The sequence below is a fragment of the Aeromonas bivalvium genome, assembly GCF_046078285.1.
GTDB lineage: Bacteria > Pseudomonadota > Gammaproteobacteria > Enterobacterales > Aeromonadaceae > Aeromonas > Aeromonas bivalvium.
Window position 1 is genome coordinate 1 of sequence record NZ_JBGXBV010000010.1, and the last position, 57114, is coordinate 57114.

The 57114-nt window shown below is 63.7% G+C and carries 50 protein-coding genes, 2 tRNA genes and 3 rRNA genes (1 of these 55 only partly in view); 26 read left to right on the forward strand and 29 right to left on the reverse strand.

What is annotated here, in order from left to right; translation table 11 throughout:
- From ACEUCR_RS17555 to ACEUCR_RS17575, 5 genes are all read left to right on the forward strand, one after another.
- Positions 1-176, forward strand: a 23S ribosomal RNA gene (locus ACEUCR_RS17555); the annotation flags it as partial.
- Positions 177-297: 121 nt separating this feature from the next.
- A 5S ribosomal RNA gene (gene rrf / locus ACEUCR_RS17560) occupies positions 298-412 on the forward strand.
- A 106-nt stretch (positions 413-518) separates the two neighbouring features.
- Positions 519-594 (forward strand) — tRNA-Thr (locus tag ACEUCR_RS17565).
- 22 nt (positions 595-616) lie between these two features.
- Positions 617-731: ribosomal RNA gene (gene rrf, locus ACEUCR_RS17570) — 5S ribosomal RNA — on the forward strand.
- 195 nt (positions 732-926) lie between these two features.
- Positions 927-1904 carry a bile acid:sodium symporter family protein gene (locus tag ACEUCR_RS17575; RefSeq protein WP_408791659.1) on the forward strand — a complete coding sequence of 326 codons (978 nt, stop codon included), beginning with the start codon at positions 927-929 and terminating at the stop codon, positions 1902-1904.
- A gap of 57 nt (positions 1905-1961) precedes the next feature.
- On the opposite strand, the gene ovoA is transcribed toward ACEUCR_RS17575, so the two are convergent.
- Positions 1962-4109, reverse strand: coding sequence for a 5-histidylcysteine sulfoxide synthase (gene ovoA / locus ACEUCR_RS17580; RefSeq protein ID WP_408791660.1), 2148 nt, complete (start codon positions 4107-4109; stop codon positions 1962-1964).
- A 167-nt stretch (positions 4110-4276) separates the two neighbouring features.
- The gene (gene priA, locus ACEUCR_RS17585; protein WP_408791662.1) at positions 4277-6484 is read right to left on the reverse strand and encodes a primosomal protein N'; all 2208 of its coding nucleotides are present in this window, start codon (positions 6482-6484) and stop codon (positions 4277-4279) included.
- A 147-nt stretch (positions 6485-6631) separates the two neighbouring features.
- Here priA and rpmE point away from each other — a divergent pair, with 147 nt between their 5' ends.
- The 3 genes from rpmE to ACEUCR_RS17600 all read left to right on the forward strand — a co-directional run bounded on the left by rpmE (position 6632) and on the right by ACEUCR_RS17600 (position 9825).
- Positions 6632-6847 (forward strand): 50S ribosomal protein L31, encoded by a 216-nt coding sequence (gene rpmE / locus ACEUCR_RS17590; RefSeq protein ID WP_041998072.1) that lies wholly within the window; start codon positions 6632-6634, stop codon positions 6845-6847.
- Between the two features lie 117 nt (positions 6848-6964).
- Positions 6965-8398, forward strand: a complete 1434-nt coding sequence (locus ACEUCR_RS17595; protein ID WP_408791663.1) for a DUF2867 domain-containing protein — start codon at positions 6965-6967, stop codon at positions 8396-8398.
- A 182-nt stretch (positions 8399-8580) separates the two neighbouring features.
- Positions 8581-9825, forward strand: a complete 1245-nt coding sequence (locus tag ACEUCR_RS17600; RefSeq protein ID WP_408791665.1) for a malic enzyme-like NAD(P)-binding protein — start codon at positions 8581-8583, stop codon at positions 9823-9825.
- Positions 9826-9933: 108 nt separating this feature from the next.
- On the opposite strand, the gene trmA is transcribed toward ACEUCR_RS17600, so the two are convergent.
- Complete coding sequence (gene trmA / locus ACEUCR_RS17605) at positions 9934-11037, reverse strand: tRNA (uridine(54)-C5)-methyltransferase TrmA (RefSeq protein ID WP_408775662.1); 1104 nt, start codon at positions 11035-11037, stop codon at positions 9934-9936.
- A 172-nt stretch (positions 11038-11209) separates the two neighbouring features.
- On the opposite strand from trmA, the gene ACEUCR_RS17610 reads away from it, so the two are divergent.
- Together ACEUCR_RS17610 and ACEUCR_RS17615 are read left to right on the forward strand one after the other, a co-directional pair.
- Entirely contained in the window at positions 11210-12361 is a 1152-nt protein-coding gene (locus ACEUCR_RS17610; RefSeq protein ID WP_408791667.1) for a DUF5610 domain-containing protein, read from the forward strand.
- Between the two features lie 144 nt (positions 12362-12505).
- The gene (locus ACEUCR_RS17615; RefSeq protein ID WP_392445439.1) at positions 12506-13108 is read left to right on the forward strand and encodes an ATP--cob(I)alamin adenosyltransferase; all 603 of its coding nucleotides are present in this window, start codon (positions 12506-12508) and stop codon (positions 13106-13108) included.
- A 275-nt stretch (positions 13109-13383) separates the two neighbouring features.
- Here ACEUCR_RS17615 and malZ read toward each other — a convergent pair whose 3' ends face one another.
- From malZ to ACEUCR_RS17660, 9 genes are all read right to left on the reverse strand, one after another.
- On the reverse strand, positions 13384-15219 hold the full coding sequence (gene malZ / locus ACEUCR_RS17620) for a maltodextrin glucosidase (RefSeq protein ID WP_408791668.1): 1836 nt from the start codon (positions 15217-15219) through the stop codon (positions 13384-13386).
- Positions 15220-15224: 5 nt separating this feature from the next.
- Positions 15225-16055: an HDOD domain-containing protein gene (locus ACEUCR_RS17625; RefSeq protein WP_041998050.1), complete on the reverse strand. Its 831-nt coding sequence runs from the start codon at positions 16053-16055 to the stop codon at positions 15225-15227.
- Positions 16056-16149: 94 nt separating this feature from the next.
- Entirely contained in the window at positions 16150-16569 is a 420-nt protein-coding gene (locus ACEUCR_RS17630; RefSeq protein ID WP_041998047.1) for an META domain-containing protein, read from the reverse strand.
- A 264-nt stretch (positions 16570-16833) separates the two neighbouring features.
- Positions 16834-18204, reverse strand: coding sequence for a molecular chaperone (gene yegD, locus ACEUCR_RS17635; RefSeq protein WP_111874270.1), 1371 nt, complete (start codon positions 18202-18204; stop codon positions 16834-16836).
- A 119-nt stretch (positions 18205-18323) separates the two neighbouring features.
- The gene (locus ACEUCR_RS17640) at positions 18324-19316 is read right to left on the reverse strand and encodes a 2-hydroxyacid dehydrogenase (RefSeq protein WP_111874269.1); all 993 of its coding nucleotides are present in this window, start codon (positions 19314-19316) and stop codon (positions 18324-18326) included.
- A 159-nt stretch (positions 19317-19475) separates the two neighbouring features.
- A complete protein-coding gene (locus tag ACEUCR_RS17645) occupies positions 19476-20156 on the reverse strand; it encodes an SDR family oxidoreductase (RefSeq protein ID WP_111874268.1) in 681 nt (226 codons plus the stop codon).
- A gap of 39 nt (positions 20157-20195) precedes the next feature.
- On the reverse strand, positions 20196-20657 hold the full coding sequence (locus tag ACEUCR_RS17650) for a CreA family protein (protein WP_111874267.1): 462 nt from the start codon (positions 20655-20657) through the stop codon (positions 20196-20198).
- 118 nt (positions 20658-20775) lie between these two features.
- The gene (locus ACEUCR_RS17655) at positions 20776-21639 is read right to left on the reverse strand and encodes a hypothetical protein (RefSeq protein ID WP_111874266.1); all 864 of its coding nucleotides are present in this window, start codon (positions 21637-21639) and stop codon (positions 20776-20778) included.
- A 160-nt stretch (positions 21640-21799) separates the two neighbouring features.
- Positions 21800-22186, reverse strand: a complete 387-nt coding sequence (locus ACEUCR_RS17660) for a TraR/DksA family transcriptional regulator (protein WP_041998035.1) — start codon at positions 22184-22186, stop codon at positions 21800-21802.
- Positions 22187-22651: 465 nt separating this feature from the next.
- Between ACEUCR_RS17660 and ACEUCR_RS17665 the strand changes: the two genes are divergently transcribed.
- The 9 genes from ACEUCR_RS17665 to ACEUCR_RS17705 all read left to right on the forward strand — a co-directional run bounded on the left by ACEUCR_RS17665 (position 22652) and on the right by ACEUCR_RS17705 (position 31783).
- Positions 22652-23983, forward strand: coding sequence for a glutamine synthetase family protein (locus ACEUCR_RS17665; protein ID WP_041998033.1), 1332 nt, complete (start codon positions 22652-22654; stop codon positions 23981-23983).
- 61 nt (positions 23984-24044) lie between these two features.
- Positions 24045-25403 carry an aspartate aminotransferase family protein gene (locus tag ACEUCR_RS17670; protein WP_041998031.1) on the forward strand — a complete coding sequence of 453 codons (1359 nt, stop codon included), beginning with the start codon at positions 24045-24047 and terminating at the stop codon, positions 25401-25403.
- Between the two features lie 53 nt (positions 25404-25456).
- The gene (locus tag ACEUCR_RS17675) at positions 25457-26554 is read left to right on the forward strand and encodes a polyamine ABC transporter substrate-binding protein (RefSeq protein WP_111874284.1); all 1098 of its coding nucleotides are present in this window, start codon (positions 25457-25459) and stop codon (positions 26552-26554) included.
- Positions 26555-26685: 131 nt separating this feature from the next.
- The gene (locus tag ACEUCR_RS17680; protein ID WP_408760936.1) at positions 26686-27756 is read left to right on the forward strand and encodes a polyamine ABC transporter substrate-binding protein; all 1071 of its coding nucleotides are present in this window, start codon (positions 26686-26688) and stop codon (positions 27754-27756) included.
- Positions 27757-27833: 77 nt separating this feature from the next.
- Positions 27834-28988, forward strand: coding sequence for a polyamine ABC transporter ATP-binding protein (gene potA, locus ACEUCR_RS17685; protein WP_041998025.1), 1155 nt, complete (start codon positions 27834-27836; stop codon positions 28986-28988).
- Positions 28985-29890, forward strand: a complete 906-nt coding sequence (locus ACEUCR_RS17690) for an ABC transporter permease subunit (RefSeq protein WP_041998023.1) — start codon at positions 28985-28987, stop codon at positions 29888-29890. The genes potA and ACEUCR_RS17690 overlap by 4 nt, the downstream gene beginning before the upstream one ends.
- Before the next feature lie 73 nt (positions 29891-29963).
- Entirely contained in the window at positions 29964-30806 is an 843-nt protein-coding gene (locus tag ACEUCR_RS17695; protein WP_111874264.1) for an ABC transporter permease subunit, read from the forward strand.
- 43 nt (positions 30807-30849) lie between these two features.
- On the forward strand, positions 30850-31557 hold the full coding sequence (locus ACEUCR_RS17700) for an MOSC domain-containing protein (protein WP_111874263.1): 708 nt from the start codon (positions 30850-30852) through the stop codon (positions 31555-31557).
- A 149-nt stretch (positions 31558-31706) separates the two neighbouring features.
- Positions 31707-31783 (forward strand) — tRNA-Pro (locus tag ACEUCR_RS17705).
- Between the two features lie 258 nt (positions 31784-32041).
- Here ACEUCR_RS17705 and ACEUCR_RS17710 read toward each other — a convergent pair.
- Together ACEUCR_RS17710 and ACEUCR_RS17715 are read right to left on the reverse strand one after the other, a co-directional pair.
- A complete protein-coding gene (locus ACEUCR_RS17710; RefSeq protein ID WP_111874262.1) occupies positions 32042-32569 on the reverse strand; it encodes an AbiTii domain-containing protein in 528 nt (175 codons plus the stop codon).
- Positions 32570-32690: 121 nt separating this feature from the next.
- Complete coding sequence (locus ACEUCR_RS17715) at positions 32691-33155, reverse strand: thioesterase family protein (protein ID WP_041998015.1); 465 nt, start codon at positions 33153-33155, stop codon at positions 32691-32693.
- A gap of 124 nt (positions 33156-33279) precedes the next feature.
- Here ACEUCR_RS17715 and recQ point away from each other — a divergent pair, with 124 nt between their 5' ends.
- Positions 33280-35103: an ATP-dependent DNA helicase RecQ gene (gene recQ / locus ACEUCR_RS17720; RefSeq protein WP_408748114.1), complete on the forward strand. Its 1824-nt coding sequence runs from the start codon at positions 33280-33282 to the stop codon at positions 35101-35103.
- A gap of 123 nt (positions 35104-35226) precedes the next feature.
- Here the strand turns inward: recQ and ACEUCR_RS17725 are convergent, their stop codons facing one another.
- The gene (locus ACEUCR_RS17725) at positions 35227-35529 is read right to left on the reverse strand and encodes a c-type cytochrome (RefSeq protein WP_041998011.1); all 303 of its coding nucleotides are present in this window, start codon (positions 35527-35529) and stop codon (positions 35227-35229) included.
- 105 nt (positions 35530-35634) lie between these two features.
- On the opposite strand from ACEUCR_RS17725, the gene ACEUCR_RS17730 reads away from it, so the two are divergent.
- From ACEUCR_RS17730 to ACEUCR_RS17740, 3 genes are all read left to right on the forward strand, one after another.
- Positions 35635-37062, forward strand: coding sequence for a protein adenylyltransferase SelO (locus ACEUCR_RS17730; RefSeq protein ID WP_408791671.1), 1428 nt, complete (start codon positions 35635-35637; stop codon positions 37060-37062).
- A gap of 34 nt (positions 37063-37096) precedes the next feature.
- Complete coding sequence (locus ACEUCR_RS17735) at positions 37097-37384, forward strand: DUF3630 family protein (RefSeq protein WP_392445556.1); 288 nt, start codon at positions 37097-37099, stop codon at positions 37382-37384.
- 93 nt (positions 37385-37477) lie between these two features.
- On the forward strand, positions 37478-38149 hold the full coding sequence (locus tag ACEUCR_RS17740) for a 7-cyano-7-deazaguanine/7-aminomethyl-7-deazaguanine transporter (RefSeq protein ID WP_111874256.1): 672 nt from the start codon (positions 37478-37480) through the stop codon (positions 38147-38149).
- A gap of 313 nt (positions 38150-38462) precedes the next feature.
- Here the strand turns inward: ACEUCR_RS17740 and rraA are convergent, their stop codons facing one another.
- The 14 genes from rraA to argS form a co-directional block, all read right to left on the reverse strand.
- Positions 38463-38948 (reverse strand): ribonuclease E activity regulator RraA, encoded by a 486-nt coding sequence (gene rraA, locus ACEUCR_RS17745; protein WP_041998003.1) that lies wholly within the window; start codon positions 38946-38948, stop codon positions 38463-38465.
- Positions 38949-39090: 142 nt separating this feature from the next.
- A complete protein-coding gene (gene cysG / locus ACEUCR_RS17750) occupies positions 39091-40491 on the reverse strand; it encodes a siroheme synthase CysG (protein ID WP_408791673.1) in 1401 nt (466 codons plus the stop codon).
- 12 nt (positions 40492-40503) lie between these two features.
- Positions 40504-41316, reverse strand: coding sequence for a nitrite transporter NirC (gene nirC, locus ACEUCR_RS17755; RefSeq protein ID WP_408791675.1), 813 nt, complete (start codon positions 41314-41316; stop codon positions 40504-40506).
- A gap of 131 nt (positions 41317-41447) precedes the next feature.
- Entirely contained in the window at positions 41448-41765 is a 318-nt protein-coding gene (gene nirD, locus ACEUCR_RS17760; RefSeq protein WP_408791677.1) for a nitrite reductase small subunit NirD, read from the reverse strand.
- A gap of 97 nt (positions 41766-41862) precedes the next feature.
- Positions 41863-44409 carry a nitrite reductase large subunit NirB gene (gene nirB, locus ACEUCR_RS17765; protein WP_408791679.1) on the reverse strand — a complete coding sequence of 849 codons (2547 nt, stop codon included), beginning with the start codon at positions 44407-44409 and terminating at the stop codon, positions 41863-41865.
- A gap of 304 nt (positions 44410-44713) precedes the next feature.
- Positions 44714-45802 (reverse strand): ABC transporter permease, encoded by a 1089-nt coding sequence (locus ACEUCR_RS17770; RefSeq protein ID WP_408775633.1) that lies wholly within the window; start codon positions 45800-45802, stop codon positions 44714-44716.
- Positions 45803-45804: 2 nt separating this feature from the next.
- Complete coding sequence (locus tag ACEUCR_RS17775; RefSeq protein ID WP_408791681.1) at positions 45805-46920, reverse strand: ABC transporter permease; 1116 nt, start codon at positions 46918-46920, stop codon at positions 45805-45807.
- Positions 46917-48671, reverse strand: a complete 1755-nt coding sequence (locus ACEUCR_RS17780; protein WP_408791683.1) for an ATP-binding cassette domain-containing protein — start codon at positions 48669-48671, stop codon at positions 46917-46919. The genes ACEUCR_RS17775 and ACEUCR_RS17780 overlap by 4 nt, the downstream gene beginning before the upstream one ends.
- Positions 48668-49636: a secretion protein HlyD gene (gene hlyD, locus ACEUCR_RS17785; protein ID WP_111874248.1), complete on the reverse strand. Its 969-nt coding sequence runs from the start codon at positions 49634-49636 to the stop codon at positions 48668-48670. The genes ACEUCR_RS17780 and hlyD overlap by 4 nt, the downstream gene beginning before the upstream one ends.
- A gap of 85 nt (positions 49637-49721) precedes the next feature.
- Complete coding sequence (locus ACEUCR_RS17790) at positions 49722-50363, reverse strand: TetR/AcrR family transcriptional regulator (RefSeq protein ID WP_408775623.1); 642 nt, start codon at positions 50361-50363, stop codon at positions 49722-49724.
- A 418-nt stretch (positions 50364-50781) separates the two neighbouring features.
- The gene (gene hslU, locus ACEUCR_RS17795; protein ID WP_005328414.1) at positions 50782-52110 is read right to left on the reverse strand and encodes an HslU--HslV peptidase ATPase subunit; all 1329 of its coding nucleotides are present in this window, start codon (positions 52108-52110) and stop codon (positions 50782-50784) included.
- A 56-nt stretch (positions 52111-52166) separates the two neighbouring features.
- Positions 52167-52700: an ATP-dependent protease subunit HslV gene (hslV, locus tag ACEUCR_RS17800; protein WP_111874246.1), complete on the reverse strand. Its 534-nt coding sequence runs from the start codon at positions 52698-52700 to the stop codon at positions 52167-52169.
- A 187-nt stretch (positions 52701-52887) separates the two neighbouring features.
- On the reverse strand, positions 52888-53691 hold the full coding sequence (locus tag ACEUCR_RS17805; protein ID WP_392445476.1) for an SPOR domain-containing protein: 804 nt from the start codon (positions 53689-53691) through the stop codon (positions 52888-52890).
- A 3-nt stretch (positions 53692-53694) separates the two neighbouring features.
- Positions 53695-55440, reverse strand: a complete 1746-nt coding sequence (argS, locus tag ACEUCR_RS17810) for an arginine--tRNA ligase (RefSeq protein ID WP_111874244.1) — start codon at positions 55438-55440, stop codon at positions 53695-53697.
- 311 nt (positions 55441-55751) lie between these two features.
- On the opposite strand from argS, the gene ACEUCR_RS17815 reads away from it, so the two are divergent.
- The 3 genes from ACEUCR_RS17815 to ACEUCR_RS17825 form a co-directional block, all read left to right on the forward strand.
- Positions 55752-56318, forward strand: coding sequence for an LON peptidase substrate-binding domain-containing protein (locus tag ACEUCR_RS17815; protein WP_041997975.1), 567 nt, complete (start codon positions 55752-55754; stop codon positions 56316-56318).
- 126 nt (positions 56319-56444) lie between these two features.
- Positions 56445-57020 carry a sigma-70 family RNA polymerase sigma factor gene (locus tag ACEUCR_RS17820; RefSeq protein ID WP_041997974.1) on the forward strand — a complete coding sequence of 192 codons (576 nt, stop codon included), beginning with the start codon at positions 56445-56447 and terminating at the stop codon, positions 57018-57020.
- A protein-coding gene (locus tag ACEUCR_RS17825; RefSeq protein ID WP_041997972.1) for a ChrR family anti-sigma-E factor crosses the window boundary here: on the forward strand, positions 57013-57114 show its beginning. The gene runs 582 nt beyond the window's last position; the window shows 102 of its 684 coding nt (coding positions 1-102); the start codon lies at positions 57013-57015; its stop codon lies off the right edge, out of view. Before ACEUCR_RS17820 ends, ACEUCR_RS17825 begins: the two co-directional genes overlap by 8 nt.

A 57114-nucleotide genomic window follows, 5' to 3' on the forward strand; every position in this document is an offset into this window, starting at 1 on the left:
TCGGAATCGATAACCGCTGAAAGCATCTAAGCGGGAAGCGAGCCCTGAGATGAGTCATCCCTGACCCCTTGAGGGTCCTAAAGGGCCGTTGGAGACCACAACGTTGATAGGTGGGGTGTGTAAGCGCAGTGATGTGTTGAGCTAACCCATACTAATTACCCGTGAGGCTTAACCATACAACACCCAAGAAGTGTTTCTGGTGCTTGTAGCAAGTGCGAAACTACTTACAAATTCAGTGATAGTGATAAGCCCAGGGCAACATCATTACTCACGTCAGCTTTCTGGATTAAGAATTTGCCTGGCGGCCATAGCGCCGTGGAACCACCTGATCCCATGCCGAACTCAGAAGTGAAACGCGGTAGCGCCGATGGTAGTGTGGCATTCGCCATGCGAGAGTAGGACACTGCCAGGCTTCAATTAAGCAATCACAGCGATGTGGTTGGTCGCGATACGACGTCAGGTCGTGTTGGACACAGGATTTAGATAGCGCACACAGTGCGGTCTTTACCGGTTAGTGTGCTGATATGGCTCAGTTGGTAGAGCGCATCCTTGGTAAGGATGAGGTCCCCAGTTCGACTCTGGGTATCAGCACCATTATTAAGTAGTAAAGCTTTTGCCTGACGGCAATAGCGCCGTGGAACCACCTGATCCCATGCCGAACTCAGAAGTGAAACGCGGTAGCGCCGATGGTAGTGTGGCATTCGCCATGCGAGAGTAGGACACTGTCAGGCACCTATTTAGAAGAGGCCTCCCATTCGGGAGGCCTTTTTGCTTTCTGCCCCCTAGCTCCGTATCTCATTCTGGCTGCGTTATCCTCTTCTCTTTTCCACCCTGACCGGGTGGAGTAAGCTGAGCCCTTCTCACCTGGGCCATGCCCCTGCCTTCTCGCTTCATCCGGGATGAAGCGACTCTGATGGAGACTGTTTGTGCGCCTTGATCCCTTTACCTGCGTGCTGATCCTGGTGGTCACCCTGGCCTCTCTCTTTCCCTGTGAAGGTCAGATGGCCGTCTGGTTTGGGCTGCTGACCAAGCTGGCGGTGGCACTGCTCTTCTTCATGCACGGCGCCAAGCTGTCGCGCCAGAATCTGCTCTCTGGTCTGGGCCACTGGCGGCTGCATCTGGTGGTGATGGCCAGCACCTTTGTGCTGTTCCCCTTGTTGGGGCTTTTGCTCACGCCACTGGTTCCTCAATGGGTGAGTCCGGCCATTTATCTGGGTTTTCTCTATCTCTGCGCCTTGCCGGCAACGGTGCAGTCGGCGATTGCCTTTACCTCAATGGCCGGCGGCAATGTCTCGGCGGCGGTATGCAGTGCCTCGGCCTCCAGCATACTGGGTATCTTCTTTTCTCCCGTACTGGTGGGCCTGATGATCGATGTGCAAGGTGCCGAGGTGGACACCTGGCACTCCATCCAGGCCATCATGATGCAACTGATGCTGCCCTTCGTGGTGGGTCACCTTTCCCGCCCTCTGATCGGGCGTTGGGTCGACAGCCACAGGCCGCTCATCGGCAAGCTGGATCAGAGTTCCATCCTGTTGGTGGTCTATGTGGCCTTCAGCGAGGCCGTGGTGCAGGGGATCTGGCATCAGGTGGGTTGGTACGATCTCGCCAGCATAGTGCTGCTGAGTTGCGTATTACTGGCCCTGGTGCTGGGCTGGAACATCTGGATCAGTCGGCGTCTCGGCTTTTGCCGGGCAGACGAGATCACCATCGTCTTCTGCGGCTCCAAGAAGAGCCTGGCCAATGGGGTGCCCATGGCCAACGTCATGTTCCCTGCTGCCAGTGTCGGTGTCATGGTGTTGCCGCTGATGATCTTCCACCAGATCCAGCTGATGGTGTGTGCCGTGCTGGCCCGTCGCTACCGCGAGCAGGAGGCCGTGCTCCAGGTCTCGAGCCAGGAGGAGTAAGACGCCCGGATAAAAGAGAGGGAGGCCATGGGCCTCCCTCTTGCGTTTGCCGCCCGGTCAGCGTTTGCGCCAAACGGTGAGCTGGGCCACCGTGTGCTGGTGTTTGCGGGCCGTCTCGCGAATGACGAAGGGGATATCCCTGGGTGAGGCCAGCTCCTCGAACTCGGCCGCCAGCAGTCGCTGCAGTGCCTGGTAGGTGGTCAGGGCCTCGCCATTCTCCCGTACGCCCCCGAGCCAGTTGGCCTTGGGGGTGTAATCTTCCAGCCAGGTGTAGGGGCTGGTCAGCAGCAGCAGGCCGCCGCTGCGCAGGCGAGGGGCGATATCACGGAGGAAGCGGGCGGGCTCCCGCAACCGGTCGATCAGGTTGGAGGCGAGCACCAGATCGTAATGGTCGTATTTGGGTTTGAGGTTGCAGGCATCCCCCTGGCTGAAATGGATGCGTTCTGCCTGGGCTGGGCCCAGATCGTGCTGGGAGAGCCGCGCCTCGCAATATTCCATCAGGTCTCCCTCCAGCGTCATGGCGTAGCGGAAGCTGTCCTGTTTCGCGAGGCTGAGGGCGACATCGATGAAGCGGGCCGAGTAGTCCACCCCGTCCACATGCTGGAAGTGGCGAGCCAGTTCGAAGCTGGCGCGGCCGGTGGCACAGCCGATATCCAGCGCGCGCTGATGGTTCGGGCAAAGCTCGCAGGCGATCTCTGCCAGGGTCCTGGCGTAGTTGGGCACACCGAAGCGGGTCGGTCCGTACTGGAAATCGAGGTATTGCGCCACGAGCGCGTCGGTTTCGTAAGGGTTCACTGGCATGGTTTCCTGATGGCGGGAGACCAGGTAGCGGAAGCCCGCATGCTGGAAAAAGTGGCGACGAAAGGCATAGCGGGACGACTTGAGCGCCTCGTTGCCCGTGCTGATCCAGCTTCCCCCCTTGATCAGGGTGTGCTTGCCGTCGAAGGTGGGGGTGGAGAAGTCATCGTAGAGGGGGTGCACCCGGAAACCGTCGAAGCCATCAATGGCGCTGCTGGTCCACTGCCAGACGTTGCCGACCAGATCGCAGAACTCGCCCTGGGGGAAGAGATCCACCGGGCAGGGAGAGGCGAAGCCGGCCAGGTTGATGTTGCCGGGCGCCCTGTGCCAGTCGGGCTGATCCCCCGGTACTCCTTCTCTGAGCAGAGCCCACTGGGCCTCGCTCGGCAGCTGGATGGGCAGTCCGGTCTGGGCCGACTTCCAGCGACAGAAGGCGGCGGCCTCGAGCTGGTTTACCTCGACGGGCCAGTCCCAGGGCATGGCCACGACCTCCGTCATCAGTCGCAGCTGCAACCGGTCTGGGTCGGCAGGGTCGCCGAGCCAGAAGCTGGGCATCTGGGCCCTGGCAAACTGGTTCCAGCCCCACCCCTCCTGATCCCACCAGGTTGGTGTCTGATAACCGCCATCCCGCACGAAGGCGAGATATTCAGCGTTGCTGACCAGCAGTCGGCTGGCCTGAAACGCCTCCAGCTCGATCCGGCGATGACCATATTCGTTGTCCCAGCCATAGGTATCGTCACGCTTGCCCAGCTCGACTGTGCCTCCCGATACCGGCAGCAGTGTATTGGCTGGCACTTCGTCTCGTTGGTGGCGCGCCTGCCGGCAGGGGGGCCAGTGAGGCTGCTCGCGTACCCAGGCCAGGGGCAGCTGGCGGATCAGCACGCTCGAGGTCTCGAGATGGATCCGCTCGTGCTCCATCCCCATCAGGATGACCCAGGCCGGGCTCTGCCAGTCGATGGGCAGGGTGATGGGCATGCGGGTGATGACCTCGATGACGCGGCTGCGCACCTTGGCGCGGTAGGCCCGCAAGCGCTCGACCGAGGGCCAGTCATAGTGCGCCTCGTCCAGGTCGTCCCAGCTCATCTCATCGACGCCGATGGCGACCATGGCCTCGATCTGGGGGTCGATGCGCTGGTCGATGAGGCGGGCGGCCAGCAGCTTGTTGATGAAGAAGGCCGCTGTGTGGCCGTAGTAGAAGATGAGGGGGTGGCGCAGGGAGATGGCCTTGTTGAACCAGGCTCTGGGGTCGGCCAGGCAATCGAACAGGCTGTCGTAGAGATCGAAGGTCTGGCAGAAATAGCCGAGAAGTTCGCGGCGCTTGGCTTCCGGGTCCGTCCCGCTCAACAGCGGGGTGCGGGTCGGTTCGGGCAGCTCGCCGGCGGCGATGCTGAGGCTGGCTGGGATCACGCTCTGACTCCTTGTCTGGATTGGCTACTCGAAAGAGAGCTATATACGTATCAGATGTCAGTAATGGGTCAATCGATTGAGCAAGCTCACCACAGAGGTGGTGTCGGCCCTTGAGCATAGTCAATGGGTGACGGGGCCGGCGTCCACCCGGTCCCACCGAGCCGGACTCAGCTCAGCTCGGTGGGGTCGATATCCAGGCTCCAGCGCACCTTCCTGGTCTCGGGCCAGCCCTCCAGCTCCTGCACCGCCCAGTCAAGCAACTGGGCCAATGGCGCCCGGCTGGGCCCCTGCACCAGCAACTGCATGCGAAACTTCCCGGCCTTGCGCTCCATGAAGCCGCTGATGGGCCCGAGCACCTGCACCTGGGGGTAGCGGGCGCTGCGCAGGGTATCGGCGAGACGGGAGAGGAACAGCTGCACCTCGTCCCGGCCGTTGGCCTCGGCCCGGAACAGTCCCTGATAGCTGAACGGTGGCAGTCCCAGCAGGCGGCGCTCCTTGAGCGCGGTGTCTGCGAAGTGGCCGTAACCGTTCTGGGTCAGATCCTGCAGCAGGGCATGCTCGGGGTGATGGCTCTGCAGCACCACCAGCCCGGGTTTGCTGGCGCGCCCGGCCCGGCCCGCCACCTGGGTGTAGAGCTGGGCCAGTTTCTCGGCGGCGCGGAAATCGGCGGAAAACAGGGCACCATCCACATCCAGCAGGCCGACCAGCGTCACATTCGGGAAGTGGTGGCCCTTGGCCAGCATCTGGGTGCCGATCAGGATCTTGTATTTGCCTGCCTTGATGTCGCCGAGATGGGTCTCCAGCTCCCCCTTGCGGCGGGTGTTGTCCCGATCGATGCGCACTACCGGGTATTGGGGGAAAATGGTCGTGAGCAGTTGTTCCAGCTGCTCGGTGCCGACCCCGGAGCCGATGAGCTCGCTGCTGCCGCACTCCGGGCAGTGGTGGGGCAGGGGACGCACGCTGTCACAGTGGTGGCAGTGCAGCCGCCGTCCGGCTTGATGCCAGGTGTACCAGGCGTCACAACGCTCGCAGGCAGCGCTCCAGCCGCACTGGTGACAGATGAGGGCCGGCGCATAGCCACGGCGGTTGAGAAACAGCATCACCTGATTGCCGGCCGCCAGATGCTCCGCCATCAGCTGCTCCAGCTGGGGGGAGAGGCCGGCCTGCAGCCGCACGTTCTTGATGTCCAGGATCACCTGACGGGCGGTCTGGGCGTTGCCGGCGCGTCGGGTCAGGCTGAGGTGGTGATACTTGCCGCTGCGGGCGTTGTGCAATGTCTCCAGGGACGGGGTGGCCGAGCCCAGCAGGATCGGAATCCCGGCGCGATGGGCCCGCATCACGGCGAGATCCCGCGCGTGGTAGCGAAAGCCGTCCTGCTGCTTGAAGGAGCCGTCGTGCTCCTCGTCGATGATGATGATGCCGAGGTTGTGAAACGGGGTGAACACCGCGGAGCGGGTGCCGATGAGGATGGCGGCGCCGCCGTCGCGGCAGGCCAGCCAGGCATCGAGCCGCTCCCTGTCGTTCATGGCGGAGTTCATGGCCACCACGGGCACGTTGAAGCGGCGCCGGAAGCGATTGATGGTCTGGGGGGTGAGGCCGATTTCCGGCACCATCACCAGGGCCTGCCTGCCCGCCTTGAGCAGGGGCTCGAGGATGCTCAGGTAGACCTCTGTCTTGCCGGAGCCGGTGATGCCGTCCAGCAGGAAGGCGCCGAATCTGTCGCTCTGGCTGGTGACGGCGGCCACCGCCAGCGCCTGCTCGCCGTTGAGACGCAGTCCCTCTCCCGGCTCAAAATGAGTGGCCCAGTCGCCGTCATGGCTCGGCTCCAGACTGCGCTTCTCCAGCAAGCCTTTCTTCTCCAGCGCGGTGAGAGTGGCGCTCGAAATTTCCTCCTGCTTGAGGGCAGATGGCGTCTGCGGCCCCTTGCGCAGCAGGGCGAGGGCCTGCTGCTGCTTGGCCGCCCGCTTGAGCTCGTTGAGATCGAGCGCCATGCCCGCCTCGGTGGCAAACCAGAACTCCAGTTCCCGGTAGGCGGCGGGCTCCCCCTTGCGCACCAGCACCGGCAAGGCGTGGGGCAGCACTTCCCCCAGCGGATGCTGGTAGTAACCGGCACTCCAGGCCATCAGCGCCAGTATGTCGGGCCCGAGCACAGGAGCCGTGTCGAGTACCCGCTTCAAGGGCTTCAATTTGGCGCGGGGCACCTGACTATCGGTCGGGTGATCCACCACCAGACCGACCAGGGTCTGCGGGCCGAACGGGATCTCGACCCGGCAGCCGGGAGCGGGCAGGGGGAGGGGGGAGAGATAATCGAAATGGCGGCGGAGGGGAACCGGCACTGCGACACGAACCAGATCAAGCGTTTGCGATGAATCCACCAAAGATTGCCTATTTTTTCTGCGAAGCCACTTGCCTGCCATCAGGCATTTCCTATATTATTCGCAGCCTTTGAAACTGTGTTCAACAATCGTGTGGTGTCCGACAGAAGATCGGATAGCGACACGGCCTGATAATTGAGGTTGTCCATGAAAGCTGGTATCCATCCCGAGTACGTAGCCATCACCGCCAAGTGCTCTTGCGGTAACGTCATCAACACTTTCTCTACCCTGGGTAAAGATCTGAACCTGGACGTGTGCTCCGCGTGCCACCCCTTCTATACCGGCAAGCAGAAAGAAGTGTCTAGCGGCGGCCGTGTAGACAAGTTCAACAAGCGTTTCGGTGGCCTGACTGCCAAGAAGTAATTCTACTTCTGACGAATTCTGAAAAAGGTGCCCATCGGGCACCTTTTTTGTTGCCCGGCGTTCTGTATCGGGCCGGATTGCCCTAAGGTGGGGGTTCAGCCAAGGGGAGAAGCACGCATGCGTACATGTCTGGTCATGGGGGCCGCCGGGTATATAGGTTCCCACCTGGTGCCCTATCTGCAGGAGGCGGGTCACAGGGTGATCGCCGGGGCGCGCCACCCCTGCCGCCTGCCCGCCGGGGTCGAATTTCGCCTGGCCGATGTGCTCAAGCCAGACAGCCTGCCCGCCGCCCTGGCGGGAGTGGATACCGTCTTCTATCTGGTGCACGCCATGGGGGCCGGCGCCCACTTCCATCGCCTCGAGCAGCAGGGGGTGAAGAACTTCGCCGCCGCTGCCCGCGCCGCCGGGGTGCGCCGCATCATCTACCTGGGCGCCATTCAGCCCAAGCAGTGCAACAGCCGCCACCTCAACTCCCGCCGTCACTGTGGCGAGCTGTTTCGCGCCTCCGGGGTGCCGACCGTGGAGCTGAGATCCGGCATCATCATAGGTCCGGGCTCGGCGGCGTTCGAGGTGATGCGGGATCTGGTGTTCAACCTGCCCATGATGGTGACCCCCAAGTGGGTGCGCTCGCGTACCCCGCCCATCGCCCTCTCCAATCTGCTCCACTATCTGGGTGGGTTGGTGGATCTCGACGGGGTGGATGGCCAGGTGTTCAACGCCGTGGGGCCCGAGCTGCTCAGCTACCAGCAGCAGCTCCAGAAGTTCGCCGCCCATATCGGCAAACGCTGCCCCATCATTCCGATACCCTTTTTGAGCCCCCGGCTCTCCGCCTGGTGGTTGCAGTTTGCCACCTCTGTGCCCCAGCCCATTGCCAAGGCGCTGGTGGGGGGACTCAAGCATGACATCCCGGCGGATGACGGTCCCTTGCGGGCCCTGCTGCCCCAGCATCTGCTCGGCTTCGACGAGGCGCTGACGGAGAGCCTGGCCCTGGAGCAGCGACTCGGTGCCGAGCAGCAGGGGGAGGAGACGCCCCTGGGACTGCGCTGGCGCCATCCCGAGTATGGCTTCTATGACAGGGTCGCCTCTGGCAGCGCGCTCTCTCTGGCACCGCCAGAGGCGCTCTGGCAGGTGCTGCAAGGACTGGGAGGGGATCAGCGTTACTTCTACATGAACAGCCTGTGGGCCATCCGGGAGTGGATGGACGCCGCGGTGGGCGGCCCGGCCCTGACCCGGGGGCGGACCAATCCGGATCGCTTCGTGAAGGGGGACATGCTCGACTCCTGGCAGATCATCGGGGTCGAAGAGGGGCGTCGCCTGGCCTTGCTGTTCAACATGAGGGCGCCAGGGGTGGGACGGCTCGAGTTCATCATGGCGCCGGAACCCTCAGGCCTGACCCGGGTGACGATCAGGGCCCACTGGCATCCCCAGGGCGCCTGGGGACTGGCTTACTGGCTCGCCATGCTGCCGTTCCACCTCTTCATCTTCCAGGGGATGACGGAGGCGCTGGCCCGCCAGGGGGAGGCGCTGGTCGGCATTCCCGTGATGGATTGAAACCGGATCTACCACCAAGGGGTTAATTTTCGTCAGCACACTACTCTGTTGAGTGGCCGCTTAACAGCGAATTGGCGATATTTTCTGCTGGGAAAGCCCGGAGCTTTTCTTTATGATCCTAGCCCCTCGCCTCAGGCGAGCCACCCTTTCCCTACTTATTCAAATATTGCCTCGGGGTCCCCATGTCCGATCTGCGTCAGCAAGCGCTCGATTATCACGCCCAACCCATTCCCGGCAAGATTGCCATCGCCCTCACCAAGCCTGCCGAGACCGTCCGCGATCTGGCGCTGGCCTACAGCCCGGGCGTGGCCGAGCCGGTGCGCGAGATCGCCGCCAACCCGGATGATGCCTACCGTTACACCGGCAAGGGCAACCTGGTGGCCGTGATCTCCAACGGCACCGCCATCCTGGGGCTGGGCAACCTGGGGCCGCTGGCCTCCAAGCCGGTGATGGAGGGCAAGGCCCTGCTGTTCAAGCGCTTCGCCGGCATCGATGCCATCGACATCGAGGTGAAGCACGAGACCAGTGCCCAGTTCATCGACACGGTCGCGGCCATCGCCGACACCTTCGGAGGCATCAATCTGGAGGACATCAAGGCCCCCGAGTGCTTCGAGATTGAGCGTGCGCTGATCGAGCGCTGCGACATTCCCGTGTTCCACGATGACCAGCACGGTACTGCCATCGTCACCGCCGCCGGCCTGCTCAATGCTCTGGAAGTACAGGGCAAGCTGATCGGCGACAGCCGCATCGTCTGCATGGGGGCGGGGGCCGCCGCTACCGCCTGCATGGACCTGCTGATCACCTGCGGGGCCAAGCCGCACAACATCTTCATGCTGGACCGCCAGGGGGTGATCCACAGCGGTCGCACCGATCTCAACCAGTACAAGCAGCGTTTCGCCAACGACACCCCACTGCGCACCCTGATGGATGTCATCGACGGGGCCGACGTGTTCGTCGGCGTCTCCGGCCCGGACGTGCTGCCCGCCGAGGCGGTGGCGCTGATGGCCCCCAACCCGGTGATCTTCGCCTGCTCCAACCCGGACCCCGAGATCAAGCCCGCCCTGGCGCACTCGGTGCGTGGGGATCTGATCATGGGCACGGGTCGCTCCGATTATCCGAACCAGATCAACAACGTCATCTGCTTCCCCTTCATCTTCCGCGGTGCGCTGGATGCCCGTGCCAGCCGCATCAATGACGCCATGAAGGTGGCGGCGGTGGAGGCGATCCGCGCCCTGGTCAAGGAGCCGGTGCCGGCCGAGGTGCTGACCGCAGCCGGGGTGGAGACGCTGACCTTCGGCAAGGATTACGTCATTCCCAAGCCGATGGATGCCCGCCTGTTGCCCCGGGTGGCCCGCGCCGTGGCGTTGGCGGCGGTGGCATCCGGTGTGGCCCGCATCGCCCTGCCGGCAGATTATATGCAGGAGTGACAGGGCGGGGTCAGGGTGAGCGACACCCAGATCCGCCGCCGAACGGCATGAAAAAGGGGCCCCATCATGGGGCCCCTTCTCGTATCGGGACTCGGGCCGCTGGGCGTGTCAGCCCTTGCGGCGCAGGTAGACACCCGCTTCCATGTGATGGGTCCAGGGGAACTGGTCGAACAGGGCGAGCCGTGCCACCTCGTGGGTCTGCCCCAGGGCCTGCATGTTGTCGATCAGGGTGTCCGGATTGCAGGAGATGTAGAGGATGTTGTCGTACTCCTGCACCAGGCGGACCGTGGCCTCATCCAGGCCGGCGCGGGGCGGATCGACGAAGATGGTGTTGCACTGGTAACCGGCGAGGTCTATTCCCTCCAGCCGGTTGAAGCTGCGCTCGCCGCGCATCGCCATGGTGAACTCCTCGGCGGACATGCGCAGTATGATGAGGTTGTCCACCCCGTTGGCGGCGATGTTGTACTGGGCCGAAGCCACGCTCGGCTTGGCGATCTCGGTGGCCAGCACCCTGCGAAAGTTCTGGGCCAGGGCGATGGAGAAGTTGCCGTTGCCGCAGTAGAGCTCCAGCAGATCTCCCTGACTGGCGCGGGTCACGTCCAGGGCCCAGCCCAGCATCAGCTGGTTAATCTCGGCGTTGGGCTGGGTGAAGCTGTTCTCCACCTGCTGATAGATGAGCTCGCGCCCCTGCACCTTGAGGGTTTCGACCACGAACTCGTCCCCCAGGCAGATCTTCTGCTTGTGGGCGCGGCCAATGATGCGCACGTCGAAGCCCTGGGCCTGCAGGCTGGTTCTCAGTCCTTCGGCTGCGGCCTGCCAGTCGCCATCGAGACGGCGATGGTAGAGCAGGGTGATGACGAGCTGACCGGAGAGGGTGGAGAGATAGTCTATCTGGAACAGCTTGAAGCGCAGCGCCTTGACCGGCCGCAGTTCGTCCAGCAGGGGTTGCATCACCCGGTTGATCAGGGCGCTGGCGGCCGGGAACTGATCCACCCGGATACGCTGGCGGGTCTCCTGATCGAACATCACATGATAGAGATCGTCATCCTCGTGCCAGAGGCGGAACTCGGCGCGCATCCGGTAGTGCTCGGCGGGAGAGGCGTGAACCTCGATGGCGGGGGGATTGAAGCCGGCAAACAGGGCCTGGAGACGCTGCGCCTTGGCCGCCAACTGGGCCTGATAGGCGGCCGGGGTTCGCTCGGATGGGGTCATGACATACCTCTGATGCACGCCGGCGGGGCCGGACAGAAACCTGGGGTGACTCAAGGCCACCCAAAGGGGCCTGATTTTAAAAGTCAGGGGTAGATTGTCCAGTTTTTTTATGGTCAAGAAGTCGCCAGTCAGGCCGATAAGCGGCTAACTGGGATTGCACGAGGAGCAGGCGATGCGGCTAGATGGCGTGGGGGCGGGTCAGCCCAAAGGGATGAAAGGGGAGGCGCGCAGCGACGAGGTGCGCCACGGCAGGGAGAGCGAGGCCGGGGGCAAGCCTGAGCGTGCGCGCGAGACTGGCGGCAAGGGGCTGGACGAGGAGGTGATCCTGAGCCGGGCGCCCCGCTGGGCCCAGGCCCTGGTACAACAGGCGTTGCAGTTCCACCTGCAGCTCAACGGCAAGGGCTATCAGGCGCCCAGGGCCGAGCCGCCGGAGGAGATCACCCCGCAGACCCTGTTTGACTTCCAGGCGGTGACGGACAATGTGCTGCAGTTCGTCAGCGGGCGCCTCGGCGCGGCGCGGGCCGACGGCAAGTCCGATGACCAATTGACCGAGATGATGGCCCAGGCCCGCAAGGGGGTTGAAATGGGCTTCGCCGACGCGCGCAAGCAGCTTGGCGACACGGCGACCGACAACGAGGACGTCAAGACCGGCATCGATCAGAGCTACAAGCTGATCCAGCAGGGGCTGGACGAGTTCGAGCAGACCTTCTTCGGCCAGGTGTCCGATCTGGACATGAAGTCGGCGGAGATGGCCAGTCGCCAGCAGGGGATCCTGGAAATAGAGACCAGGGAGGGGGACAAGGTGCTGCTGCGCTTCAACGACAGCTGGCAGCTCAAGTCCCGGGAGCAGGGGGATGCGAGCCAGTTCAGCCTCAAGCTGAGCCAGAACTTCAGCTTCTCCCTCGAGGGGAACCTGGGGGATGCCGAGCTGGCGGCCATCGGCGATCTGGTCAAGGGGCTCGACTCGCTGGCAGACAGCTTCTTCCACGGCAAGCTGGATCAGAGCCTGGATGCCGGTCAGTTGCCCGGGCTGGATGACGGTCAGCTGGTGGCCTACTCCCTGCGCCTCAAGCAATCGAGTCGGCTGGGCCAGCATTATCAGGGCAACAGCGCCTTGCAGCAGAGCCTGGCGCCCCTGGCGGACTATCTGCCCAGGCTGGCCGACTGGCAGCAGCAGGCCGACGGCGTGCTGGCGCAGGGTCAGCAGCAGGCGCTGACCCCGGCCGTGCTGGCGGCGCGGGGCGATGACGGGGAACAAGGCGCCCGTTTCGCCGCCACCAACCGCCGTCTGCTCGATGCCTACCGTCTATTGGGAACGGTCTGAGCCCGGATGACCCCAGCGTTGCCGGCTGGATATCTATCGTCTGCCTGGCACGGTAGCCGCCCTGCCTTTGCCGGTCGGGCGCGCCTGTTTGCCTGAGGCGCCCCCGGCTGGCACACTGCGACTTTCCCCGCGAGCGAGAACCCCATGGATCAGCAGCCCGAATCCGGCCCCGACGAGGCGCAGGCCAGCGCCCCTGCCGCGCGCCAGCGCAGCCACAAACGCCCGAAAGACATACGGGAGCTCTGCTACCCCTTCATCTACGAGACCCAGTTGCAGTGCGACTACGAGATAGCGACCGACGAGCTCTGCTGCCAGGTGGGGGCTGTCATGGCCATGCTGCCGGCGCCCCCCGGCGAGGGGGAGGCGGCCATCCTCGCCGATCTCGATACCCTGCAACGGCTCATCTACAACCTCAACGGCTCGGTACGCGGCAGGCTCGGCATCTTCGAGGCGGATCTGGACTGGCTCAAGGGGCGTTACGATCACTACAACGAGGCGAGCCGCGGCCGGGTGACCGGTTTCGTGCTGCCCCGAGGCCCCCAGCCGATCCCGGCCCTGCACCTGTGCCGCTGCGCCAGCAAGAAGGTGGTGCGCCTGCTGGTGCGCCTCGAGGAGAGCGGTGTCGGCTATGACCCCATACTGGCCCGGTTCGCCAACCTGCTGGCGAACTTCTTCTTCGTGCTCACCGTCTACCTCAAGCAGGCCTGGAATGTGCCCGAGGTCCCCTACGTCAGCATCAACTACTGAGGAGGCCTGCTCGAGCAGGCAAGTGCCACGCTGCTCTCCGCTGACCGTCTATCTCAGTGGGCGCCTGGAATGTGCCCGAGGTCCCTACGTCAGCATCAACCACTGAGGAGGCCTGCTCGAGCAGGCAAGTGCCACGCTGCTCTCTGCTGACCGTCTATCTCAGTGGGCGCCTGGAATGTGCCCGAGGTCCCCTACGTCAGCATCAACGACTGAGGCTGCCGACCCGGATGGGGTGAGCAAACAAAAACCGGAGCCTTGTGCTCCGGTTTTTGTTGTCAGCTCGACAGCAGCACCCGGGCCGAGTTGGCCGGGATGGTGAGTTGCACCTCCCCCTGCACCACCTCGAACTTGTCGCCGTTGAAGGCGTCGGTGAAGCGGCTGGCGGGGCTGGCGGTCTGCCACAGGGGCAGGCTGATGGTGCGGGGCTCCGTGGGGTGGCGGTTGCAGGCCACCACCACCTGATCGCTTTGCAGGGTGCGGGCGAACACATAGCTGTGAGCCCCGGCGTAGAGGGTCTGGGCATCACCCCGGCGCAGGGAGGGGCGCTGGCGGCGGATCTGGGTCAGGCGGCGATAGTGCTCGTGCAGCACATGGTCCCAGGCCGTGCTGTCCCAGGGGAAGCAGCGGCGGCAGTCCGGGTCGTTGCCCCCTGACAGCCCCACCTCGTCGCCGTAGTAGATGCAGGGGGCGCCGATATAGGTGAGCAGCAGGGTGGCGGCCAGCATCATGCGTTGTCTGTCTTCTCCCAACAGGTGCAGGAAGCGGGCCGTGTCATGGCTGTCCAGCAGGTTAAGCTGGGCCAGCTGGTTCTTGAACGGGATATGGGCCCGGGCCTGCTTGAGCCAGCCATCGAGCTCGGCGGCGCTGATCCGTATGGGGTGGTAGGCGATGTCCTGCCCCGCCAGGAAGGCGCGGATCGGGTGGGCGAAGCCATAGTAGTTCATGGCGCCATCCTCCTGATCCCCCTGCAACCACTGGCTCGCCTCGAAGAAGTGTTCGCCGAGCACATAGGCCTCCGGGTTCTCCTGCTTGAGGGTGTGGCGAATGGCGCGCACGTGACCAGGGTTGCCCTCGGCGGTGCCCCGCTCTCCCAGCATGTGGATGACGTCGAAGCGCCAGCCGTCTATCTGGTAGGGCGGGCGCATCCAGTAACGCAATATGGCGTCCTCGGCGCGGTAGACGGCGTCCTGCACCTGTTCGCTGGCAAAGTCCAGCTTGGGCAGGCTGCGGATCCCCTTCCAGCTCACATAGTCCCCCTCCTGATCGAAGGTATAGAACTTGCGAAACGCCGAATCCGGATTGCCCATGGCCCCCCTGGGCGGGCAGAACCAGGGGTGCTGGGTCGAGGTGTGGTTGACCACGGCGTCCAGGATGATCTTCATGCCGCGCTGACGCAGGTGGCGGGTCAGCTCGGCCAGTCGCTCGTTGCTGCCCAGATGGGGGTCCACCCGGTAGTAATCCTGGGTGTCGTACTTGTGATTGCTCGGCGAGGCGAAGATGGGGTTGAGGTAGAGCGCCGTTACCCCGAGGGATTGCAGATAGTGCAGTTTGCTGTCGATGCCGGCCAGATCGCCGCCATAGAACTCGCTGCTGGCGGTGCCTTCCCCCTGCTGGCTGACCGGCTCGCCCCAGGCCTTGCTGATGACGGCCTTGCCGCCGTACTCGTACTCGTGATGGCGCACGCTCAGGGACGGGTCCCCATTGCAGAAGCGGTCGGGGAAGATCTGGTAGAACACCTGATCCTGTACCCAGGCCGGCGGCTGGTGACGGGTGTTGAAGCGAAAATGTTGCTCGCGGGGCGGCATGGCGGGGCTGATGCCGGCGCCGTGCAGCCACCACTGACCCTCATGGGTGAGGCACTTGAAGCAATAGAGTTGCAGATCCTGGCCCAGGGCCAGGGGCAGTCTGGCCTGCCAGATCCCCAGCCGCTCCCGGGTCGCCACCCGGGTCATGGCCAGCAGGTACTCCTCGTTGTCCGGCTCGTGGCGCAGCCAGACCTCGTGGATCCGGGCCCCCTCTTCGCAGAACAGGGTGAGTAGCAGGGCGTCGGACTCCTCCTGGAACCAGGGGGCCGCCTGAGGGTGAAACAGAAACGGGATATCTTGGGTCATGTCGTTCATTGGGTCAGGAGTTCGTCGAGGGGGTTGCCCTGCTCGTGAAGGGTCTCGAGTTGCGCGGCCAGCCGGCTGGTATCCAGTCCCAGGGGCTCGGCCAGGGGCATGGGGAAACGGGCTATGATGGTCTGGGCCGGAACCCCGGCATGCCAGGCGAAGGAGACGAAAACCGCCAGCCGGATCAGCACGGCATCCCGGCTGACGGGCTGGTGGGCCAGGGGATCGAGCTGCTGTGCGATGGCGGTGACGAAGGCGGGAGCCAGTTGCCAGCGTCGTGCCAGCTCGGCGCCAAGCTGGGCATAGTCGTAGCCCAGCATCTGGCGCTGGGCATCGACCCGGCTGGTCCCCTGTTGCACCGCCAGATGGATGAGTTCGGCCTCCTCGGGCAGGGTGCTCTGGATCAGCAGCTCGCCGATGTTGTGGATCAGGGCACAGGTGAAGGCGGTCTCGGGATCCATCTCCCTGGCGTGCTGGGCCAGGAGCCGCGCTATGGTGGCGACCCGGAAGGTCTCGGTCCAGAAGGCATGCTTGTCGAAGCTGGGAGGCGCCTTGAAGCTGCCAATGATGCCGGAAGCCACCACCAGGGAGCGCAACCGGTTGAAGCCGAGGCGGATCACCGCCTGTTCGATGGAGGTGATATCATGGCCCCGACGCAGGGCGGCGGAGTTGGCCAGCCGCAGCACCTTGGCGCTGATCACCTGATCCATGGCGATCCGGGCGGCAATCTTGTCTATCTGGGCATTCTCGTCGCCGAAGCTCTGCATCAGCTCGTGAAGCAGCTGGGGTATGGTGGGCAGTTGCTTGATTTTGTCAAACAGGTGATCCATCGACATGGGGGCCGCCTCCGTTGCGTGCACTGCCCATATTGTGCCACAGGCCACGGCCCTGTTCCTGTTTGTGGCGTCCCTTTCGTGGTCTTGGGGCGGTTTAGTAGACCCAGTCTCGCAACTTGTATTCCAAACGGTGCCGTTTTCCCTGCAGGATCAGCCGCTGGGTGTCTCCCGTCAGGGTGGCGCCCTGTTGCAGGGTGTCGAGCACCGCCTGCTCTATGGTGTCGAGGGGGGGCGGACAGGCCATGCTGGTGCTGCCCAGGTTGCTGACCTTGAGCCTGTCCCCCTTGAGGTGGCCCTGGCCGAAGTAGCGGTTGCACCCCGCGATGCCGTTGACGGTGAAGTGCTCGCCTATCTCGAAATCCGGCCGGTTGCGGGCAGGGAGCTCAATGAGCTCATCATCGAGTCTGTCCAGCACCCAGTGATGGTGCATCAGGTCCTGGCGGCTGAACTGGGGGGCCGAGCTGCAACCGCCAAGCAACAGCAGGGCGAGCACCAGCAGCAAAAATCTGTACATGGGAGGGCTCCGGTAGTGGGAGTCTCAAGGATAGCGTCGCCGGGCCCGGGGGGGCAGGGGCCGGGGGCGCCCCCCCGACCGCTTCTGTCGTCCCGGGGCCGTAGGGGAGTCGGCAGGGTCGGAATATGGGCCAATCCGGCGCCGATGGGGCCTGGTTCTCGGTCAATGACTGCCGGCCCGTGCCTTCCGGCCCATGACCTCGGCCAAAGAAAAGAGGCGGCGACCCTGGGTCACCGCCTCTTCTGGATGGCGCTTCGGGAGGGATCAGCCGCGCGAGGCGCCAAACAGCCGTTCGGCATAACGGGCCAGACCCGAGGCGACCGAGCCGAAGTCATCGCCGCCGTCCACCGGCAGGTTGGGCAGCTTGTCCTTGATATAGGCCTTGATGAGGGGGGAGCGGGCGCTGCCTCCCGTGATGAAGACGCGGTCAGGCGCCACCCCGGCGGCCTGGATGGCGTCATCCATCAGTTCCCCTATCTTCTCCAGCAGGGGGGCAGACGCCTGGGCCAGCTGATCGCGGTGCAGCTGGGCGTGCAACCCGCGCTCCAGCTCGGTGAGCGGCTGCTGGCTGTGCTCCTGGTCCGAGAGCTGGATCTTGCCCTGCTCGGCACGCCAGACCAGCTGGTGGCTGAGCTTGTGGGCCCGCAGCCGGGCGAGGCGGGGCAGCTTGCTGTCGGGGGCGCTGTCGAGCTGCAGATCCTGCAGGGAGCGCGCCGTCTCCAGGCTGTAGAAGCGGCTCTGGGCGCTGACGTCGTTGATGGCGGCCGCATCCCAGAACAGGGGATGGGGCAGCGGCTTGCCGGTCTTGAGGGTCTCGTGCATGCCGAGCAGCGGCATCATGCCCTCGACGGTGAGGCGGATGTCGAAGTCGTTGCCGCCGATGCGCTGGCCACTGTGGCCGAGCAGATCGTCGTCACGCTCGAGCCGGTGACGATGGCTCGGCCCCATCCGCAGCATGGAGCAGTCCGTGGTACCACCGCCGATATCCACCACCAGCACCACGGCATCCTGGGTGAGGCGCGCCTCGAACTCGAAACCGGCCGCCACCGGTTCATAGAGAAACTCCACCTGCTCGAAGCCGGCCAGACGGGCCGCCTCGCCGAGGATGGCGATGGCCTGGCGGTTGCTATCCTCCCCGGCCAGCCCCTGGAAGTTGACCGGGCGGCCGATCACGGCGCTGCGCACCGGCTGGCCGAGCTGCTGCTCCGCCTGCTGGCGCACATGCAGCATCATGGCGCAGACGATGTCCTCGAACAGGGCGATCTGGGGCGGCTTGAGACCATAGGCGCCGAGGAAGGACTTGGGCGACTTGATGTAGTAACCCTCGTCCGGTGCTTCCAGATAACGGTCCAGGGCGGCGGCGCCGAAGCTGAGCTCGTCGATGAGCCCCTCGTCGCGCATCTGGCGACGCACCGACTGGGCACGCTGGACCACGGGGCCCCGCAGCTTGAGGTAGCCCTGCTGCTGGGCCGGGCAGAGACCTTCGGCCAGCAGGCCGGCGATGGCATCCCGGTGCGGGGCGTGCAGGGTGGAGGGCAGATAGTGGGAGGCGCCGAGGGGCAACAGCCTGGGATTGCCCTGCTCCATCACGGCGACGGCGCAGTTGGATGTGCCGTAATCGAATCCGATAAACATGGGGGGCGGGCTCCTGTGCAAAAAGGGGCCGGACAGCCTAACGAATTGCGCCGACTCTCACAAGTCGGCGCAGGATATTGGAAACAGGCAGGAGGGTCGGTGCTGGCGGCGAAGCGGGCTCAGGACTCTACTTCGTTGTCGCTGCGCCCATCCTGACTGACAGCCTGAATGTTGCCCAGGGTGGTGTCGGCGATAGCGTGCAGGGCTTCGCGGGTCAGGAAGGCCTGGTGACCGGTGAACAGCACGTTGTGGCAGGCCGACAGGCGGCGGAACACGTCGTCTGTGATCACCTCGTTGGACTTGTCCTCAAAGAAGAGATCCTCCTCCTCCTCGTAGACGTCCAGCCCCAGGGCGCCGATGCGGGAGGTCTTGAGGGCCTCGATGGCGGCGTTGGCATCGAGCAGGCCGCCCCGGCTGGTGTTGATGATCATCACCCCGTCTTTCATCTTGGCGAAGGCCTCCTGGTTGAGCAGGTGGTAGTTCTCCTTGAACAGGGGGCAGTGCAGGCTGATGACGTCGGACTGGCGCAGCAGGGTGTCGATGTCCACGTACTCGGCGCCGAGATCGATGGCCGCCTGGTTCGGGTAGGGGTCGCTCACCAGCAGGCGCATGCCGAAGCCCTTGAGGATGCGCAGGGTGGCGATCCCTATCTTGCCGGTGCCTATGATGCCGGCGGTACGGCCATACATGTTGAAGCCCACCAGCCCTTCCAGGGAGAAGTTGGCGTCACGGGTGCGCTGATAGGCCTTATGGATGCGGCGGTTGAGGGTCATCATCAGGCCGACGGCGTGCTCGGCGACGGCCTCGGGGGAGTAGGCGGGCACCCGTACCACTTTCAGCCCAAGCTCCCTGGCGGCCACCAGATCCACGTTGTTGTAACCGGCGCAGCGCAGGGCGATCACCTGGGTGCCGTGTTGGGCCAGCTCGGTCAGCACCTCCCGGTCGGCATCGTCGTTGACGAACAGGCAGACCACGGGGAAGCCGTGGGCGAGACGGGCCGTCTTGGCCTCCAGCCGCACATCGAAAAATTCCAGGTCGAAGCCGTATTGCTCATTGGCCTGGTGAAAATGTTCCTTGTCGTAACTCTTGGTACTGAATAGGGCGACGCGCATGGCGGTTCTCCAACAACGTGAGGGTTGTGGTTAATTTACAACAAGGTGGCGGGCGCGGCACCAGAAACCGGCACCGGGCCCTCCCCGGGACGAACGGCGGGTCGCCTCAGGGTAAGCATCGGCCAGACAAGGCGGGATGCCGGGGGCGGCAGCCCAGACTCACTCCAGCTCCACCGGCGGGCGGAAGGTCATCTCGTGCATCACCACGTCTTCCGGCAGGGTGAGCAGATGGACCAGGGTGCGCGCCACGCTGGCGGGCTGCATGTATTGCGGCCTGGCCTGGGGGCGAAAACCCGTGTCGGTGCCGCCCGGAAAGAGGGTGGTGACCCTGATGCCGTGGGGCTGGGCCTCTTTCATCATCACCTGGCTCAGGCCGGCGAGGCCCTGCTTCATGGCGGTGTAGATGCCCATGGTTTCGCTGCTGCGCTTGGCGACCGTACTCACCACGTTGATCAGGTAGCCACGGCCACGGGGCTGCATCGACTTGAGGGCCTCCCGGGCCAGCAGATAGGGGGCGCGCAGGTTGATGGCGTACTGCTGGTCGAACTCCTCCAGGCTGGTCTCCACTAGGGGAGCCTTGCGGCTGTTCATGCCGGCGTTGTTGACCAGCACGTCGATGGGGCCGAGGGCCTGCTCGGCACTGGCGTAGAGCGCGAGCAGGGCGGCGGGATCGGCCAGATCCGCCGTCTCCCCCAGGCAGCCCGTCGCCTGCCTGAGGCGGGTGAGGGCCTCCTGATTGCGGCCGGTGGCAAACACCTGGTAGCCGAGCCGGGTCAGCTCCTCGACCAGGGCATACCCTATGCCGCTGGTGGCGCCGGTCACCAATATGGTCCGATACATATGCAACTTCCTTGATGTGAATGTGACAGGCCCGGCGGCTCAGCCCCAGGGCATGATGGGCACGGCACTGACCGCGCTCTTGTAGGATCCATCGATCAGCTTGGTGCTGTAGGTGAGGTAGACCAGGCTGCCCCGGCTCTTGTCAAGGAAGCGCACCACCTTCTGCTCCTTGAACACCAGGGAGGTGTTGACGTCGAACACCTCTTCCCCCTGCCTGAGCTTGTCCGGCACGGCGATGGGACCTGTCTGGTGGCACGAGAGGGAGGCGTGGGAGGGGTCTTCGGCCAGGCCGAGGCCGCCCTTGACGCCCCCCGTCTTGGGGCGGGCCAGGTAGCAGGTGACGCCGGCGATGTCAGGATCGTCGAAGGCCTCTATCACTATCTTGTGGTTGGGGCCGAGCAACTTGAAGGCGGTGCTCACCTCGCCGATGGTGTCGGCCTTGGCGTGGACCAGGGCGGGCAGCAGCAGGGCGCAGGTCAGCAGGGGGGTCAGCAAACGCATGTCTCTCTCCTTGTCGGGGCGGATGAAGGGGGCGGCGCGCACCGTGAGCGGTGCGGGGCAAGGGACAGGGCGGCGCAGCCATGGCGCGGGTTGATCCCTTGTCGCCAGGGACTGGGCCTCATTGACCCTGCACGGGAGGATAGTCCCAGTAGTGGGCCGGAATGCTGCGCAGCAAGGGGGTCATGTCGGGGTTGGCCAGCTGTATGGTGATGCGGCCAGCCAGGTTGGCGCTGGCCAGGGCGGTGCGGATGGCCGGACTCTCCCGGAAGAAGCGCAGGAAGCTGCCGTCGGCATAGGCGGACTCCAGGCCCCGGGTCAGCGCCTTGGCCAGCTTGGGGTGCTGGGGGCTGACGAAGAAGAACTCGGCGAAGGGGTAGCGGATCAGCAGGTGCTGCTCCACCACCAGGTTGGGATACTGGCTGGCGAGCTCCCGTTGCTCGGCGAAGATCTCCACCAGGCTGCGGGGGAAGAAGTCGAGCCGGCCGCCATCGTTCATCAGCCGAAACAGGTTGGTGAAGCGGGTCATGTAGGTGGGGATGCCCGCCTCCTGATAGACCCGGTTGTCGGCCCAGCCGATGCCCTGGGCGGCCCGCATCTTCCTGAGCTGCTCCAGGTTCGTTATCTGGCTGAACTTCTCCTGATCCTTCTCGTGGATGAAGGCGATCCGCAAGCCTTCGAGGCCGCGAAACAGCGGCACGGGCACCGGCAGCAGGGCCGACTCCAGGGCGCTGGAAGTTCCCATCCAGAACACATTGATCGTTTTGCCCTCCCGCAGCTGCTGTTGCAGGGTGAACTGGTTCAGATCCACATCGACCTGCTCTATCCGAAACGGTTGGCCAGCGTGGCGCAGGGCGAGATCCAGCAACTTGAGCTGGTAGTCGCCGTCCAGCTGGTTGACGGGACGTTTGGGGATCTTGACCACGAGATCTTGCGCCTGCGCCAGCAAGGGCAGGCACAGACACAGGGTGATGAGCCATTTCACTGTGTGCACTCCTGAAGCAACCTGAAAACAGTCCGGAGTCTAACAGAATAACGGGTCATCGCCTCGTGCCAGGGCGGCGGCATGGACAAATCGGGAGGGAGTCGGGTGAGAATGGCCAAATGGCCAGGCCCCCGGCTGGCAGCCGGGAGCCTCGCTCGCATCAGGCGACGCGGCGGAACACGTGAGTATCGTTGAACTCCTTGGTGCTCTGGCACTCGAGGCAGTAACGGGACTCAGGGCGAGCCTGCAGACGCTTGAGGGCGATCTGCTCGCCACAGGACTCGCAATAGCCGAAGTCGCCTTCGTTGATGCGGCGCAGCGCCGCCCTCAGCTTGCGCAGGTGCAGCTTGTCGTGCTCGATGCGATTGAGTTCCAGGCGGCGGGCCTCTTCGATGCTGGCCCGGTCAATTTCATCGGCCATCTCGTTGGTATCGGTGGCGATGGCCTGGCTGGCCTGGGAGTTGAGGCGCTCTTCGAGCTCGGCGATGTGCCCCTCTATCTGTCCCGTGTAGTAGGCCAGTTGGTCTTCTGTCATGAAATCACACATAAGGTTTACCAGTCAGTTTACTAACCCAATTTTCCGTAGTTATGGGGGCGGTCTGCATCCAGTCCAAGCCCTGTGTCCTCGATTTGCCGCAGATGGTGACGAAAAGCGTGCAAATCAGGGCGGGCCTTGTACCAAAAAAACGCCAGCAAGCAAAGCACAGTGCGCGAAGAGTGTGCGCCCTTGCAAATAATCGGCGGGGAGAAGACGGGTTCTGACTGAGGATGGCGGGCTGCGACGAGCCGCGTCGGCGGGGAGATGTGCCCCTGTCTGTTCCCGGTAGGGTGTTTAGTATTTTATATCGATATGGCCGTTATTCAGACAATGACTTGTGCTTTTTTAAACAGAGCACCTTGACAGGCGCCACAACGGCGGGCTTTTATGGAGGCGGACATTACATATCTGCAACAGGGGTGTTCCATATATTAGACACTCCTGCCAACGGCAACCGTCAAGTCGGGGTTTAACATGGACAGTATCAAGGGTTGGATGGATGCCAACCGCATCACGGAAGTGGAGTGCCTGATCCCGGATTTCACCGGCAACGCCCGGGGAAAGATCATTCCGGCCAGCAAGTTTCTGCGTGAGGGAGGCATGCGCCTGCCCGAAGTCATCTTCATCCAGACCGTCACCGGCGACTACCCGGACGACGACAGCATGATAGATCCGCTGGAGCGGGACATGCATCTCTTCCCCGACCCCAACACCATTCGCTTCGTGCCCTGGGCGCTGGAGCCCACCGCCCAGGTGATCCACGACTGCTTCGACACCAGCGGCAACCTGATCGACATAGCGCCGCGCTCCGTGCTGCGCCGGGTGCTCTCCTGCTTCGACAAGCAGGGCTGGAAGCCGGTGGTGGCCCCCGAACTGGAGTTCTACCTGGTCAAGCGCAACGAGGATGCCGACTATCCCCTGGTGCCCCCCATTGGCCGCAACGGCCGCCCGGAGACGGCGCGCCAGTCGTTCAGCATAGATGCGGTCAACGAATTCGACCCCATCTTTGAAGACATGTACGACTACTGCGAGGCCCAGAACCTGGAGGTGGATACCCTGGTGCACGAGTCCGGCGCCGCCCAGATGGAGATCAACTTCCTGCACGGGGACGCCATCGATCTCGCCGATCAGGTGTTCCTGTTCAAGCGCACCATGCGCGAGGCCGCCCATCGTCACGGCATCTATGCCACCTTCATGGCCAAGCCCATGAGCGACGAGCCGGGCTCCGCCATGCACATCCATCAGAGCCTGGTGGATGGAGAGGGGCGCAACCTGTTTGGCACCGAGGATGGCGGTCATACCGAGCTCTTCCTGCATTTCATCGCCGGCTTGCAGAAATACACCCCGGCGGTGACGGCCCTGCTGGCACCGAACGTCAACTCCTATCGCCGTCTCACCTTCGGCGAGAGCGCCCCGCGCAACGTGCAGTGGGGGGTGGAGAACCGCACCTGCGGCCTGCGGGTGCCCTATTCCGATGCCAACGCGCGCCGGGTCGAGAACCGCTTCGCCGGGGCCGACGCCAACCCTTATCTGGCCCTGGCCGCCACCCTGGCCTGCGGCTATCTCGGCATCCAGGAGCGGCTGCAGCCCCTGCCCGAGATGAAGACCAGCGCCTATGACCTGCCCTACAGCCTGCCCCGCACCCTGGAGGAGGCCCTGAGCCACCTGGAACAGTGCGACCCCATCAAGGAGATGCTGGGGGAGCGTTTCGTACAGGCTTTCGTCGCGGTCAAGCGCAAGGAGTACGAGACCTACTTCGGGGTGATCAGCCGCTGGGAGCGAGAGTTCCTGCTGCTGAACGTCTGACCCTGCTTTGGGGGAAGCCGCGGCTTCCCCTGCTCATATCGAAGGAACCGAGGAGCATTTCATGTCCAATACCAGGGAGTGGCAGCAACAGGATGCCAGCCACCATCTACACCCTTTCACCCATTTTCAGGCCCTGAACCAGAAGGGCAGCCGCATCATCACCGGGGCGCAGGGGGTCTATCTCGAAGACTCCGAAGGGCGCAAGATCCTCGACGGCATGGCGGGCCTGTGGTGCGTCAACCTGGGGTATGGCCGCCAGGAGCTGGTGGACGCCGCCACCCGCCAGATGCAGCAGCTGCCCTATTACAACCTCTTCTTCCAGACCAGCCACCCGCCCGCGGCGCAGCTCGCCACCCTGCTGGCCGAGGTGACGCCACCCCACCTCAACCATGTCTTCTTCACCGGCTCGGGCTCGGAGTGCAACGATACCGTGCTGCGCATGGTGCGCCACTACTGGGCCTGCCAGGGGCAGCCGGACAAGCAGGTGATCATCAGCCGCCACAACGCCTATCACGGCTCGACGGTGGCGGGAGCCAGCCTGGGGGGCATGAAGGGGATGCACGCCCAGGGCGGCTTGCCGATCCCGGGCATAGAGCACATCGATCAGCCCTATCACTTCGGTGAGGGTCAGGGGATGAGCCCCCACGAGTTCGGGCTGGCGCGAGCCCGCCAGCTGGAGGAGAAGATCCTGGCGCTGGGGGTGGACAAGGTGGCAGCCTTCATCGGCGAACCCATCCAGGGGGCCGGCGGCGTCATCATTCCTCCCGACAGCTACTGGCCCGAGATCCAGCGCATCTGTGACAAGTACGGCATCCTGCTCATCGCCGACGAGGTGATCTGCGGCTTCGGCCGTACCGGCCACTGGTTTGCCAGCGAAGGGTTCGGCATCAAACCGGACCTCATGTGCCTGGCCAAGGGGATCACCTCAGGCTATCTGCCGATGGGAGCCGTCATGGTGGGTGACAGGGTTGCCGAGGTGCTGATCGAGCAGGGCGGCGAGTTCAACCACGGCTTCACCTACTCCGGCCATCCGGTCGCCTGCGCCGTGGCCATCGCCAACATTACCCTTATGCAAAACGAGAGCATAGTTAAGCGAGTGCATGATAATATCGGCCCCTATTTGCAGCGGCGCTGGCGCGAGTTGGCCGATCATCCCATCGTCGGGGAAACCCGGGGCAAGGGCTTGGTGGCCGCGCTGGAAATAGTGCAGGACAAGGGGACGAATACCCGCTTCCCGGCCTCGGCCAATGCGGGGATGACCTGTCGAGAGTTCTGCTTTAACAATGGCTTGGTGATGAGAGCAGTCGGCGATACCATGATCATATCGCCCCCCTTGGTCATCACCGAGGAACAGGTTGATGAATTGATCGATCTGGCCAGGCGCAGTCTGGATCTGACGGCGGAAGCGCTGGCAGGCTAGGAGGCACCTGGCCCGATGGTCGTGCGCATACATTTGCTTAGGAGACAAGGATGATGTCTTTCAAAACGGGAATGCTGGCCGCGTCCATGGCGCTGGGGATGTTCAGTGCCGGGGCCATGGCCGATGACCAGGTTCTGCACGTCTATAACTGGAGCGACTATATCGCGCCGGATACGCTGGAGAACTTCCAGAAGGAGACCGGCATCAAGGTCGTCTATGACGTGTTCGACAGTAACGAAGTGCTGGAAGCCAAGTTGCTGGCGGGCAGTTCGGGTTATGACATAGTGGTGCCGTCCAACCCCTTCCTGGCCAAGCAGATCAAGGCGGGCGTGTTCCAGAAGCTGGACAAGGCCAAGCTGACGAACTGGCAGCACCTGGATGCCTCCCTGCTCAAGGCGCTCGAACCGAGCGATCCGGGCAACCAGTACTCCATTCCCTACCTGTGGGGCACCATCGGCTATGCCTACAACATCGACAAGGTGAAGGCGGCCCTGGGGGCGGATGCGCCGGTCGACTCCTGGGATCTGGTGTTCAAGCCCGAGAACATGGCCAAGCTGAAAGAGTGCGGCGTCTCCTTCCTGGATTCACCGACCGAGATGCTGCCGGCCGCCCTGAAATACCTGGGCTTCCAGCCAGACAGTCAGGATCCGAAGGAGCTGAAGCAGGCCGAGGCGCTGTTCCTCTCCATTCGCCCCTACACCGCCTACTTCCACTCCTCCAAGTACATCTCGGATCTGGCCAACGGCAACATCTGTGTGGCCGTCGGCTACTCGGGTGACCTGCAGCAATCCAAGGCGCGGGCGGTGGAAGCCAACAACGGCGTGAAGCTGACCTACACCATCCCGAAAGAGGGGGCGGGCAGCTTCTTCGACATGATCGCCATCCCGGCGGATGCCAAGAATACCGAGGCCGCCCACACCTTCATCAACTATCTGATGAAGCCGGAAGTGATCGCCAACATCACCAACTTTGTGCAGTTCCCGAACGGCAACAAGGCGGCGACGCCACTGGTGGACGAGGCCATCCGCACCGACCCGGGCATCTACCCGAGTGACGAGACCCTGGCGAAGATCTACACCTTCCCGGATCTGCCGGCCAAGGTACAGCGCGTGATGACCCGCAGCTGGACCAAGATCAAATCCGGCAAGTAACCGCAATACCCCTCCCGGTCCGCCGTTTGGCCGGGAGGGCACCCACGGGAGTGGGCAGACATAGACGCCGTATGGATGCGGAATCTCAATTTCCAAGGACATAAAGGAGTTAAGACGTGCATATTTCCAAGATGATAACCATGACCCTGACGCTGGGGTTGGCGAACGCGGCACTGGCTCAGCCGGTGGTGCATTTTTACAACTGGTCTGACTATATAGGTGAGACCACCCTCAGTGACTTCCAGAAGGCGACCGGCATCGATACCGTCTATGACGTGTTCGATTCCAACGAGACCCTGGAAGGCAAGCTGCTGACAGGGCGCACCGGTTACGACCTGGTGGTGCCGTCCAACAACTTTCTCGCCAAGCAGATCAAGGCGGGGGCTTTCCAGAAGCTGGACAAGTCCCAGTTGCCCAACATGGTCAACCTGGAGCCGACCCTGATGCGTCAGCTCGACAAGGTGGATCCGGGCCACCAGTACGCCATCCCTTATCTGTGGGGCACCAATGGCATCGGCTATAACGTCGACAAGGTGAAGCAGGTGCTGGGGGTCGACAAGATAGACTCCTGGGCGATGCTCTTCGAGCCGGAAAACATGAAGAAGCTGACCCAGTGCGGGGTGGCCTTCCTCGATTCTGCCGACGAGATGATCCCGGCCGTGCTCAACTATCTGGGCAAGGATGCCAACAGCCATGAGCCTGCCGACATCAAGCTGGCGGAGCAGAAGCTGCTGGCGGTCAGGCCCTATGTCACCTACTTCCACTCCTCCAAGTACATCTCGGATCTGGCCAACGGCAACATCTGCGTCGCCGCCGGCTTCTCGGGAGACGTGTTGCAGGCGGCCTCCCGGGCCGAGGAAGCGGGCAAGGGGATCCAGATCGCCTACAGCATTCCCAAGGAAGGGGGCAACCTCTGGTTCGACATGCTGGCGATCCCAAGCGACGCCAGCAATGTGAAGGAGGCCCATGCCCTGATCAACTATCTGCTCACCCCGGAGGCGATCGCCAAGGTGAGCGATTACGTGGGCTACGCCAACCCCAATGCCAAGGCGGGTCCCTTCATGGATGAGAGCGTGCGTGACAACCCGTCCGTGTACCCCCCCCAGGCGGTGCTGGAGCGGCTCTATGTGCAGGAGGCGCATCCCCGCGCGATACAGCGCCTGATGACCCGGAGCTGGACAAAAATCAAGTCCGGCACTTAACCATGGCGCCCGCCCGGGCGCCAGTTGCTTTATGGAATGACCCTCTGGTCACTATTTCAAGTCGGGAGTGAGTGGTAATGGCAATAGCCTCCAGTGCCTATAAGAAAGCCCTCGAGGGCAGCCAGCAACCCAAGGAGGTGCTGGTAAAAATTGACAGGATCAGCAAGCAGTTCGATGAGACCCTGGCGGTCGACAACGTCTCGCTGACCATTAACAAGGGGGAAATCTTCGCCCTGCTGGGGGGATCGGGCTCCGGCAAATCCACCCTGCTGCGGATGCTGGCCGGCTTCGAGCGCCCGACCGAGGGACGGCTCTTTCTCGATGGGGTCGACATCACCGACATGCCGCCCTATGAGCGCCCCATCAACATGATGTTCCAGTCCTATGCCCTGTTCCCCCACATGACTGTGGCCCAGAACATCGCCTTCGGCCTCAAGCAGGATGGCCTGCCCAAGGCGGAGATAGATGCCCGGGTGGAGGAGATGCTCAAGCTGGTACAGATGAACCAGTACGCCAAGCGCAAGCCGCACCAGCTCTCCGGTGGCCAGCGCCAGCGGGTGGCCCTGGCCCGCTCCCTGGCCAAGCGTCCCAAGCTGCTGCTGCTGGACGAACCCATGGGGGCGCTGGACAAGAAGTTGCGCTCCCAAATGCAGTTGGAGCTGGTGGAGATCATCGAGCGGGTCGGGGTGACCTGTGTCATGGTGACCCACGATCAGGAAGAGGCTATGACCATGGCCGAGCGCATCGCCATCATGCACCTGGGCTGCATCGAGCAGATTGGCAGCCCCATGGACATCTACGAGACTCCGGCCAGCCGCCTGGTGTGCGAGTTCATCGGCAACGTCAACCTGTTTGACGGCCTGCTGGTGGAAGACGAGCAGGACCACGCCACCATCGCCTGCGCCGATCTGGAGCAGCCCATCTATGTGGGGCACGGCATCAGCTCCCGGGCCGAGAACAAGAAGGTGACCTACGCCCTGCGTCCCGAGAAGCTGCTGATGAGTACCCAGAAGCCGGCCGATCTCGAACACCCCGACTTCAACTGGACCAAGGGGCTGGTCTATGACATCGCCTATCTGGGGGGTCACTCCGTTTATCACATCCAGTTGCCCTCGGGCAAAATCGTGCAGGCCTTCATCGCCAATGCCGAACGCCACGGCAAGCGGCCAACCTGGGATGATCAGGTGTTCCTCTACTGGGAAGATGACAGTGGCGTGGTGCTGCAATCATGATGGCATTGAGACGAATGAAGCGATTGGGGGGGCGCCGGCTGGTGATCGGCATCCCCTTCTTCTGGCTGTTCCTCTTCTTCCTGCTGCCCTTCATCATAGTGGTGAAGATAAGCTTCGCCGAAGCGGACGTGGCCATACCGCCTTACACGGATGTGGTGAGCTGGGCCGATGATCAGCTCACCATCTTGCTCAATCTGGGCAACTATGTGCTGCTCGGCGACGACGAGCTCTACCTGGCCGCCTATCTGGGCTCCCTCAAGATGGCCTTCTTCAGCACCCTCATCTGCCTGCTGATCGGCTATCCCATGGCCTATGCCATCGCCCGGGCCAACAAGGAGAACCAGACGGTACTGTTGTTGCTGATCATGATGCCGACCTGGACCGCCATCCTGATCCGTGTCTACGCCTGGATGGGGATCTTGAGCAACAACGGTCTGCTCAATGGCTTCCTGCTGAGCCTGGGGCTGATCGACGAGCCGCTGCAGATCCTCAATACCAACCTGGCGGTCTATATCGGCGTGGTCTACTCCTACCTGCCCTTCATGATCCTGCCGCTCTACGCCAACCTGGTGAAGCATGACATGAGCCTGCTGGAGGCGGCCTCCGATCTGGGGTCCAGCAACATCAACAGCTTCTGGAAGATAACGGTGCCCCTCTCCAAGAACGGCATCATTGCCGGCTGTATGCTGGTGTTCATCCCCGTGGTGGGCGAGTTCGTCATCCCCGAGCTGCTCGGCGGCCCCGAGACCCTGATGATCGGTAAGGTGATGTGGCAGGAGTTCTTCAACAACCGCGACTGGCCGGTGGCCTCTGCTCTGGCGGTGGTGATGCTGGCGGTGCTGATCGTCCCCATCATTCTCTTTAACCGCAATCAGGCCAAAGAGCTGGAGGGCAAGGCATGAAGACTGAACTGTTGATCCTGCCCCGGTCATTCCTCTTTAACCGCAACCAGGCCAAAGAGCTGGAGGGTAAAGCATGAAACGCATCAATTTTCCCAGTCTGATGCTGGTGGCGGGTCTGCTGTTTATCTACCTGCCCATGGTCATCATGGTGATCTACTCCTTCAACGCCTCCAAGCTGGTGACCGTCTGGGGCGGCTGGTCGTTGAAGTGGTATTTCGGCCTGCTCGACAACACCCAGCTGATGACGGCTGTGATGCGCTCCCTGGAGATCGCCTTCTACACCGCCATCGCCGCCGTGGCCCTGGGGACGGTCGCCGCCTTCGTGCTGACCCGGATCCCGAACTTCAAGGGACGTACCCTGTTTGGCGGCATGGTCACCGCCCCCCTGGTGATGCCGGAGGTGATCACGGGTCTGTCGCTGCTGCTGCTGTTCGTGGCCATGGCCCAGCTGGTGGGCTGGCCCGCCGAGCGAGGCATGATGACCATCTGGATCGCCCATACCACCTTCTGCACCGCCTATGTGGCCGTGGTGGTATCGGCGCGGTTGCGGGAGCTGGATCTCTCCATCGAGGAGGCGGCCATGGATCTGGGGGCCAAACCATGGAAGGTGTTCTTCCTGATCACCATCCCCATGATAGCCCCCTCCCTGGCGGCCGGTGGCATGATGTCCTTTGCCCTGTCGCTGGATGATCTGGTGCTGGCGAGCTTCGTCTCAGGCCCCGGCTCCACCACGCTGCCGATGGAGGTGTTCTCCGCGGTGCGCCTGGGGGTCAAACCCGAGATCAACGCGGTGGCCAGTCTCATCCTGCTGTCGGTGTCGCTGTTCACCTTCACCAGCTGGTTCCTGATGGCCCGCGCCGAGAAGCGGCGCCGGGCGGAAATCTCCCAGATGCTGCAGATGCAGTCGGTGACCTGAGTCTGATAATATCCGCATTCTCTCGTCAATCAGGAGGATGAGAATGCGGATATCCCTCTTTCGTGGCCAGGGCTCGGCGCTGACCCCGACCCTCACCAGTGCCATCCACAAGTCCATCGTCACGGATCCCGTTTTCTGTTCCTTTGTGGGGCTGGACGGAGACGAGCAGAGCGATACACGTCACCACGGCGGCATGGAACGCGCCCTGCACTATTACCCTGCTGAGCACTATCTCTGGTGGCAGACCTGGCAACAGGCCATGGCGTTGCCCGAACCCGCCATCGCCTGGCAACCGGCTGCCTTTGGCGAGAACCTGTCCGGTCTCGGCCTGACCGAGGGCCAGGCCTGCATCGGCGATGTCTATCGGCTCGGCGAGGCGCTGATCCAGATCAGTCAGCCGCGCTCTCCCTGCTTCAAGCTCAATCTGCGGTTTGGTTATGGCCAGCTCTCCCAGGTGATGCAGCTCAGCGGTCGCTGCGGCTGGCTGATGCGGGTGCTGGAGGAGGGCATGGTGGCCCCCGATGCCGATCTGACCCTGGTCGATCGTCCCTATCCTGGTCTGAGTGTGAAGCGTTGCGCCGACATCCTGTTCAATGGGGTACGCAACGAAGACGATCTGTTGTTGCTGACCGACACCCAGGCCTTGTCACCGGGCTGGCGGCAGCATGCGGCTCACTGGCTGGAGCACGGCCGGGTGGCGGATTGGAGTCGCCGGCTGCTGGGGCCGGCCGAGTTCCGTCTGCCGCAATAAGGCGGCGCCAAGTCGCGGAGCGGACAGGTTTTTCCAGCACATGGCCCGAATCGCCCAAGAGTTGAGCGAATGGCGCTTTTTTTGCGGCTCAACTGAAAAAAGACTTGTGCCCAGTGCGGGGTTTAGGTAAATTCTCGCCCCGCAGACATCGGTGTGTAGCGCAGCTTGGTAGCGCACTTCGTTCGGGACGAAGGGGTCGGAGGTTCGAATCCTCTCACACCGACCATATTAGAAAAGGCCGCTCAACAGAGCGGCCTTTTCGCATTCTGAGTCCCGGTATGGGTCCTTCATGGGCAGTCGCCTTCCCCCTCTCTCCCTCTTCTTCCTCTTCTTCCTCTTGTCAGAGGGTGGCTCGCCATAAAAAAGCGGGCCACCGCTCGGTGGCCCTGGGTGAGATCTGTTGCTGATCCCGTGATCTTTCAGATTGTCACTAGCTCGCTATGGGTCTTGTCTATGGTGCCCTCCTTGCGCGCCGGGCGCTCTCTCAGATATGCCAATGACTGTGCTGCAACGCCTTGAAGCTGTGTTGAGGTTGCAGAGCCGCGTGTTTGGGATACTCGTTGATGAACTGTTCAATACCCTCCATCAAGCGTAACCGCAAGGAAGAAACGGGCTCGTGCCAGGCTTGCAGGCAGAGGTAGCCAGGGATCAGCAAGGCCTGGTATTGCTCCTTGAGATCGTCGGGCCAAGGCTCTATATCGGAACTGGGGTGCAACAGGTAGTGAGCGGCAGGGGCGCGGGCATAGATGAACTGAATATGGGCCAAATCGCGTTGGCACAGCGTTTGACTGCCGATATGGCAAGTCAGATAGCGTCCTGTGTTCAGATCCAAGAAGTGACCACGTTGCCGACAGGCGATGATGCGGTACCAGGGCAGTTGAGCGTCCGGGGCATAACCCTGAAGCTCCTGTTCAAGCCAGTGACGACATTCGGGTGTCTGCACCTCGTTGCGCATGGATTCAAGTTGCTGCAACAAGACACTGGGTGAAGCGACCGCCAGACTCGCACTCATCAATCTCTCCCTATCTGCATCACAATCCCGACCTCCAGTATGGACCGGATGATGGTGAGGGGGTAATTAATCCAATGATTAAAGATTGATTAAAAGTTCGGTTTTTATGCAGTCTCGGCGTTTAGCCCACCAGGTAGGTGCCGGTGCCGAAGGCGATGTGGGTGCCCGCTTCGTTGTGCAGTTCCATGCGGGCGACGGCGACCTTGCTGCCGGCCCGTATGATGTGGGCGGTGGCGATGAACAGCTCGCCACGGCCGGGGCGCAGGTAGTCGACCCTCAGGTCTATGGTGCCGAGACGGGAGAAACGCTCCTTGAGGTAGCTGGGGGAGAACTCCTCCAGCTCGTCGATGCAGGAGGCGGCGACTATCATGCCGCCCGCCACGTCCAGCAGGGTGGCGGTCACGCCGCCGTGCAGTATGTGGTGAAAGGGGTTGCCGACCAGCTTGTCATCCATCTTGATGCGCAGCTCGACCCTGTCGAAGTCGTAGTGGGTCACCTCCATGCCGATCAGCTTGTTGAACGGCATCCTCTCGGCGAACAGGTTGGCAATGCCACTGAGCGCCATCTTCTTCATCATCTGCTTCATCGATCCATCCCTGGTCAAGCCGAGTAAAAACTCCAACCAGTCTGCAACACATTGTTAACAGTCGCAATGGCAGGTTTATTGTGGGCGGCGGCTGCTTTAGAATGGCGACCCCAAAGGAGAGCCCATGACCGTCATCGCCGAAACCCTGCCCGACACGCCTCTTGCCTTGCTGCAGGCGGTGTTCGGCTATCAGCAGTTCAGGCCGGGTCAGCTCGATATCATCGAGCAGATAGTGGCGGGCCGCGATGGCCTGGTGCTCAAGCCCACCGGCGGCGGCAAGTCGCTCTGCTACCAGATCCCGGCGCTGCTGCGGCCCGGTCTGGGGGTGGTGGTCTCCCCCCTCATCTCCCTGATGAAGGATCAGGTCGACACCCTGCGGGCCAACGGGGTGGCGGCGGCCTACATCAACTCGGCCCTGAGCCGGGAGGAGCTGATCCAGCATTTTGCCGCCATGCGCCGGGGCGAGATCAAGATTGTCTATGTCTCCCCCGAGCGGCTGCTGCAACACGAATTCATGGACAGGCTGGCCGAGCAGCCCCTCGGCCTGTTTGCCATCGACGAGGCCCACTGCGTCTCCCAGTGGGGTCATGATTTTCGCCCCGAGTATGCGGCCCTGGGCCGGCTCAAGCAGTGGTTCCCCCAGGTGCCCGTGGTGGCCCTCACCGCCACCGCCGACGAGGCGACCCGGCGCGATATCCTGCATCGCCTCGAACTGCAGGATCCCTTCGTCCATACCGCCAGTTTCGACCGACCCAATATCCGCTACAGCCTGGTGGAGAAGTTCAAGGCGGCAGAACAGTTGCTGCGCTACGTCCAGGGTCAGAAGGGCAACTGCGGCATCGTCTACTGCTCCAGCCGCAACCGGGTGGAGGAGGTGGCCGAGCGCCTGGTACGCCACGGCAGCAAGGCGGCACCCTACCATGCCGGTCTGCCGCTCGAGCAGCGTCAGCGCACCCAGGAAGACTTCCTCAAGGATGATGTCGAGATAGTGGTGGCGACGGTGGCGTTCGGCATGGGGATCGACAAACCCAACGTGCGCTTCGTGGTGCACTATGACGTGCCCAAGAATATCGAGTCCTACTACCAGGAGACAGGCCGAGCCGGGCGGGACGGCACCCCGGCCGAGGCGCTGCTGCTCTATGATCCCGCCGACATAGGCCGGGTACGTCGCCTGCTCGACAACATCGAGAACCCCCAGCAGCTGCAGGTGGAGCAGTACAAGCTCAATGTGATGGCGGCCTTCGCCGAGGCCCAGACCTGCCGCCGCCAGGTGCTGCTCAACTACTTCGGCGAGTACAACGACAAGCCGTGCGGCAACTGCGACATCTGCCTGGATCCCCCCAAGAGCTATGACGGTACCGAAGATGCCCAGAAGGCGCTCTCCTGCGTCTGGCGGGTGGGGCAGGCCTTCGGGGTGGGCTATGTGGTGGAAGTGCTCAGGGGCTCTCTCAACCAGCGCATCAAGGATCATGGTCACGACAAGCTGTCGACCTACGGCATCGGCAAGGATCAGAGTCACGAATACTGGATGAGCGTCATCCGTCAGCTGATCCACAAGGGACTGCTGACCCAGAACATTACCCGCAACCTGGTGTTGCAGCTGACGGAGGCGTCCCGCCCCGTGCTTCGCGGCGAGGTGACGCTGGCACTGGCGGTGCCGCGTCTGCAACCCATCTCCAGCCGCAAGGAGAAGCGCAGCGGCCTGCTGGACAACGCCAATTACGACAAGCGGCTGTTCAAGGAGCTGCGGGCCCTGCGCAAGCAGATCGCCGAGGAGGAGGAGGTGCCCCCCTATGTGGTGTTCAACGACGCCACCCTGGTGGAGATGGCCCAGCTGATGCCGATGACAGAGGCGGAGCTGCTGGCGGTCAATGGCGTTGGCCAGCGCAAGCTGGAACGCTTCGGCGAAGCCTTCATGGATCTGATCATCGACTACTGCCGTCGGTAGGATCGACCCTGGTGGAACTACTGCCGTCGGTAGGGTCGATTAGCGAAGCATCATCGACCCGGCAGACTCAGGTCCGAAGGGTGGCACATCAGAGGATGGCGCCCGTTGGCCGGACGCCGTGAATTATTTCAGGCTGGCGTAATAGGCCGCCAGATTCTCCATGTCTGCCTCGGTCAGCATCGCCATGAAGGGGGCCATCAGCGGCTCCTGACGGCTGCCCTCCTTGAAGGCACTCATCTGTTTCAGCAGATAGGCAGCATTCTGACCGGCCAGATGGGGATAGTGGGGGATCTGGGCCCTGCCATCTACCCCGTGACAGGCGGCGCAGACCGCCGCCTTGGCCTTGCCCGCCTCGATATCGGCCGCCCTGGCATGCTGCCCCCACGCCAGTGCCAGCAAGGGCAGGGCATATACCCATCTTTGCATCTTCTTCTCCTTGAAATGAAATAGAACCATCGCCCGTTAGCCGGAACCGGCCGACGGCGGTATAACAGAGTGACACGAGCATACGCAGGGACGAATCGCACCACCATGAAGCTGATCAATAGTTTTGCCACCGAATTGCCCTGGGCCTGCGAGCCGGTGGCGCCCCAGCCCCTGGCCAACGCGCGCCTGCTGCACCTCAACCGCCCGCTGCTCGGCGAGCTGGGGCTGGGGGAGGTGAGCGATGAACAGTGGCTGGCCTGCTGCGGCCAGGCCAGGCCCCTGCCGGGCATGCAGCCGGTGGCCCAGGTCTATGCGGGCCATCAGTTCGGCGGCTACAGCCCGCGCCTGGGAGATGGCCGCGCCCTGCTGCTGGCAGAGCAGCAGGCCCCCGATGGCCAGCGCTGGGATCTGCACCTGAAAGGGGCGGGCAAGACGCCGTTTTCCCGCTTCGGCGATGGCCGCGCCGTGCTGAGATCCAGCATCCGCGAATACCTGGCCTCCGAGGCGCTCCATGCCCTCGGCATCCCCACCACCCGCGCCCTGGTGCTGGTGGGCAGCGACGAGCCCGTCTATCGCGAGACGGTGGAGACGGGGGCGACCGTGCTGCGCACCGCGCCGAGCCACCTGCGTTTCGGCCAGTTCGAATACTTCGCCTGGAGCGGCCAGGGGGAGAAGATCCCCTTGCTGATCGACTATCTGCTGCGCCATCACTTCCCCGAACTGGAGAGCGGCGCCGAGCTGTTCGCCGAGGTGGTGCGCCGTACCGCCCGCCTCATCGCCAAGTGGCAGGCGGTCGGGTTTACCCACGGGGTGATGAACACGGACAACATGTCCATCCTGGGGCTGACCCTGGATTACGGCCCCTACGGCTTCATCGACGGTTATGAGGCCGATTTTGTCTGCAACCATACCGATAGCGGTGGCCGCTATGCCCTCAGCCAGCAGCCAGCCGTGGGTTACTGGAACCTGCAGAAGCTGGCCCAGGCCCTGGCGGATCATGTGGATGGGGAGGCTCTGGCAGCGGCCCTCGGTCAGTACGAGCATCAGCTGATGCTGCACTACTCCGAGCTGATGCGCGCCAGGCTTGGCCTGGAGACCTGGGAGGATGAAGACCCGGCCCTGTTCCGCCAGATGTTCCAGCAGTTGGCGGCGGACAAGATTGATTACCACCTCTTCCTGCGTCGCCTCGCCCTGGTCGAGGCGAGCGGGCCCTGGCCTGCCTCCCTGCTGACGTTGCTGCCGGATGCCACCCCCTGGCAGGGCTGGCTCGATGCCTATCGGGCGCGCCTGGCCCGGGAGGGGAGTGAGGACGCGACTCGCAAGGCGCGGATGGATGCCGTCAATCCCAAGTATGTGCTGCGCAATGCCCTGGCCCAGGGGGTGATCGAGGCCGCAGAGCGGGGTGACATGGCGCCGTTTGAGCGGCTTTATGCGGCGTTGCAGCATCCCTATGACGAGCAGCCCGAGTTCGAGGAGCTTGCCACCCCGCATCCTGACTGGTATCTGGGGGAGGCGCTCTCATGCAGCAGCTGAGCCGGGTACGGACCAGAGGAGGATCGCCATGTCATTGCACTGGCATGTGATGGGTTGGGATGAGGAGGCCGGCATACTGTTGCTGGGCCATCCAGCCCTGGATTGGGACAGCTTCCCCGTCCTGGCACAGGATCTGCTGGCTGAGTGGGAGCTCTCTGCCTTGCAACGGGACAGCGGCGCCGATCGCCACTGTTGGCAGCTGGCGTTCGAGGAGTGTCGCCTCTGGCTGCACTTCGAGCATCACAGCGGCTGCTGGCTGAGTGCCGACGACGAGGAGGGGAGGGCGACCCTGGGCTGGCTGGCGCGACAGCACAAGGATTGAACTATGGCGGTGGGGGCGTATAATGCCGCCCCTCGATTAGCGCCATGGTGGCGCTATGGGTTCCCTAACCCCATTAACCAAAAAGGTCACAATATGAATCTGACCCCTGCTCAGCACCAGACGGCGCTGACGCGCCTCGCTTTGTTCCACATCCTGATCATCGCCAGCAGCAACTATCTGGTGCAGCTGCCGATCACCCTCTTTGGCTTTCACACCACCTGGGGTGCCTTCAGTTTCCCCTTCATCTTTCTGGCGACCGATCTGACGGTGCGGATATTCGGCCCGGGCCTGGCCCGCGCCATCATCCGCAGGGTGATGCTGCCGGCGCTGGCGGTCTCCTATGTGCTCTCCGTGCTGTTCTTCGAGGGTAGCTATCAGGGGATGGGTCAGCTGGCGGAGTTCAATCTCTTTGTTGCCCGGATAGCGTTGGCCAGCTTTATGGCCTATCTGGTGGGCCAGTTCATGGACGTGGTGGTGTTCAACCGGCTGCGGCAGCGCGGGGCCTGGTGGGTGGCGCCGGCCGCCTCGACCCTGATCGGCAACCTGGTCGATACCCTGGCCTTCTTCAGCATCGCCTTCTGGCGCAGCACGGATCCCTTCATGGCTGAACACTGGGTCGAGATAGCGACCGTGGACTATGTCTTCAAGCTGCTGATAAGCCTCGGCCTGTTCGTGCCGCTCTACGGCGTCCTGCTGCGCTATCTCAGTCGCAAGCTGGTGGGTTCTGCCCATGGTGAGGGATTGTCGGCGACCTCCGGCATCTGATTGTTGCCTGACGACTCCGGCATGGATATTGACCACCCCAGGGTGGTCAATTTTTTTGCAAGATCGGAGAAATAAGGGTTGCCAAGTCAAATGAGAATGATTATTGTTAACTTGCGTTCCGGGATAGGCCCCATTCGTTCCAACATGGTGACTTCTTGTGAAAGCACGACATTGCTCACATTGCTTCCAGTTATAGGGCCAGTATTTCTGGCCCTCTTTTTTTGCCCAATTTCCGCTGTTTTCCCTCTTTTACCGCCATTTTCCCATAAAAAATGGGAGCCAGCGGCTCCCATCTCTTCGGGCCGGGCACGGCCTATTCGATATCCAGCGGATCCGGGGAGAGGATCACCCCTGTGGTATCTGCATAGAGGTGGTCATCCGGCAGGAAGGTGACGCCGCCGAAGTTGACCGGCAGATCCGTTTCACCCACTTCCTTGCGATCGGCACCGACCGGGATGGCGGCCAGGGCCTGGATGCCGATATCCAGATCTTCCAGCACGTCGACCTCGCGTACGCAGCCGTAGCAGACGATCCCTTCCCACTCGTTTTCCGCCGCCGTGGTGGCGATCTCGCCGTCGATCAGCGCCCGGCGCATGGAGCCGCCGCCGTCGATCAGCAGCACGCGGCCGACGCCGTTTTCCTTGACCATCTCACGGATCAGACCGTTGGATTCGAAGCATTTGACCGTGGTGATGACACCACCGAAGGAGGCGCGTCCGCCGAAGGAGCAGAGCATGGGTTCGAGCACATCGACCATGTCCTGATAGATGTCGCACAGTTCTGAAGTGTTGTATTCCATTGTGTCAGTCCACCGCTGGAAACAGGTGGATCCAGTATAAGGACTGAGCCTGGCATTTCAATGAATATTCCTTGAACAACAAATGGCTGGCGCGCCCGTCACCCGGCTGCTGGCGCCGCGCCCTGCCCCTATCCAGACCTCATCAGGCCGATGCCCTCTGCCTCGGTGCCGCTTCCCCGAACCAGGCGAGCTTGTCCGCCAGGGTCACCACGGATCCCACCATGATAAGGGCCGGGCTTTCGACCCCCACCGCCAGCGCGGGCAGCTGGTCCAGGGTGCCGCGGATGACCCGCTGGCTCGGCTGGGTGCCGCGCTCGATCAGCGCCACCGGGGTGCCCCCCCCCTTGCCGTGGGCCAGCAGTTGCGCGCGGATCACCCCGCAGGACGAAAGCCCCATATAGAACACCAGGGTCTGCTTGTCTCTGGCCAGCAGCGGCCAGTCGAGATCCCGGGCGCCCCCCTTGCCGTGGGCGGTGACGAAACGCACGCTCTGGGCGTGATCGCGGTGGGTCAGGGGAATACCGGCGTAGGCGGCGCAGCCGCTGGCGGCCGTGATCCCCGGCACCACCTGAAAGCCGATGCCGCTGCCGACCAGCGTCTCCAGCTCCTCGCCGCCACGGCCGAAGATGAAGGGGTCGCCCCCCTTCAGCCGCACCACCCGCTGCCCCTTCTTCGCCTCCTCCAGCAAGAGCTGGTTGATCCCCTCCTGGGGCACGCAGTGGTTGCCCGTCTGCTTGCCGACGAAGATACGTTTGGCATCCCGGCGCACCAGTGCCATCACCTCGTCCGAGACCAGCCGGTCATAGACCACCACGTCAGCCTGCTGCATCTGGCGCAGGGCGTGCAAGGTGAGCAGGCCGGGATCGCCGGGACCGGCACCGACCAGCACGACTTCGCCGTGAGCCTTGCTCTCCTCGGCAAACAGGCTATCGGCCAGCTGATTGGCAGAGGCGCTATCCCCCCGTGCCAGCGCCTGGCCGAGCCGGTCGGCCCCGAGCAACCGCTCCCAGAAGCGGCGCCGCTCCCCCATGGTGGCGAAGCGCGCCTTGACCCGATCCCGCAGGCTGCCGGCGAAGGCCGCCACGGCCCCCAGGTGCTGGGGCAGCATGGCTTCGAGTTTCTCCCGCAGCAGCCGGGCCAGCACAGGGGCCTTGCCGCCGGAGGAGATGGCCACCATCAGCGGCGAGCGGTCGATGATGGACGGCATGATGAAGCTGGAGCGTGTCGGGTCATCCACCACGTTGGCAAAGATCCGCGCCTGGTTCGCGCTCTGGTAGACCAGCGCGTTCACCTCGCGCCGATCGGTGGCGGCCACCACCAGCCACTTGCCTGCCAGTTGTGCCGGCGCGAATTCACCGGCCAGCCACTCGATGCTCCCGTTGGCAGCCAGTTCCGCCAGCTCGGGGTCGAGCTCGGGGGCCACGACTGTGAGCTGGGCACCGGCATCCAGCAGCAGGCGCGCCTTGCGCTGTGCCACTTCGCCGCCGCCGACCAGCAGCACGGGTTTGTTGTCGAGTCGGCAAAAGATGGGCAAGTAGTCCATGGGGCCTCCTGATCAGGCTGCTTTGCGCTGGCTGGCGGTGGCGCTGGCGTCGGCCACGGGGACGGGACGCTCCGCCTTGGGGGTGGCATACCAGTAACCGAGGCCCATGAAGAGGGCGCCGGAGACTGTGTTGCCGAGCGTCACCCACAGCAGGTTGTGGCCGATGCCGCCCAGGGTGTAGGCCTCGGAGTGGGCACCAAACCAGGAGAGGGCGAACAGGGTCATGTTGGCGACCGAGTGCTCGTAGCCGGAGGCGATGAAGGCCAGCAGGCACCACCAGATGGCGATGAAGCGGGCGGCCCCTTCGGTGCGCAGCGCCATCCAGATGGCGAGGCAGACCAGCCAGTTGCACAGCACGCCCTTCATAAACAGGGTCAGGGCCGGTGCCTGGGTCTTGGCCAGCGCCACCTTGTGAGCCAGGCTGCCCGCGTCCGGCAGCAGGCTGCCGCCGTAGGAGTAGATGAGCGCCACTGCTATGGAGCCAAGCAGGTTGCCGGCCCAGGTCTGGGGCAGGATGCGCAGCAGATCGGCTATGGCGATCTTGCCGCTCTTCACCCCGAAGGTGAGGAACATGGTGTGGCCGGTGAACAGCTCGGAGCCGGCGATGACAACTAAGGTGAGGGCTATGCCGAAGGTGGCCCCCATCACCAGCGGACGCACGCTGGGATCAACCAGATTGCCCAAGGTGAAGATGAGGATGATGCCAAGGCCCACATAGGCACCCGCCATGGCGGAGCTGAGCCAGAAGCCGAGCTTGTCGCTGCGCTCGAAGCGGTTGATGCGGGCCGCGTTGGCGGCGCACTTGTTGATGGTGTCGGTATACATCTTTGTTTCCTTCAAGAGGGCCGCCCGCGGGCAGCCCTGATATGCATGGTGTTAGACGGCGACCCAGACCTGCTGGTCGTGCACTTCAACGGGGTATCCCTGTACCGACATAGATCTGGGGGTTGTCGACATCAGACGGCGACCCAGACTTGCTGGTCGCGCACCTCAGCGGGATAGCTTTGCACCGACATGGCGGCGTTCTCGAGGCAGTGACCGTCGCGCAGGCGGAAGTGCTGCTTCTTGAGCGGGCTGGCGACCCAGAGCTCACCCTCGTGTTCACCTACGATGCCACGCGACAGCACGTTGGCGGCGAAGAAGGGATCCCGGTTGTCGATGGCGAACACCTCGGTGGCCGCGCTCGGGCGGAACAGGGCGATCTGGCGCCCTTCCAGCAGGGCACAGACGCCGGTGCCAGGGAGTATGTCGTTGAGTTGGCAGGCGAGTTTCATCGCTTAATCTCCACATCGAGTTGGATGAACTGGCTATCGATCAGGGCGCAAACCCCGGTGCCAGGGAGTATGTCGTTGAGTTGACAGGCTAATTTCATCACTTTGCCTCCACTTCGATCTGATAGACGGGGATGCGTTCGGCCGGAGTAGCGGGCCTGTGCTGGTCGCGCTCGGCGACGAACTGAACGTCCGGGTCGCGCTTGTCGCTGTTGATGAAGTGGCTGAAGCGCTTGAGCGCTTCCTCTTCGTTGAGGGTGCGCGACCATTCGCACTCGTAGCTGTCGATAAGGCGTTGGATATCGCGCTCCAGCGTCTCGGCCAGCCCCAGCTTGTCGTGGACTATCACTTCGCGCAGGTAGTCGACGCCCCCTTCCAGATTGCCAAGCCAGACCGAGGTGCGCTGCAGTTTGTCGGCGCTGGTGACGTAGAACATCATGAAACGGTCGATCAGCTTGATCAGGGTCTCGCGGTCGAGGTCAGACGCCAGCAGGTCGGCGTGGCGCGGTTTCATGCCGCCGTTGCCGCCCACGTAGAGGTTCCAGCCCGCGTCGGTGGCGATGATGCCGACATCCTTGCCCTGGGCTTCCGCACACTCACGGGTACAGCCGGAGACGCCGAACTTCATCTTGTGGGGGGTGCGAATGCCCTTGTAGCGGTTCTCGAGGAAGACCCCGAGGCCGACGCTGTCCTGCACGCCGAAGCGGCACCAGGTGCTGCCGACGCAGGTCTTGGCCATGCGCAGCGCCTTGGCGTAGGCCTGACCGGTCTCGAATCCGGCCGCCAGCAGTTTGCGCCAGATGGCCGGCAGATCATCCTTCTGGGCCCCGAACAGGCCGATGCGCTGGGCGCCGGTGATCTTGGTGTAGAGCTTGTAGTCGCGGGCCACTTCGGCCACTGCCAGCAGCCCTTCCGGGGTCACCTCGCCGCCGGCCATGCGCGGGATGACGGAGTAGCTACCGTCCTTTTGCATGTTGCCGAGGAAGATGTCGTTGGTGTCCTGCAGCTGGGTATTGAGCGGGCTCAGCACATAGTCGTTCCAGCAGGAGGCGAGGATGGAGCCGACGGTCGGTTTGCACACCTCGCAGCCATAGCCCTGACCGTGCCTGGCCAGCAGCTCGTCGAAGCTCTTGATCCCTTCCACCTTGACCAGATGGAACAGCTCCTGACGGGAGTGGGGGAAGTGGGCGCAGAGGTGGTTGTTGACCTCGATGCCCTGCTTCACCAGTTCGGCGTTGAGCACCTGGCTGATGAGCGGCACGCAACCGCCGCAGCCGGTACCGGCCTTGGTGTGCTGCTTGATGGCGGCGAGTGTGGTGTGACCCTCGGCGACGGCCTGTGCGATGTCGCCCTTGGAGACGTCGAAGCAGGAGCAGATCTGGGCGCTTTCCGGCAGGGCATCCACCCCCAGGGTCGGCTTGGCACCGGCGTAGGCAGGCAGGATCAGGGTGTCCGGGTGGTTCGGCAGCGGCAGGGCGCCCAGCATCATCTGCAGCAGGTTGCCGTAGTCATCCACGTCACCCACCAGCACGGCGCCGAGCAGGCGGCTGCTGTCTTCGCTCACCACGATCTTCTTGTAGACGCCGGCCTGGTCGTCCTGGAACACATAGCTGTGGCTGCCCGGGGTGCGGCCGTGGGCATCGCCGATGGAGCCGACGGAGACGCCGAGCAGCTTGAGCTTGGCGCTCATGTCCGCCCCTTCGAAGCAGCTGTCGCCGCCGAGCAGATGGTCGACGGTGATCTGGGCCATCTTGTAGCCCGGCGCCACCAGGCCGAAGAAGCGGCCCTGCCAGGCGGCGCACTCGCCGATGGCATAGATGTCGGGGTCGGAGGTGAGGCAGTGATCGTCGACAGCTACGCCGCCACGCGGGGCTATGGCCAGTTCGCAATAACGGCCCAGGGTGTCCTGCGGGCGTATGCCGGTGGAGAAGACCACCACGTCCACTTCCAGCTGGCTGCCGTCGGCAAAGGCGAGGCGGTGTTTCGCCTGCTCACCGCCATGCATCAGGATCTCGCTGGTGCTCTTGCTGGTGTGCACCTGCACGCCCATGGATTCAATCTTGCGGCGCAGCAGCTGGCCGCCCTGACCGTCGAGCTGCTCGGCCATCAGCACAGGAGCAAACTCCACCACATGGGTCTCGAGGCCCAGCGCCTTGAGGGCGCCGGCGGCTTCCAGGCCAAGCAGGCCGCCCCCGATCACCACGCCGCTCTTGCCGCTCTTGGCCGCGTTGCGGATGGCTTTCAGATCCTCGATGGTGCGGTAGACGAAGCATTCGTGGTGCTGACTGCCCGCAATGGGCGGCACCCAGGGATAGGAGCCGGTGGCCAGCACCAGCTTGTCGTAACCGACCACAGTGCCCTTGTTGGAGTGCACTTCGCGGTTGGCCCTGTCGATTTTTTTCACCGCTTCGCCGAGCAGCAGGCGGATGCCGTGCTTGTCGTAGAAGCCGGGTTTGACGAGGGAGAGATCTTCACTGGTGTGATGGGAGAAGTAGGAGGAGAGATGGACGCGATCGTAGGCGGGACGGGGTTCTGCACCGAAGACGGTGATCTCGTAGCGGCCCGGGTCGGCCCGCTCGATCAGCTCTTCGATGAAGCGGTGCCCCACCATGCCGTTGCCCACAACGACCAGTCTGACTTTGCTCATGATTGCCTCTAGTTTGGAGTAATAAAACATCATTCTGAGGCTAGGCTACCCAGTCGGCAGGGGCGGGCGATTGATGCAAATCAAGTGTCCATTTATATATCCCTTCAGGGGTAACTCAAGGGAATTCAACCATATACATAAATGGGTATATGCAAGGCGTATTCAGGTGCCAGGCCGGGGTGACCCGGGAGGGGGACAGGGAAGGGAAGCGGGGTCTTATCCGGCTGGCGGAAAAGACGAAAACTTATCTCATTCACGAGGGCGCCCTTCCGCGGGGCGCCCCTGTGCGGACTGCCTGGCGATGTCAGGCGATATGGCGGCGAAACAGGGCGAGCGCCAAGGAGAGGCTGGTGCCGCCGATGGCGAGCAGGGGCCAGAGCAGGGGCCAGGCGGCCGACCAGCCGAGCCCTTTCAGAAACACCCCCTTGAGCAGCACGATGAAGTGGCTGAGGGGATCCATGGCGGCGAGCCACTGGAACACTTGCGGCATGTTCTCCACTGGCGAGACGTAACCCGAGAGGATCACCGCCGGCACCATGAAGGAGAAGACCCCGAGGAACGCCTGCTGCTGGGTCGAGCAGAGGGACGAGATGAAGAGCCCTATGCCGGCCAGTGCCAGGCCGTAGCAGACCATGCCCGCCAGCAGCAGGGTCAGGCTGCCGGAGAAGGGCACCGCATAGACGAAGCGGGCCGCCAGCGCGACGATGCAACCCTGGCCCACCGCCACCAGGATGCCGGGGACCGCCTTGCCCGCCATGATCCAGCCCGGGGTGAGGGGAGAGACCAGCAGCTGGTCGAAGGTGCCCTCTTCCCGCTCCCGCGCCACCGAGAGCGCGGTGACGATGAGGCAGCCTATGGTGGTGATGATGGCCACCAGGGAGGGGAGCACGTGCCAGCGAAACTCGATGTTGGGGTTGTAGAGGTGGCGCACCAGCAGCTCGGGGGCGCCGCGCCCCTCGCTCTGCCAGCGGGCGATCACCTGGCTGATGTAGCCTGCCGCCACCTGGCCGCCGTTGGAGCGGCGCCCGTCGACGATGAGCTGTAGCGGCGCGCTATCTCCCCGGGCCAGCCGGCGGGAGAAATCGGCGGGGATGACCAGCGCCAGCAGGGCCTGCTGTTCTGTGATGGCCGCCGTCACCCCGGCCTCGCCCGCCACCGGCAGCACGGTCGTGAAAGCGGGCATATGGGTGAGGCGCTCGATGAGCTCCCGGCTCTGCGCACCCCCGTCCTGGTTGTAGACGGCCAGGGTGTTGCCGGTCACCTCCAGGGTGGCGGCGAACGGGAAGAGGGCGGTTTGCAGCAGCACCGGCATGATGAGCAGGAAGCGCCCCTGGGTGTTGCCCAGCAGGATGGAGAGCTCTTTTCGCACCAGCCACCAGAGTCGAGTCAGCATGGTTACTCCAGAGTGCGCCGCGTCTTGCGGGCGGTGAGGATGAGCCAGAACGCGGCCAGCAGCAGCAGGCAGAGTCCGTTGACCAGCAGGATGGAGAGCACGTTGCCCGCCTGATAGAGGGTCTGCAAGGAGCTGGCGAAGTAGCGGGCAGGAATGAGGTGGGTGATGGCCCGCAGCAAAGGCGGCATGCTGGCGATTTCGAACACGAAGCCAGAGAGCATCATGGCCGGCAGGAAGGCCGCGGTCAGGGCCGCCTGGGCGGCGTTGAACTGGCTGCGCATCACGGTGGAGAGGAAGAGCCCGAGCCCGAGGGCGCTGCCGAGAAACAGGCTGGTGAGCACGAACAGGGAGATCAGCGAGCCGCGCCAGGGCACCCCCATCACGGCCACCGAGAAGAGCAGGCAGATGAGCATGGCGGCGATGCCGAGTCCGTAGTAGGGCAGCAGCTTGGAGAGCAGCAGCTCGGCCTTGGTCACCGGGGTGGCGAGCAGGGCCTCCATGGTGCCGCGCTCCCACTCCCGGGCCACCACCAGGGAGGTGAGCAGGGCGCCTATGATGGTCATCACCACGGCAATGGAACCCGGCACCAGGAAGTTGCGGCTCACCAGGGCCGGGTTGAACCAGGCGCGGGTGCGCAGCTCCACCGGCTGGCTCTGGGGCTTGCCTTCGCCGAGGAGCCAGCCCTGCCAGATCCCCTGCACATAGTTGGTGACGAAGTTCGCGGTGTTGGGCTCGGATCCGTCGGTGAGCAGGGCGATGCGCGGCGCGCTGCCCCCCTGGCCGGCCAGGGCGCGGGAGAAGCCCTCGTCGATCACCAGCAGGCCCCGGATCTCGCCGCGCTCCAGGCTCCCCAGCAGCGCTTCCTTGCTGGCGCCCCCGTGCACCTCCAGCGCGGTCGAGCCGCGCAGGGCCTGCTCGAAGCGGATCGCCGGCGCCCCGCCGTCGGCGCGCCAGACCCCGAGGCGCAGGTGGTCCACGTCCAGGTTGATGGCGTAGCCCATCACCACCAGCAGCACCACGGGCATGATGAAGGCGACCAGTATACTGCTCGGGTCGCGCACGATTTGCAGGGACTCCTTGCGGCACAGGGCCAGCAGACGGCGGCGGTTGATGCTCATGGTTTCTCCTCGCTGGCCCGCTCGACCAGCGTGATGAAGGCCTCTTCCATGGTGGGTAATGAAGAGGTTGGCAAGGCAGTGGTGGTGTCCTTGGCGGCCAGCCCCTTGAGCTCGTCCGGGGTGCCGAGTGCCAGCAGCCTGCCGCGATAGATGAGGGCGATGCGGTCGCAATACTCCGCCTCGTCCATGAAGTGAGTAGTGACCAGCACTGTCACCCCGTGGTCGGCCAGGGCATTGATGTGGGACCAGAACTCCCGTCGGGTCACGGGATCGACCCCTGAGGTGGGCTCGTCGAGAAACAGCAGCGGCGGCTCGTGCAGCAGGGCGCAGGCCAGCGAGAGACGCTGGCGCAGGCCCAGCGGCAGGGATTCCGCCTTCTGATCGAGCCAGGGGCCGAGGGCAAAGGTCTCCACCATGGCGTCGATGCGCGTCTGCTGGGCACGGCCGAACAGGCCGTAGATACCGGCGAAGAACGACAGGTTCTGGGCCACGGTGAGCTGCTTGTAGAGGGAGAACTTCTGGGCCATGTAACCCAGATGCTGGCGCGCCGCCGACGGGCTGCGGGCGAGATCGATGCCGGTCACCAGGGCCTGACCGCCGCTCGGGCGCAGCAGGCCGCACTCCATCTTGAAGGTGGTGGACTTGCCCGCCCCGTTGGGGCCGAGCAGGCCGAAGATCTCGCCGCGACGCACCGCAAAGCTGACATCGTCGGTGGCGGTGAAGTCACCGAAGCGCTTGGTGAGGCGGCGCGCCTCGATCACCGCCTCGGGGGAGACGCCCTCGGGCAGACTGGCCTCGCGCATCCCGCTCGCCAGGCTCGACTCCCCGCCCGGCCCGCCGCCGAGCAGATCGATAAAGGCATCCTCCAGCCGTGCTGGCGTCGGCACAAAGGCCCCCTCGGCCAGCCCCAGTTCGCCGAGGGGAGGCGGCACGGCATCGGGGCGCAGCAGCAGGCGCACTCGCTCCCCGGCCACGGCGCCGTCCATCACCGCCGGGTGGGCCAGGGCGCGGCGAAGCAGGGCGCGTCGCTCCCTGCCATCCAGTTGCCCCGCCTCCAGCAGCCAGCAGCGGCTCGCCATGGCGCCCATGAGTGTCGCCGGGGTGCCGCTGGTGCGCACCGTGCCGTCTGCCATCAGCAGCACGTGATCGCACAGCTCGGCCTCATCCAGATAGGCGGTGCTCCAGAGCACCGTCATCCCCCCCTGAGCCAGCTCGCGCACCATCTGCCACAGGGCACGGCGACTGATGGGGTCGACCCCGACCCCGGGTTCGTCCAGCAGCAACACCTCGGGCTGACCGAGCAGGGCGCAGGCGAGCCCGAGTTTTTGCTTCATTCCCCCAGACAGCTTGCCCGCCGGGCGGGCGGTGAAGCGGGCGAGATCGGTGAAGGCGAGCAGCCGCGCAAAGGTGGGCGTGCGTTCCGGCTCCAGTACGCCACGCAGGTCGGCATAGAGGGTGAGATTCTCCAGCACGCTGAGATCTTCATACAGGCCGAACTGCTGGGGCATGTAACCGAGGCGCTGGCGCAGGGCATCCCCTTCTTGCACAGGATCGAGGCCGAGCACCCGGCTCTGCCCCGCCTCCGGCACCAGCAGGCCGGCCAGCAGGCGCAGCAATGTGCTCTTGCCTGCGCCATCGGGACCCACCAGGCCCGTGATGCCGCCGCTCGGAATGGTGGCCGAGATGGCGTTGAGGGCCACCCGCTCGCCAAAGCGCTTGGTGAGCCCCTCGAGCCGGATGGCGACGCTCATGGTGCCAGCCTGACGGTGACCGGCATCCCCTGGCGCAGGGCAGAGTCAGGATCCTGCACGACTATGCGCAGCCGGTAGACGAGGTGAGTGCGCAGATCCGGCGTCTCCACGGATTTGGGGGTGAACTCGGCGCTGGGGGAGACGAAGCCCACCACCCCCTGATAGGGCTGGTCCGGCCGCGAGTCGGTAGTGAGGGTCACCTTGGCGCCGCTCGGGAAGTGGCCGAGCCAGGGCTCTTCCACATAGGCGCGCACCCAGACCGGGGTGGTGAGCGACAGGTTAAAGGCGGTGGCACCCGCCTGCACCATGCTGCCCGTCTCCACGGCGCGGGTGAGGAGGATGCCGTCGCTCGGGGCTGTCAGGGCCGCATCCGCCAGCGCCAGTTCGGCGCTGGCCAGTGCCGCTTTGGCCCCTTCCAGCTCGGCGTCGGACTGGGCTATCTCCTCGGGGCGAAAGCCGGTCTCGAGCTGGGCCAGCTGCTCGCGGGCGGCACTTACCTGGGCCCGGGTCTGATCCCGCTGGGAGCGGGCGCTGTCGAGCTGGCCGCGGGAGATGGCGCCGGTCGCCGCCAGGGCGCTCTGACGACGCCACTGCTGGTCGGCCTCCAGGGCGGCGGCCTCGGCGGCTGCCAGTGCGGCCCGGGCACGGTCCGTCTCTTCGCTGCGATACCCCTTGTGCATCAAGGTGTTGGCAGCACTGAGCGCAGCCAGGTTGGCCCGGGCGCTGTCGCGGCTGTGGATAAGCGGCGCCGGATCGAGGCGAGCCAGCAACTGGCCTGCTGTCACTTTGTCCCCCTCATCGACCAGCACCTCGCTGACCCTGCCGCCGACTCTGAACGCCAGGTTCACATCGCGGATGTCGACGTTGCCGTAGAGGATGGAGCCATCGGCCGGGCGCCCCTGCCACCAGAGATAGCCACCGATCAGGGTCAGCAGCAGAGCCACGATTGCGATGCGTTGCTTCATAGGGATGTTCCTTGAGGGTGGCTCTGCCACCCGAGGTCGCCACGGAGAACGGCCAGCAGCAGAGCTGTAATGGCAATGCGTTGTTTCATACCGCTTCTCCTTCCTGCATGTCGGTGGGGCGCAGGCCGCGCAGGGCCCATGTCAGTCGTTGCCGTGCGGCCTCGGGATTGTCTATCTGGGAAAGAAAGGGGGCGGCTTCCGGGGGTAGCCAGTCGAGCTGGCGACCGCTGCCGGCGATCACCAGGGGCAGGCCCACCGAGCCCATGATGAAGATCATCAGCTGGATGGGGTGGCCGGGCACCAGGGAGCCTTCCGCCTGCGCCTTCTGAACCTGCTCGAGCAGCAGCAGGGGGTGGCGGCGCGGCAGGCTCAGCAGAAAGCGCTGGGCGGCGCTCTCGCCAGCCAGGGCATCGCCAAACAGGTGGTTGATGAAGCCGCGCTGGCGCGCCACCAGTCCGATCAGTGCCTCCACGGTCGCCTCGAAGGTGGCGATGGCCGAGGGGTAGGAGCCCTTGGCCGCCACCGCCTTGAGTTCGTCATAGAGTGGGCTGTACCAGAGCTCCACCAGCTCGTCGATAAAGGCGTCGCGGTTGCCGAAGTGGTAGACGAAGGAGCCGAGGTTCACCCCGGCCGCCGTCGCCAGCTCGCGTACCGTGAGGCCGCGCAGCCCCTTGTCGGCGGCGAGGGCAAGGCCGGTATCGAGCAGCTTTTGACGGGTCGGGTGCATCTTGCTGTTGTCCTGTGACTGAAGTCGTGCAGATTTAGACCTGATTTATACGTATGTATAAATCATCGGCGAAGAATAAGGAAGATCTTTTTTTGAGCAGAGTTCGGCGGGAATGAACAAGAGCTGCACTGCTGCGTGAGGGGGTTGGGGAAATAAAAACGCCTCCACGGAGGGAGGCGTTTTCATCGGGAGGGGCGAGCTTACAGGATATGAAACCGCTTGGGTCTTCGTCCTCGATCGGTCTGTGGCAGGATTAAACCGCTCGGATCCTCGTCCTCGATCGGTCTGTTCCAGGATTAAACCGCTCGGCTCCTCGTCTTCGATCGGTCTGTTGCAGGATTAAACCGCTCGGATCCTCGTCCTCGATCGGTCTGTTGCAGGATGAAACCGCTTGGAATCCCAACCTTCGACCAGGCTGTTATAGGATATAACGGCTCAGATCCTCGTCCTCGATCAGGGCACCCAGGTGGGCGTTGACGTAGTCGGTGTCGATGACGAAGGTCTCGCCGGACTTCTCGGAGGCGTCGTAGGAGATGTCTTCCATCAGCCGTTCCATCACGGTGTGCAGACGGCGGGCACCTATGTTCTCGGTGCGCTCGTTGACCTGCCAGGCCGCCTCGGCCAGACGGCGGATACCGTCCTGGGTGAACTCGATCTTGACCCCTTCGGTGGCCATCAGGGCCTGGTACTGATCGGTCAGGGAGGCGTTCGGCTCGGTCAGGATCCGCTCGAAGTCATGGGTGGTGAGGGCGGTCAGCTCGACCCGGATCGGCAAACGACCCTGCAGCTCGGGGATGAGGTCGGACGGACGGGCCACCTGGAAGGCGCCGGAGGCGACGAACAGGATGTGGTCTGTCTTGACCATGCCGTGCTTGGTGTTGACGGTGCAACCCTCGACCAGGGGCAGCAGATCGCGCTGCACCCCTTCGCGGGAGACATCGGGGCCCGAGCTCTCGCCGCGCTTGCAGATCTTGTCGATCTCGTCGAGGAAGACGATGCCGTTGTTCTCGACCGCGGCAATGGCCTTCTGCTTCAGCTCTTCCGGGTTGACCAGGCGGGCCGCCTCCTCTTCGATCAGCGCCTTCATGGCCTCCTTGACCTTGATCTTGCGCTTCTTCTTCTGCTGCTGGCCCAGGTTCTGGAACAGCCCCTGCAGCTGGTTGGCCATCTCTTCCATGCCCGGCGGGGTCATGATGTCGACGCCCATGGGGGTGGCGGCCAGATCCAGCTCGATCTCCTTGTCATCCAGCTGACCTTCCCGCAGTTTCTTGCGGAAGATCTGGCGGGTGTTGGAGTTGTCGGCCTTCTCCTCCTCGCCCCAGCTGTTGCGCGGGTTCGGCAGCAGGGCGTCGAGGATGCGCTCCTCGGCGGCTTCCTCGGCGCGGTATTTCATCTTCTCCATCTCGGTCTCGCGCACCAGCTTGATGGCGACATCGGTGAGATCGCGGATGATGCTGTCCACTTCCTTGCCCACATAGCCCACTTCGGTGAACTTGGTCGCTTCCACCTTGATGAAGGGAGCGTTGGCGAGCTTGGCCAGACGACGGGCGATCTCGGTCTTGCCGACCCCGGTCGGGCCTATCATCAGGATGTTTTTCGGGGTCACTTCGTGGCGCATCTCCTCAGAGAGCTGCATCCGGCGCCAGCGGTTGCGCAGGGCGACGGCCACCGCGCGCTTGGCATCGGCCTGACCAATGATGTGGCGGTCCAGTTCGTGGACGATTTCTCTCGGGGTCATCTCGGACATGATGGGATTCCTGTGTCGGGGGCGGCGGCGTGGCCGCCCCTGGAGAATGGGGGCGCTTACTTGGCGCTGTAGTCCAGCACTTCGATGGTGTGGTTGCCGTTGGTGAAGACGCAGATGTCGCCCGCAATCTTGAGGGACTTCTCGACGATGGCCCTGGCATCCAGATCTGTGTTTTCCAGCAGGGCGATGGCGGCGGACTGGGCGAAGTTGCCGCCCGAGCCGATGGCGATCAGATCGTGCTCCGGCTGCACCACGTCACCGTTGCCGGTGATGATGAAGGACTTGTGTTCGTCGGCCACCGCCAGCAGTGCCTCGAGGCGGCGCAGGGCGCGATCGGTGCGCCAGTCCTTGGCCAGCGCCACGGCGGCGCGCTCCAGGTTGCCCTGGTGGGCCTGCAACTTGGCTTCGAAGCGCTCGAGCAGGGTGAAGGCGTCGGCGGTGCCGCCGGCGAAACCTGCCAGCACCTTGCCGTTGTAGAGGCGATGAACCTTGCGGGCGTTGCCCTTCATGACGGTGTTGCCGAGGGAGACCTGGCCATCACCGCCGATCACGACCTGGCCGTTGCGGCGGACGGAAACTATGGTAGTCACTTTACTTACCTCGCTTTAGCCGAATGACGGCCTGACTGTGCATGGAGGAAAAGATGGGGATGGCAAACGGGCTTTTCAAGCCTGTGCCATGCACGGATCGCGGAGGAGGGATCGGGCGAGGACAGGATGGCGCCAAAAGAAACAGGGCCGGGTGTTGCCACCCGGCCCTGTGAATGCGCGGCGCTCATCAACCCTTTCTGGAGATGCAGCCGCTGATGCCGGAGCCTTGCAGCTTGCGGTTGGCCGCATCGACGGCGGCCTTGCCGTTGAAGGGGCCCACCATCACCTTGTAGACGGTGCCATTGGCCCCGTTCACCACCTGCAGGCTGGAGGAGAGACCGGCGCCGAAGGCGATGCGCGCCTTGAGGGATTCCGCGGAATCCTGGGAGCGCAGGGCGGCGCACTGCATCATGTAGCGCCCCGTGTCTGCGCTCGCCGTCGGGGCGGGCTGGGCCTTGGCGGCCCGCTCCCGCTCCAGTTCGGCGCGCAGCTCCCGCTCCATCCGCTCCCGTTCTGCCTTGCGATCGATCACCTGCACCTGGGCGCTGGCAACCGGCGCGCCGGTCGGCTTGGGCGCTACCTGGCCAATGGGGGTGCCCGGCTGGGGTATGCTGGTCGCAACCGGCTTGGCCAGCTTCTCGGGCTGCAGGGTCAAGGTTGCCGCCGGTGGCGGGGGCAGTACTCCGGGCTGGGGGGGCGGCTCTATGATGTCGACCTGCTTGTTCTCAAGCCGCTCGATATAGCTCCACTTCTCCTGGGGCAGTTCATGTCCCTTGGCTTTTGGCTTGTTGGCGCGCACCTGCTCTTCGATGGTGGGGGCGTCATCCCCCTTGCCATTGATGAGGTAGAGGAAGGCGCCAAAACCGGCGACCAGGCCCCCCGCCAGCAGGACGGGGATCAGCGGAAAACGGCGGCGAGGCGGCGCCTTCTTGGCGTTACGACCACCGGCCCGTCTCCGCGAGCCACTCCCGACATAATCCCGTGTCGCCATGAATTACATGCGCTCCAGGGTGTGGATACCCAGCACGCCCAGGCCCAGCTTGAGTACCTTGGCGGTGGCGGCGCACAGCAGCAGGCGGCTCTGACGGTCTTGGGGGTCGACCCCGTCCTTGTTGATCGGGCAGGCTTCGTAGAAGGTCATGAAGTTGCCGGACAGCTCGTACAGGTAGGTACACAGCAGGTGGGGCATGCCGCGCTCGGCCACGCCGTTGACCGCGTCGGAGAACTGGATAAGCTTCTGGGCCAGGGTCAGCTCGGCATCCTCGTTGAGCTGGACGCTGCCGCCGAGCTGGGTGGCATCGACGCCAGCCTTGCGGAAGATGGACTGGATCCGGGTGTAGGCGTACTGCAGGTAAGGGGCCGTGTTGCCTTCGAACGACAGCATCAAATCCCAGTCGAAGATGTAGTCCGTGGTGCGGTTCTTGGAGAGATCCGCATACTTGACCGCCCCCATGGCGATGGCGTGGACCACCTCGGCCTTCTCGTCGGCGGACAGATCGCTGTTGCGGCTCTCCAGCAGGGCGCTGGCGCGCTCTTCCGCTTCGTTGAGCAGGTCGACCAGCTTGACGGTGCCGCCGGAGCGGGTCTTGTAGGGGCGGCCGTCCTTGCCCAGCATCATGCCGAAGGCGTGGTGCTCGAGGGGCACGGATTCCGGCACATAGCCCGCCTTGCGGGTGATGGTCCAGGCCTGCATCAGGTGCTGGTGCTGACGGGAGTCGATGAAGTACATGACCCGCTCGGCGCCCAGGGTCTCGTAGCGGTACTTGGCACAGGCGATGTCGGTGGTGGTGTAGAGGAAGCCGCCATCGCTCTTCTGGATGATGACCCCCATGGGCTCGCCATCCTTGTTCTTGAACTCGTCGAGGAAGACCACGGTGGCGCCCTCGCTCTCGACCGCCAGCCCCTGGGCCTTCAGGTCGGTGACGATGGCGGGCAGCATGTCGTTGTACATGGACTCGCCCATGATGTCCTTGTTGGTCAGGGAGACATTGAGGCGGTCGTAGTTGCGCTGGTTCTGGGCCATGGTCATGTCGACCAGCTTCTTCCACATGGTGCGGCAGTACTCATCGCCGCCCTGCAGCTTGACCACATAGTTGCGGGCGCGCTCGGCGAAGGCATCGTCTTCGTCATACAGGCGCTTGGCCTGGGTGTAGAAGGCTTCCAGATCCTTGAGCTCCATGTCGCTGGCGTGCTCGTTCTCCATCTTCTCCAGATAGGCAATCAGCATGCCGAACTGGGTGCCCCAGTCGCCGATGTGGTTGGCGCGGATCACCTTGTGGCCGAGGAACTCCAGGGCGCGGGCCGCCACGTCACCGAGGACTGTGCTGCGGATGTGGTGCACCGCCATCTCCTTGGCCACGTTGGGGGCGGAGTAATCCACCACCACGGTTTGCGGCGTCGGCAGCTTCACGTTGGCGTTGGCGCTGGCCACCATGGCATCGACCTGACCGGCCAGCCACTGCTGGTTGAAGAAGAAGTTGATGAAACCGGGGCCGGCGATCTCGACCTTGGCGACGAGGTCCGAGGCGGGCAGGTGTTCTATGATGGCCGCGGCCAGCTCGCGGGGGTTCTTGCCCGCCGGCTTGGCCAGCAGCATGGCGAGGTTGGTGGCCAGGTCGCCGTGAGCCTTGTCCTTGCATCGATCTACCAGCACGCGGGCTTCCAGCTCCGCCGGCAGGATGCCAGCGGATTTGAGATTGGCTACCGTCTGTTCAAGTAGATGATGAATATGCTCTTTCATGACTGACCACCGAGGTTATGCGTCGAAATATGACTGATATATAAGGGCGTGAATTTTACCCGCATCGGGCCGAGAAAACTATAGGAATGACCCTCCACTGCCGGGGCGGCGGATATTTCACTGTGTGGTGCGCAGGTTTGCAGAATATTGCGTTGTCGTCTGCGACTTAACCATTTCTACTGCATATGGAAGCGGCTTGTCCAGGCTATTTTCCCCTAATAGAAACAGGGTTTTTATTCCCACTTGGTCTGAATGATCTGGCCCGTTTCTGTAGTCGTATCAGAAGAAGGCACACGAAACTGGATACCGACATGCAACTGGCGCTCTTCCCCCTCTCTGCTCATCTGCTGCCCGGCGGCGTCATGCCCCTGCGCATCTTCGAGCCCAGGTACCTGCGGATGATCGCCGAGGCCCAGACGCGGGAGTTCGCCCTCTGCATGCTGGATCCCCGCCAGCCCGATGCCCTGCGCAACATGTACCCCATCGCCACCCGGGTGCGGATCATCGACTTCGATCGCCTGCCCGACGGCCTGCTCGGCATCAAGGTGCAGGGGGTGGAGCGGCTGCGGATCCGGGATCTCTGGCAGGAGGGAGATGGCTTGAGGGTGTGTGACGCGCAGCCGCTGCCGCCCTGGCAGGGTGGTCGCCTGCCGCAGGATCAGCGCAATCTGGCCCAGGCCCTGCGGGAGGTCTTCAGCGACTACCCCGAATATGCCGCCCTCTATCACGAGCCGGCCTGGGACGATGCCTGCTGGGTCGCCCAGCGCTGGATCGAGGTGCTGCCCATTCCGGCAGAGCAGAAGCAGTGGCTGATGGCCTGCGAGGATTACCGTCCCGCCCTGCGTCTGCTCAGCAACCTGCTGGTGACCAGTCACTGATCCTGCCAGGCAGGGTGATCCGGGTCCCGTTTCCGAGCGTATAGCTGGATACGTTCCCATTCAGGGTTAGGCGCCATGGCATATACTGGCCAATCACAATCGGTTCACAGCAGGATCTCGCCCCAGATGGACACAGCCCCAGGCTCCCCGGATCTGAAGACTCAGCTGATCCGGGTCGCCGAGACCGCCGACAAGGTGGCCTTCGCCGCCCTGTTCCACCATTTCGCCCCCCGGATCCGTCACTACGGTCTGCGCCATCTCGGCAGCGAGGCCAATGCCATGGAGCTGGTGCAGGAGACCATGCTGCTGGTATGGCAGAAGGCGCGCCTCTATCACCCGGACAAGGGGGCCCCCAGCACCTGGATCTACACAGTGATGCGCAATCAGTGCTTCGACATGCTGCGCCGCCGTCGTGCCAGCAAGGAGGAGCTCTGCGCCGAAGATCTGTGGCCCATGCTGGAATTCCGGGCCCAGGAGGAGTGCTTGAGCGGCGGTGAGGATGCGGTGCTGACCCGCCAGATGGCGCATCATGTCGGCGAATTGCCCGAGCCCCAGCAGCAGGTGGTGCGCGGCATCTATCTGCAGGAGCTCTCCCAGCAGGAGCTGGCCGACAGGCTCGGCGTGCCCCTTGGCACCATCAAGTCCCGGCTGCGGCTGGCATTACAGAAACTGAAAGAGCAAGTGGAGCAAGGCCATGATTAAGATCCATCCGAGCGACCCCATGTTGCGCGCCTTCGCCGCCGACGAGCTGCCCTTGCCCCTGGCCGTCGGGGTGGCCGCCCATTGCGAGCTCTGC

Bases quoted from the DNA above. Each gene is read 5' to 3' on its own strand.
- rpmE (WP_041998072.1), top strand. From the start codon at position 6,632: ATGAAAGCTGGTATCCATCCCGAGTACGTAGCCATCACCGCCAAGTGC.
- ACEUCR_RS17595 (WP_408791663.1), top strand. From the start codon at position 6,965: ATGCGTACATGTCTGGTCATGGGGGCCGCCGGGTATATAGGTTCCCAC.
- ACEUCR_RS17600 (WP_408791665.1), top strand. From the start codon at position 8,581: ATGTCCGATCTGCGTCAGCAAGCGCTCGATTATCACGCCCAACCCATT.
- trmA (WP_408775662.1), bottom strand. From the start codon at position 11,037: ATGACCCCATCCGAGCGAACCCCGGCCGCCTATCAGGCCCAGTTGGCG.
- ACEUCR_RS17610 (WP_408791667.1), top strand. From the start codon at position 11,210: ATGCGGCTAGATGGCGTGGGGGCGGGTCAGCCCAAAGGGATGAAAGGG.
- ACEUCR_RS17615 (WP_392445439.1), top strand. From the start codon at position 12,506: ATGGATCAGCAGCCCGAATCCGGCCCCGACGAGGCGCAGGCCAGCGCC.
- malZ (WP_408791668.1), bottom strand. From the start codon at position 15,219: ATGACCCAAGATATCCCGTTTCTGTTTCACCCTCAGGCGGCCCCCTGG.
- ACEUCR_RS17625 (WP_041998050.1), bottom strand. From the start codon at position 16,055: ATGTCGATGGATCACCTGTTTGACAAAATCAAGCAACTGCCCACCATA.
- ACEUCR_RS17630 (WP_041998047.1), bottom strand. From the start codon at position 16,569: ATGTACAGATTTTTGCTGCTGGTGCTCGCCCTGCTGTTGCTTGGCGGT.
- yegD (WP_111874270.1), bottom strand. From the start codon at position 18,204: ATGTTTATCGGATTCGATTACGGCACATCCAACTGCGCCGTCGCCGTG.
- ACEUCR_RS17640 (WP_111874269.1), bottom strand. From the start codon at position 19,316: ATGCGCGTCGCCCTATTCAGTACCAAGAGTTACGACAAGGAACATTTT.
- ACEUCR_RS17645 (WP_111874268.1), bottom strand. From the start codon at position 20,156: ATGTATCGGACCATATTGGTGACCGGCGCCACCAGCGGCATAGGGTAT.
- ACEUCR_RS17650 (WP_111874267.1), bottom strand. From the start codon at position 20,657: ATGCGTTTGCTGACCCCCCTGCTGACCTGCGCCCTGCTGCTGCCCGCC.
- ACEUCR_RS17660 (WP_041998035.1), bottom strand. From the start codon at position 22,186: ATGTGTGATTTCATGACAGAAGACCAACTGGCCTACTACACGGGACAG.
- ACEUCR_RS17665 (WP_041998033.1), top strand. From the start codon at position 22,652: ATGGACAGTATCAAGGGTTGGATGGATGCCAACCGCATCACGGAAGTG.
- ACEUCR_RS17670 (WP_041998031.1), top strand. From the start codon at position 24,045: ATGTCCAATACCAGGGAGTGGCAGCAACAGGATGCCAGCCACCATCTA.
- ACEUCR_RS17675 (WP_111874284.1), top strand. From the start codon at position 25,457: ATGTCTTTCAAAACGGGAATGCTGGCCGCGTCCATGGCGCTGGGGATG.
- ACEUCR_RS17680 (WP_408760936.1), top strand. From the start codon at position 26,686: ATGATAACCATGACCCTGACGCTGGGGTTGGCGAACGCGGCACTGGCT.
- potA (WP_041998025.1), top strand. From the start codon at position 27,834: ATGGCAATAGCCTCCAGTGCCTATAAGAAAGCCCTCGAGGGCAGCCAG.
- ACEUCR_RS17690 (WP_041998023.1), top strand. From the start codon at position 28,985: ATGATGGCATTGAGACGAATGAAGCGATTGGGGGGGCGCCGGCTGGTG.
- ACEUCR_RS17695 (WP_111874264.1), top strand. From the start codon at position 29,964: ATGAAACGCATCAATTTTCCCAGTCTGATGCTGGTGGCGGGTCTGCTG.
- ACEUCR_RS17700 (WP_111874263.1), top strand. From the start codon at position 30,850: ATGCGGATATCCCTCTTTCGTGGCCAGGGCTCGGCGCTGACCCCGACC.
- ACEUCR_RS17710 (WP_111874262.1), bottom strand. From the start codon at position 32,569: ATGAGTGCGAGTCTGGCGGTCGCTTCACCCAGTGTCTTGTTGCAGCAA.
- ACEUCR_RS17715 (WP_041998015.1), bottom strand. From the start codon at position 33,155: ATGAAGCAGATGATGAAGAAGATGGCGCTCAGTGGCATTGCCAACCTG.
- recQ (WP_408748114.1), top strand. From the start codon at position 33,280: ATGACCGTCATCGCCGAAACCCTGCCCGACACGCCTCTTGCCTTGCTG.
- ACEUCR_RS17725 (WP_041998011.1), bottom strand. From the start codon at position 35,529: ATGCAAAGATGGGTATATGCCCTGCCCTTGCTGGCACTGGCGTGGGGG.
- ACEUCR_RS17730 (WP_408791671.1), top strand. From the start codon at position 35,635: ATGAAGCTGATCAATAGTTTTGCCACCGAATTGCCCTGGGCCTGCGAG.
- ACEUCR_RS17740 (WP_111874256.1), top strand. From the start codon at position 37,478: ATGAATCTGACCCCTGCTCAGCACCAGACGGCGCTGACGCGCCTCGCT.
- rraA (WP_041998003.1), bottom strand. From the start codon at position 38,948: ATGGAATACAACACTTCAGAACTGTGCGACATCTATCAGGACATGGTC.
- cysG (WP_408791673.1), bottom strand. From the start codon at position 40,491: ATGGACTACTTGCCCATCTTTTGCCGACTCGACAACAAACCCGTGCTG.
- nirC (WP_408791675.1), bottom strand. From the start codon at position 41,316: ATGTATACCGACACCATCAACAAGTGCGCCGCCAACGCGGCCCGCATC.
- nirD (WP_408791677.1), bottom strand. From the start codon at position 41,765: ATGAAACTCGCCTGCCAACTCAACGACATACTCCCTGGCACCGGCGTC.
- nirB (WP_408791679.1), bottom strand. From the start codon at position 44,409: ATGAGCAAAGTCAGACTGGTCGTTGTGGGCAACGGCATGGTGGGGCAC.
- ACEUCR_RS17770 (WP_408775633.1), bottom strand. From the start codon at position 45,802: ATGCTGACTCGACTCTGGTGGCTGGTGCGAAAAGAGCTCTCCATCCTG.
- ACEUCR_RS17775 (WP_408791681.1), bottom strand. From the start codon at position 46,920: ATGAGCATCAACCGCCGCCGTCTGCTGGCCCTGTGCCGCAAGGAGTCC.
- ACEUCR_RS17780 (WP_408791683.1), bottom strand. From the start codon at position 48,671: ATGAGCGTCGCCATCCGGCTCGAGGGGCTCACCAAGCGCTTTGGCGAG.
- hlyD (WP_111874248.1), bottom strand. From the start codon at position 49,636: ATGAAGCAACGCATCGCAATCGTGGCTCTGCTGCTGACCCTGATCGGT.
- ACEUCR_RS17790 (WP_408775623.1), bottom strand. From the start codon at position 50,363: ATGCACCCGACCCGTCAAAAGCTGCTCGATACCGGCCTTGCCCTCGCC.
- hslU (WP_005328414.1), bottom strand. From the start codon at position 52,110: ATGTCCGAGATGACCCCGAGAGAAATCGTCCACGAACTGGACCGCCAC.
- ACEUCR_RS17805 (WP_392445476.1), bottom strand. From the start codon at position 53,691: ATGGCGACACGGGATTATGTCGGGAGTGGCTCGCGGAGACGGGCCGGT.
- argS (WP_111874244.1), bottom strand. From the start codon at position 55,440: ATGAAAGAGCATATTCATCATCTACTTGAACAGACGGTAGCCAATCTC.
- ACEUCR_RS17815 (WP_041997975.1), top strand. From the start codon at position 55,752: ATGCAACTGGCGCTCTTCCCCCTCTCTGCTCATCTGCTGCCCGGCGGC.
- ACEUCR_RS17820 (WP_041997974.1), top strand. From the start codon at position 56,445: ATGGACACAGCCCCAGGCTCCCCGGATCTGAAGACTCAGCTGATCCGG.